We start from the raw sequence: 56,212 nt of genomic DNA on the forward strand, positions 1-56,212 counted from the left end.
GTCAGCTCGTAGATGTCCTCGATCCCGCGTGAGGCCTTGAACACCAAGGCCTCGAAGCCTGGCTCAATCGGGGTTCCGAGCTCGACGCTCAACGCCTTGGCGCGCGCGATCACTTCCTGCGGATCGGAAATGTCGGCCGGGGTGATCTTGTTCATCACGTCGGCGGCCGTGTAGCCCAGCATGCGTTCCGCGCCGACGTTGAAGATCTGGATGACGCCCTTGGCGTCAGTGGCGATACTCGAAAAGTTGGCGCTGTTGAAAATTGCGCTCTGCAGGGCGCCTGCTTTGAGCAGCGCCTCTTGACGGCGGAGCTCGGTGATGCCAACGAGAACGTCGGGAGTGAGTGAATCGAGTGGTTTTTCAGACATGGACTTACCTGCTTGCTGCAACATAATTATGTGATCGTCGAGCGCTGTCTTTTCTGTTCATTACCGCCCTTCATCACCCGGTCATTCTGGCCACGAGCTGGCCGTGGGTCGGCCCGACATGATTCCGGTATACGCAGATAAGGTCTCGCCAATGCTGATGCCTTTGTTTGTAATGTCAAACAACCGAATGTCCTTACTGTGCTCACTGCCACGGACTTTAACGACCGAGAAGATGCGTTTAAATTGGCCCGCGATTTCGACATAACGCAGCACGATAATCGCGTCAGCGAGAAAAGCACTCCCAAATGGACTAAAGCGCAAATCGGTGTAGCGGTCTTCCAGTTCCGAGGTCATTAATATGGTCACGCCTAAATCCGTCAGTTCGGCAATCATCCTGTACAGCGACCCACGAAAATCTTCACTGAACTCGGGTGCCAGTGCCAGTTCAAATCCAGACAAGGAGTCAATGACGACGCGCTTTGCCTGCATTCTAGTAATCATTTCTATCAAGTCATGCAAGGTTTCATCAATCGACAAATCCAGGGAGCGCGTGTTGATCACCCCGACTTGTCCAGCCGTGACCAGCGTAGACAGCTGATTGTTCATCATCTGGCTGGGGCTTTTCTCAAACGCCGCAATCACACCGGGTTCGCCCCTACGCACCCCTTCGGCGAGGAATTTCGTCGCCAATATGGTTTTTCCGGAACCGGATGGCCCGACCAGGAGTAGCGAATATCCAGCCGGCAAGCCGCCACCCAACATTTCATCCAGACCGGGTACTCCCATCGGCACACGTTGCTTCCCAGTGGATGCCTTGTTTGCTGACCCTACCGCTGCGCCCTGTTGGACAATCGCACGCGGGAAAACCTGGACTCCTTCGTCGCTGATACGGAACGTATGCAAACCGGGTACCTGGGCCTGACCACGCATTTTGACCACTTGTATCTTGCGCACCGTTGAATTGCGCTGCAAATTTTGCGAAAGCCACAGGATGCCATCCGCCACGGTAAAGACGGGGCTGGACTCTGTTTCTGGCGTCAAATATTCACCGATTAAAAATGTGGTTGCCTGCCAGCTCGTCATTTGCATGCCGAGTTGTTGAACGAAATGCTGCAACTCGGACGCCCCCTGCTTCATATGCTTCGCTGACTGCACGACTGATCGAAACGAATCAACAAATACAAGACTGGGAGCATAGTCTTTCACTTCTTCGGCTATGCGTGACAATACGCAGTCAAAATCACCCTCCATGAGGTCTTCAGACATGTTGACGTAGCGGATCGATTCATTGATCTTATTGATATCAAAAAACGGAAATTGCTGTTGATAACGGAGCATCTTCAAAGCGGGCTCTCCGAGCACCGTGAAGAACAGTGCCCGGTTATTCGGGTTGGCCTGCGAGAACATGATCTGGTGAGCGAGCGTTGTTTTGCCGCCTCCCGGTGTGCCCGCGATCAGGTTAAACGAAAACTCCGGAATGCCTCCGCCCAACAGGCTGTCCAGCCCCGGTACGCCAGTTGGCAAACGACGTATGTTTAACTTGTTACTCATTTTTGAACTCCTTGCAGGGCCTGTCCGAAGCGTCATAGCTCCAAGCCGAGCGTAAAATACTGGTTGTTAACTGCTCGCCAATCAACGAGGCCAGGATGTCGGTGAAAGTGATCAGTAGCAGACTATTTGCTTCACTGGCTTGCCCGGGCGTTTGTCCTTCAAAGCTCATTTTTAATCCCGCGAACCGGTGATCAGTCTGAGATGACAGTGAGCCGGCGGTGAGCCAAGGAAATGTTGACTGGGTAAGGAATACACTTCTCGCGTAAAGTGAATTAAAACCACCTTCACCGATGATCGAAACGATTTTGGTTGTCATCTGCTCCCATAAGTCAATGGCGGCATCCTCAACTTTTTCAGTGTGCTGTGCCATCAGATTTTTAATTATCTGGTGCCGCAGCAAGTCAATCGTTACCATAGAAAAACATCCATTAATAGGTCGATATAACGACGTTGGTAAAAATACAGCCGCTGCTTCAATTCGACATCAGTATAGGTTATTTACTTAAGGTAGATTAGATATTTCCATACCGCTTAGATTACTGCTTCACGCAGGGTAACAAATTCTTCGGCAGCAGTAGGATGTATGCCGATAGTTGAGTCAAATACCGCCTTGGTCGCACCGGCTCGAATAGCAACAGCCATGCCCTGCCCTGCCCTGCCCTGCCCTGGATAATTTCAGGGGCGTCAGGCCCTATTAAAAAACAACCGGTTCTGAGATCCATTTAAAATAATTAAACTCTTTTCCGCAGAGGTTCACAGTGCGCTAGCGTACCAGAGTGTGTCAAAACGCAAGTCATAGTCAAAATCGCAAATATAGAACCTAAGAATATGAAATATAAGGTAAATTAATGTGATAAATGGTAAAATAAAGCACTAATTAAACGTTAAGGACTTCAAATGAAGCGTTTTATACAAGGCGAGCATCGGACACAAAGCACCTTATTTCCAGAAACCTTGGATGACTACGTTACCGAATGCAATCCAGTCCGGTTAGTCGAGGGGCGGATTCAACTCCGAAGTGCAATCCTAGTATTCAGACGTTCTTCGTTACTAACCGCAGCAAGCAATACGACTCACCCAGTAATAACCCGTCTCAACAATTTGCGCAATTCCTCAACAACAAGTACCGAGGCGGCAATGCCAACCGCCATCAGCCAATCCAGTTTTGTTAACGCTGTGGTATGGAAGATTAACTGTGCAAACGGCCAATGTATCACCAGTATTTGCAGAAGCACCACCCCGAATATAGCCAGCCAGAGCCATCGGTTGGCGCAAAAATGCCGGTTGAAGGTCGTGCCTTTTTCCGCTCGGGCATTAAATACATTAAACACCTGGAACAACACAAAGGTGGTAAACGCCAGGGTCGTCGCATGAGCTGCGCCTGTTCCCGACAGGCTTTCGCCGGTTTGCAGGTCGTAATACAAAATGCCCAGAGTGCCGATAGCCATGATCAGCCCATAGCTGAAAAGGTTGCCGAAACGCCGCAATGACAGTATCCGCGATTCAGGGTTGCGTGGCGCTTCGCCCATGCTGCCGGTGCGAACCGGATCGACGCCCAGCGACATCGCCGGCGGACCGTCCATGATGATGTTGATCCACAGCAATTGCACGGCGGTAAACGGCAATGGCAACCCTAATAGCGGCGCTCCGGCTACGGTCAGGATGGCGCCGATATTGGTGGATAGCTGAAAGCGCACGAATTTGACCATGTTGTCGTATATGCCCCTGCCCTCTTTGACCGCCTTGACGATGGTGGCAAAATTGTCATCGGTCAATATCATCGATGCGGCTTCCCTGGCGACATCGGTACCGGTAATGCCCATGGCGATGCCAATATCGGCGCTCTTTAAGGCGGGCGCATCGTTGACGCCGTCGCCGGTCATCGCCACCACATGACCATCGATTTTCAAGGCTTTGACGATCCGCACTTTCTGTTCCGGTGCGATGCGGGCAAAGACGGTAATGGCGTTGATACGGGCGGCCAGAACTTTATCATCCAGTCCGGCCAATTCTTCGCCTTCGATCACTTCACCTGTCAAGCCCAGTTCCTGGGCAATCGCAAAGGCTGTTACTTTCTGGTCGCCGGTAATCATTTTCACGGCAATGCCGGCCTGCTGGCAAAGCTTGATGGCCTCGCGGGCTTCGGGTCTGGGCGGATCCATGAGACCGACCAGAGCGACAAAGTTAAGTTCCTTGATGTATTGGAACAAGTCGTTATCTACCCTGAAGTCGCCTGCGGGCAGGGTGCGCACCGCTACGCCCAACACTCGCAGACCAGTGCCAGCCATGGCTTGGTTTTTAGCCAGCAGTTGCTCCTGTTTAAGCGGCAACGAGTTGCCATTGTTATCAATGATCGACTGACTCAGCTTGAGCAAGACCTCCGGCGCGCCCTTGATAAACACCTTGATCTGGTCGCCCTGTTGATGAAAAGTCGCCATGAATTTATGTTCGGCATCGAAAGGGATTTCGGCGATGCGCGGCAGTTGCAGGATGGCCTGCTCCTGGTCGATACCGCCTTTGGCGGCAAGCACTAATAATGCGCCTTCCATAGGATCGCCGACCACCTGTTTGTCCTGAAAATGACTATTGTTGCACAGCGCTAAAGGCAGCAATAAATCCGCTAAATCATCCGCGGCAATACCTTCTTTTAATGGCAAAATATCGCCGGCAGTTGCATAACCTTCGCCATTGACCTTATAGCCTTGGCCTTTATAAAAAACCGACCGCGCAGTCATTTTATTAACGGTCAAGGTGCCGGTCTTGTCGGTGCAAATCACCGTGGTACAACCCAAGGTTTCCACGGCGGACAGACGTTTGACGATGGCGCGTTGGCGGGCCATGCGATGCATCCCCAAAGCCAGGGTTACGGTGACCACTGCCGGCAAACCCTCGGGGATGGCCGCCACCGCCAGGGCAATCGCGGTGAATGCGGTTTGAATCAACGGCTCGCCGCGCCACAAGGCGGACATAAACAATAGCCCGATGATTGCAACGGCTATCAAGGCCAGACGTTTGCCCAGGCTGTCGAGCTGTATTTGCAAGGGGGTATCGCCGTCTTTTTCCTCGGCCAACAGTCCCGCCAGTTTGCCGATCTCGGTGCTCATACCGGTAGCGGTCACCAGCATTTCGGCACGACCACGGGTAACGGCATTATTCATATACAGCATGTTGCTGCGCTCGACAATCGGTAGCGTTATCGGCCCGACTGCCTGTTGCTGCTTGCCAACGGGTACCGACTCGCCGGTCAACGCGGACTCATCGACTTCCAATGTCTGACAGGAAATAATGCGGCCATCGGCGGGAATCTTGTCGCCGGGTTCCAGAATGACTATATCGCCCGGCACCAGCTGATCGGCAGGCAGCTGGATATTGCCACCATCGCGGCGCACATCCGCCTGCAACGCGAGCATATTCTTAAGCGCCGCCAGCGATTTTTCAGCCTGGAATTCCTGGTAAAATCCCAGCAGCGCATTGATGGTCACAACGACTAAAATCACAACGCCGTCTATTATATTACCGATAGTGGCGGCCAAAATAGCCGCGACAATCAGCACCAGGATAAGAAAGCTTTTGAACTGCGATAACAACAGGTGCCAGGCGGGACGCGACGGTTTTTCGTCCAGCCGGTTAGGGCCGTAACGATTCAAGCGGTCTGCGGCGGCTGTCTGGCTCAAGCCGATGGCCGAATCAGACTGCTGGGCGGCAAGTGCCGCCCCGACCGGCAGGGTATGCCAGCCCGGCTGAACGTCCAAGTCTGGGGCCGATGCCGATCCTGAGGTATCTTGTTCATGCTGTTGCAGCTTCAACCAGGATTGCCAAACGGATAACAGAACAGCCAGAATCACCGGCCCTAAAAACAGACCGACCATGCCGAAAGTCGTGAGTCCGCCAAGAACGCCGAACAGCACCACCAGAAAAGGCACCCGGCTGGCGCCGCTGATAACCAGCGGCCGAATAACATTATCCACGGTACTCACAACCAGAAAGCCCCAGAGCAACAAGCCCACACCCTGCCAGGACTGTCCCGTCAATATCAGCATGACACCGATCGGCATCCACACCAGTGTGGCGCCCATCGGAACCAGCGCCAACAACGCAGTCACCGTGCCCAACAGGACAGGCGCCTGGACACCGGCAACAGCGTAACCCAATCCGGCCAGCATGCCCTGCCCCAATGCGGCAAGCACTAGGCCGTAAACGACGGCTCGGGTAGTTTGTCCTGCGGCTTGCAGATAAACATGCTGATATTTCCCCAGAAACCGTACCAGACCTTGATGCAACTGCCTAACGCCCTCGTCACCGTCACGGAAACAAAAGAACACTGTCACCAGGATAACGCCCAATCTGATAATGTAATGACCGATACCGCCAACAAACTTGGCAAATTCGCCCGACCGTTGCTGAGCCCAGTCGGCAAATTGCGCAACTACTCCAGCCCGGTCGTCAATCAACCGATCTAACCATTGTTGCGCGGTGTTACCCAACCACGGAATGCGCTTGATAAAATCGGGTAAACGGTAAGTGTCCTGGTTAAAACCGCTGAACAGGGTTTGATAGGCGGTTTTCAGCTCATCTTGCAACATCGCGGCCAGCCAGTAGACGATCAGGAAGATTACTGCCGCAATCATCGTGGTCATCAGCGCCGCACTGAGTGTGGTATTGCCGTTGAGCCGATGTCTTAAGCACCGGTAAGCCGGCCATGCCACGTAGGCGATAATCAACGCCCAGGTCAGGGTAAGCAAAAACTCATACATCACCATAAAACTCAGCAATAAAAGCCCGGCCAGTAAAATGCCGGGAATGAGCTGTCGTATCGGTGTATTTTTCATAAAATCATTCATAGCCGCAACTCGTCCAAGTAAAATAATAGGTCAACCCGATATTCAACCCACATTGTATGCTATAGCCGTTTAATTATCAGCAATGCGCGGAACAGGCTTTATCCTGAAAAAATGTCATTATTCAACGCTGTTATTATGAATGTCTGCTATATAATGAAAATCCAGTGCCGCATCGTTACCGACAGCGTCCACAGGGAATACGCAACACCGTGTAACAGCAGTTGTAAATCAGGAATAAAATGCACCCTCACTATAAAATTCTGCCCACTATCCGGTAGCGCAATGACTCTCGACATCCGCACGATGATGGTGATGGTATCCGCACTGAGCTTGCTGTTTTCCGGCCTACTTACACTGGCGGGATTACATGCCGGTAACACCCGAGGAGTTCAGCACTGGGCAGCTGGCAGTTTATGCATCGGACTAGGCCTAGGCTTTTCCTATACTCATCTGGGACTCGACAGCGCTTGGATTTTGTCATTTGGCGCTACCTTAATGGCAGCTGGGATAGGTCTGCAATTCAACGGAATTCAGGCATTCAAGACAGGACGCTGTACCCGATATATTCCATGGTTGCTGGCCGGAATGGCGTTTATTCAAAGCCTCTGGTTCGTGGTCCTCCATCCCGATATCCATGCCCGCGTTATCGCTAATTCGTTGGTGTTCTCCATCGGCAACGCAGCCTGCGCCCGTGCCTTGTTCATCCGTATAGCACAACCGTTACGTACTGCGTATTGGTTTACCGGTGCATCGTTCACTGTCGTTGCCACGATGTTTCTGGCCAGAGCGGTCATCGTTTTTCTCGCACCGCCCGATACCTATAGCCTTTATGCGCAAACGCCCATCAATCCGGCAACATTCTTTATTGGCAGCATGGCGCAAATGTGCCTGGCCTTCGGACTCGTACTGATGCTGAATTACCGCCTTGCCGCGGATCTGCAAAAACTGGCATCGACTGATATGTTGACCGGGGCGCTGAACCGTCGAAGTCTGGAACAGGAAGCCGTCCGTCTGTCAGCACGCTGCAGCCGTACCGGCGATACGCTGGCAGTCATGATGATCGATGTCGATCATTTCAAGTCCATCAACGACCGCTACGGTCACCCGGTGGGAGATAAGGTATTGCGGCGTCTGGCTGCGGTGGCGCAAAAAACCATTCGCAGCGACGACTATTTCGCCCGCTATGGCGGCGAGGAATTTTGTATTCTACTGCCGTCTACTCTCGAAAAGGATGCCTGGAAATTGGCGGATCGCCTGCGTCAAACCTATGCGGCAATGGTGATGGAATTCGGCGGCGAAGCTCTGAGCAGCACCATCAGCATCGGCGTATCCGATTCGATACATGCCGGCGTGGAATTCGCCTCACTGATAGCCGCCGCCGATCAGGCAATGTACCGCGCCAAGCAGGAAGGCCGCAATCGAGTTGTCATGCATTCGGCTCAAGTCGAATTATCCGTAGATGTCGAGGTCGAGTTAGCATAACGTAAGTCGATAAACTTAATGGGGAGTTGATTTATTTGTTTTCACCATGAAGAGCATGAAGAATTTACTGTATTAACTTCCTGCGTTTTCTATAGAGATGATTTTATAAAACAAAACTTTTTAGTCCTTGCTTTAATAGCTTTACAGTAAAGATAATTAGACATCCTTATTCGACAAATCACCCAATTCTCTTTCCTTCATTATCTTCATGTCCTTCATGGTCATAAAAATAAGTAATCAAAGGAATAAAGACATTGTTACGTATCAGCACCCCTTAATAGCTATTGTTCCGCCAGAAAATTCAACTAACGGCATGGGTATTCTTTAACAAAAGCGGATGCCAATGCTCAATCGCCCAGTTAAGCAACTCAGCAACCGAGACTCGTTGTAGCTCAATCGGCGGATTCTGCCTTAATAAGACCAGCAACTTAAAGATGACCCGATGCGGCGCTGTTAAATCAATGGCTGTCGCCTGCGTCTGTTTGCTGAGTTTACAGCCTTGTTCGTCAACAATAACCGGAACGTGCATATAGCCGGGCATAGCAAACCCCAGCAGCTGTTGCAGATAAATCTGTTTAGGCGTTGCATCCAGTAAATCAAAGCCGCGAACGATGTGGTTGACGTGTTGCAAGTTATCATCAATGACCACGGCAAATTGATAAGCAATAACCCGGTCTTTGCGTTGCACGATAAAATCGCCATCTTGCCCGGCGATATTATGGGAAATCAGGCCTTGCAGCTCATCCCGAAAGGCAATAACGCGGTTATCGGTTTTAATGCGCAATGCATAAGGGCAATCAGGCGGGGTTTGCCGGTTTCGGCAAATGCCGGGGTAAATATCGGGCAGCGCTTGTCCTCTAGCGTTGGCCGTCAGTTTTTTTCTGCTGCAGGTGCAAGGATAGATAAGCCGGTTTCTTTGTAAGTCGCTGATAATATCGTTATAAGCGTCGATATGTCGGCTTTGGTAATACACCCCACCGTCCCAATGCAGGCCAAAAATATCCAGCGTTTTTAAAATAGTATCGGCGGCGCCTTTTATGTTTCTGAGGGTGTCAAGGTCATCAATGCGCAGCAGCCACCGACCCTGTTGTGAGCGGGCCTGAAGAAAACCGGCCAGAGCCGTGTACAGGGAACCTAGATGTAAAGGGCCGGTGGGCGAGGGTGCAAACCGGCCGATGGTGGGGTGTTTGTCCAGGCTTAACCCATTTGTTTTTCACGAATTTCATCGAGTGTTTTGCAGTCGATGCACAGGCTGGCAGTGGGTCTGGCTTCCAAACGACGTACGCCAATTTCAATGCCGCAAGACTCACAAAAACCATAATCCCCTGATTCAATTTCTTTAAGGGATTCATCAATTTTCTTGATCAGTCGACGCTCACGATCACGGGTTCTTAATTCCAGACTGAACTCCGATTCCTGAGACGCTCGGTCATTAGGATCAGGAAAATTAGAGGCATCATCCTGCATATGGTGCACAGTGCGATCCACTTCGTGCATTAATTCGCCTTTCCAGTTTCTAAGAATAGTTTCAAAATGCTTCAGTTGAGCACTATTCATATACTCTTCGCCTTCTTTTGCTTGATAAGGCTTAAAACTGAAAGGTGAGTCGCCAGTTTTAGTACTATCGGTCATCCATTAACTCCTAAGACAAGATTAATTAAAACCGCGCATTTTTAGCAGAATAGCAACCGGATAGCAAGGTTTATTGGTATGATTCTATGCTTTTGTAATAAGCGACAACATTATGGACGTACGACTGGCAAAGCGAACCCAGGAAATTTCACCCTTTTATGTGATGGAGTTACTGCGACGCGCAAAACAGCTGGAAGCTCAGGGCAAAGACATCATTCATATGGAAATCGGTGAACCCGATTTTGCAACGCCTCCGGCCATTATGGAGGCCGGCATTCGACAGCTTAAAACCGGCGAAGTGAAATATACCCCGGCCGCCGGCTTGCCTGAGCTGCGTGAAAAAATAGCCGAGTTTTATCGGCAGCGTTATTCGGTGACTGTGGACAAGAAGCGTATTTTTGTCACACCAGGCGCTTCTGGGGCATTTTTATTAGCGCTGGGGGTTACGCTTAACCCATCGGAAGAACTGCTTATGGCTGATCCCTGTTATCCCTGTAACAGCAACTTTATCCGGCTGTTTGACGGCAAAGCCAGAACCGTTCCGGTCGATGCCACCAGCCGTTACCAACTGACAGCCGCGCAGATCAAACAGCATTGGACTAAAAACACCAAAGGCGTGTTGATTGCATCGCCGTCGAATCCTACCGGAACCCTCATCGCTGCGGACCAATTAAAACAAGCCGTTCACACCGTGAATGCATTGGACGGCTGCTTTTATTCCGACGAGATTTATCATGGCCTGGTTTATGGCGATAAGGCGACAACGGCGCTGGAGTTTAGTGACAATGTGTTTGTGATCAACAGTTTTTCCAAATATTTCGGCATGACCGGCTGGCGGATCGGCTGGTTGATCGTGCCGGAGGCGTTTACCGATGCCACCGAGAAGCTGGCGCAAAATATATTTATCGCTACCGCAACCCATTCGCAATATGCCGCATTAGCCGCATTTGACCCGCACACGCTGGCTGAGCTTGAGCACAGACGCGCCGAATTTGAACGGCGGCGTGATTTTCTTTTTGATGCCTTATTGAATCTGGGCTTTGAAATACCGATTAAACCGGACGGCGCGTTTTATATTTATGCCAACTGTTCAAAGTTTACCAACGACAGCTTTCAATTCGCGCTGGATTTACTGGAAGCTGAAGGGCTTGCAGTAACGCCGGGAAAGGATTTTGGAACAAATGAGGCCAATCACTACCTCCGCTTTGCTTATACGACGTCCATAGATAAAATGACTGTCGCCATGCAACGTTTAGATCGCTTTATTAACAAAGGATAACCATGACCGTCACACAACTATCAGCATCCGCATTAAAAACCAGAATTCAACATGAACCGCATTTATTTTTGCTGGATGTCAGGGAACCCCATGAGTTTGCATTCGCCAGCATAGAAAACAGCGTATTGATTCCGCTGAATCAAATCCCGCAAAGACTGGGTGAGCTGAATCCGCAACAGGAAATCGTAGTGATTTGCCATCATGGCGTGCGTAGTTTGCAAGCCTGCCTCTATCTTGATAATTCAGGATTTAAACAGCTTGTCAATTTAACCGGAGGCATTGATGCCTGGTCTTGTGACTGCGATAGCTCGGTGCCGCGATATTAAAAAACAGCGGCACATCAGGCGGCAAACCCGCCTGATGTGCTTAAAAGCTTATTTAAAACCGTCTTGCTTAAACTTCTCCAGCCGCCTCTTAAAACCTTTCCGGTCAAACAGGTAGTATAAAAACACCAGTAAAAACGGCCACAGCAAAAAAGCCAGCAGTTTAAATACAGTTCCAATTTCCATCGTTACCCCCTCATTTGGCAATTTATAAATCTGGATTGACCTACCGGTAAACATTAACAGAAAAGCTCACCCTGTTGCCTGGTTTTTTCGCCTCCACAATCCGGCTAAGTCGACAGCATCTCCAATGCCAGCAGCGCCATGTTTTTGGAACCGCCGCCCTGCCCCAACTGCTGCTTAACCTGACTCAGGTTTTGGCGCATGTGATCGGCGTAGGCCTGATCGGTCAAAATCCGGGTGATTTCGTCAGACAGGTTTTCGGCCGTCGCATCCTGCTGAATCAGTTCCTTGATGATACTTTTGCCCAGCACGATATTCGGCAAGCCGATGAACGGCGTATTGACCAGCCATTTTCCCAGCCAATAGGTTATCGATGACAGCTTGTAGGCAATGACCATCGGCACGGTCAACAAGGCGATTTCCAAGGTCGCGGTGCCTGACGTGGTCATCACCGCGTCGCAGCATTGAATCACGTCGTAAGGCTGGTTTTTGATGACGGTAACGCTTAACGGCGACTGACGCAGGTAGTCGTCAAGCAATGCGTCGCTGATCGAATCGGCTTGCGGCAAAACAAACTGACACTCGCTCAGATTGGCCTGCACTTTTTCTGCTGCGGCCAACATCACCGGCAACATGCGCTTGATTTCGTTAGCACGACTGCCGGGCAACAAGCCGACTATCGGCTTGCTTTTATCCAGCCCAAAACGGCTTAAATCCTCATCTTTGCTGTACCGGGCGTGGACCTTATCTACCGAAGGATGGCCTACATAGCGTACCGGCACTTTTTCGGCATCGTAATAAGCGCTCTCAAACGGGAAGATCACCGCCATCATATCGATGACTTTGCCGTAGGCTTTTACCCGACCCGGCCGCCATGCCCAGACTTGGGGACTGACATAAAACAATACTTTAATACCCTGCTGTTTGGCGTAACGCGCCAGCTTGAAATTGAATTCCTTGTAGTCTACGCAAACCAGCAAATCGGGGCGCTCGGTAGCTACCAGTTCCTGCATCAACGTTAACGCACGGCGGATTTCGGCATAATGCTTGATGACTTCAACCACGCCGATGACGCCGATATTCGCCGAATCATAACGGATATCGATACCCGCCTGAGCCATTTTTGCGCCGCCCATGCCGAGGCCTTTAATGTCCGGTTGCTGTTTTTGCAGCTCCAGAAACATATTGGCGGCGTGTTGATCGCCGGATGATTCTCCGGCGCTGAATAGGATTTTTAAAGGATTCAAGGCAAAAGACGAAAGGCGAAAGGCGAAGGGTCGTTAACGGCCACCTGCACCTTTAGTATTATGCAAATCATGCTGTCAAAACGTCCCGAATAACCGCCACTATCTCCCTGATTGAATCACCCTCAAGGAACGGACAAATCGGCAATGACAGGCAGTTGGCCGCAACAAATTCGGTTACCGGCAAGCTGACGGCTGCATATTCCTGTTTAAACACATTTTGCCGATGTAAAGGTACCGGATAATACACGGCGCAGGCGATTTGCTTGTCCTGCAAGGCTTTCAGCAGCTCATCGCGACGGTCACATAACACCGTGTACTGGTGATAAACGTGCTCGCCCAGGCCGTCTTCAAACGGCGTGGTCAGCGGCAAATCGATCAGCAATTCCGAATAATAATGTCCGACGCGACGACGATCTTTATTGTATTGGTCGATACGCTTCAACTTGGCCCGTAATACCACAGCCTGCATGTCATCAAGACGACTGTTATAGCCGATCACATCATGGTAATAACGGACATCCGAACCATGATTATGCAACATTTTAAGTTTTGCCGCCGTCTCGTCGGAATTGGTAACCACCAGACCGCCATCGCCGAACGCGCCCAGATTCTTGCTTGGAAAAAAACTATAGCCGGCGGAATCACCGATAGCACCGGTTTGTTTGCCGTTGATGCTCGCGCCAAACGACTGGCAGCAATCTTCAATGAGTTTTAGCTTATGCCGGTCGCATAATTGCTTAATAGTGGTCATGTCGGCCGGTTGACCGAATAAATGCACCGGCATGACGGCTTTGGTTTTTGGTGTGATCGCTTTGGCTATGGCTTCCGGCGAAATATTAAACGTCTTGGGATCTATATCGACGAAAACCGGAATCGCACCGACATATTTAATCGCTTCCGCCGTCGCGATAAAGGTGAACGCGGTGGTAATCACCTCATCGCCGGCACCGATGCCTTCGGCAATCAAGGCCAGATGCAGCGCATCAGTTCCCGAAGCCACCGCAATGGCGTGTTTAACGCCCAAATAATCGGCCGCTTCTTGTTCAAAAGCCTGCACATTGGGGCCTAATATAAACGAACAGTTTTCGATTGTTTCAGCCAGTCCACGCTCAATTTCATCTTTAATTTCAACGTATTGAGCCTTCAGGTTTACCATGGGTATCATGTTTTTACTGCCTATTGTTTAGTTGAATGACGTAGGTCGGGTTAGCGGCTTTATCGCGTAACCCGACAAACCAATGCCGCACCCGTTATTTATCGCCCAATAACCGGGTAATTTGTATCGCCGTTTCCAGTGCTCGCTTTCCCGCCACACCGGAAACCAGCGGATTGCTACCGGTACGAATGCAGTTGACGAAATGCTTGATTTCTTCCAGCAGCGCATCGCCGCTTTCAAAAACGGATTCTTCGGTTTCTATTTCCGGAATGCCGGGAAACATTTCCTTTTTTCCGGTGCGATGTTTGGTCAAGATCCGGTTCTGGAAATCCACAGAGACGTAGGAGCACGGCCTGAACATGCGCATTTTGCGCTCCATCTTCATGCTGATCCGGCTGGCCGTCACATTGGCCACACAACCGTTTTTAAATTTCAACCGGGCATTGGCAATATCGGTGCCTTGCGTTAACACTGCGGTACCGCTGGCATCGATACGTTCCACCTCGGAATCGACCAGGGCTAGAATAATATCGATGTCGTGGATCATTAAATCCAGGACGACGCTGACATCATTGGCGCGAGGATTAAACGGCGCCAACCGGTGCGATTCAATAAACAGCGGTTTTTCTTCTTGGTCCAGACCCAATATCGCCGGGTTAAAGCGTTCCAGATGCCCGACCTGCAAAATCAGCTTCTTTTCCCTGGCAATAGCGATCAACTCATCGGCCTCTGCAACCGTCACGGTAATCGGCTTTTCAACCAACACATGAGCACCGGCATTGAGAAAATCCATGGATACCTTATGATGCAAGGTCGTTGGCACCACAATACTCACTGCATCGACTTCGCCTAACAAGGATTGATAGTCTGTCAGCGCTATGGCGCCGTGTTTTTCAGCGACGTCTTTAGCCGCCGCCTCATTAATATCGACGACGGCAACCAGTTCGCAGTCAGGCAATGACGCATATTTTTCAGCGTGAAACTTGCCCAAATAACCGGTACCGATAACAGCGCATTTTAATTTTTTCATCTGATTGTTTTACATCCTGTTTACTTGCGCCCCAGCGGCAGGAGCGAACTGACTCGCCGCTATTGTAAACTATCACTATGTATTCAGAAAATTTTGTCCCCTGGCAACCGCGTCGACTGTTTTTTGATGTTATGATGAAAACGATACTTAAAGATATTGCCTAACAATTTTCCATAAAATTTACTCAATTTCGTTTATCGCATAAGAACGGAACTCTAGCCACTGGAGAAGATGTCATGACTGACAAAGACACGGATGATACCGAACTCATGAAAAAAGCCGCTAGCGCAATTCTGAAGGATAAAATAAAACACTTTCAGCTGATACCTTCCGTCGCCATCAAGTTATTAAATCTAACCAATGACGACAACGCCAGAATCGACCACCTATCCCGGATTATAGAAACAGAACCGGTGCTCGCCGCAAAAATCCTAAGACAGGTTAATTCTGCCGCATATGCCTTACCCAATAAAATAACCTCCACTAATCGCGCAGTGACTATGCTGGGATTTTCTATTGTGCGTCAACTTGCACTAAACCTGCTGTTTTATAACAAACTGAAACAACAAAACCCATCGCAACTATTCGACTTGTTATTTTTCTGGCAACATTGCCTGTATGTAGCCTCATTAAGCAAAAGAATAGCCATCGCACTTCACTATCCGGATCCTGATCTGGTTTATACCGGAGGACTTTTGCACGATATAGGCAAAGTCGTTCTGGAAACCCACGGACGCGTAACTTACAGTGATTTTATTGCTTCCATCGGCAATAACCAACAATCGACGTTAGAAGAAGAACGTAACTTTTTCGGCATAACCCATGCCGAGATGGGGCATATTTTTTGTCTGGAATGGCAATTACCGGCATCAATCACGGCAATCGTAGCTTTCCACCATAACCAGCCGGCCGAAGCATCGCCGCATGCACAATTTAACACCGCAATCGCCATCGTTTCCTTTGCAGACTACATAGCCTGGATACAAGGTATAGGTTCGTCTGCCCAACGTAACAGCCACCCAACCTTACAGCGCGCCGTGCTCGAAACGATTGACCTTGACCAACTGAATCTTGAAGCCCTGCTACAACAGGTTGATCAGGACATGCAAAGCACTCAAGAGTTCTACGACATCCATCTGCCCAGCTTAACTACATTGCGGGCCACGCTGGTCAAGGCAACCATTAACCTAAGCCAGATAAGCCCGGATAACGCTTTAGTCACAGCCCCTGAATTATCATCCTGTTTAACCGCGCCCCATCACAGCCTTAACCCTGATGACTTTATTCCCCGCACACTGGAGGCCATACAGGACGAATTTTCTTTTGACCGCAGCATCATGTTCACCATCGACCCCAAGCGCCGCTGCCTGATCGCGTCATACGGCTGGCCGGAATCGACATTACCGACCAAACAGCCGGCCTTTGAAATCAATATCAACAGCCTTTCCGGTTTGTTATTAACCTGTCTGCGCGAAAAAAAAGCCGTCATCATCAATACAAAAATAGAGCCGGACAACCCCATGATTCAACATCTAAAGACTACCGAGTTTATTGCCGTCCCCGTAGCACATCACAATAAGCTGCTCGGCGTACTTTATGCCGATAATTCGCTGTCAAAAAAACCGATGAGCGAACAATTACTGCCGGAAATCAAGCCCATTGCCTATGAACTAGGCATCGCCATCTTTAATGCCAAACAATACCATCTGGAGAAAAAAAACGCGCAGATCGATCATTTAACCCAGCTTTTTAATAAACGCATGGTCAACCAATTCCTGACTGCTGTTTTTCAAGAAGATGAGTCTACCCTGGCCAATCTCGCGATAGGCTTTATCGATATAGACAATTTCAAACTGTTTAATGACAGCTGCGGACATCAGGCCGGCGATGATGCCTTAAAAATTGTTGCCGATATTTTGCGTAGCTTAACCCGGCCCGGAGATTTCATCGGCCGCTATGGAGGAGAAGAATTTTTGTTTGTCCTTAAAAATACCGATGAAACCGGCGCTTACGGTTATGCCGAACGCATAAGATCGGCAATTGAGCGCCGCGGCAAGATTATGAGTCAACGATTTTATGGTCATAACCTGACGGTTAGCATCGGCGTATCCCTGTATAGCCGGAGTTATGCCGATTACACCGACATGATCGAAACCGCCGATCAAGCCATGTATCAGGCAAAAAACGCTGGCCGGAACAGAGTTGTCATGCTGCCGGGTGATGGCAAGTAATTTCAACCGTTAGAAAAATAGCACACAGATTGATGCGAATAGAGCGCATGCCGGACGGGTACAGTTGCACAGCCTGCATTTGATGTTTGGATGAAAGCGCAAAAAAAACACCTGATTAAGGGCGTTTTTTAAAATCACCGCTCCAGAGTGATAACGATTCCTGCACCATCCAGCGATTTTTGTTTATCCACTTCCGGCTCTTGCGACATCAACATCTGTCCTTCTAAATCTAAAGACCCTGGCTTTTTTTGCCTTCCAGTTGCAAACAAATTTGCCGATTCCCGTTGACTCATCTTGTTTTGTTCGTTCTTCAACCAAACATCCTCAGAAATTTTAAATGGGATGGTAAGATCCAGCATTTTTTGAAGCTCAGCATCATCGTTGGCACTCAGCACTGAAGGCTTGATGATAGCTTTTTTATGTTTTGACTTAACGGAACTCTGTTTGCCGTTGAGCTGAACTTTTTTTACGTTAACCGATGCAGCCGGTTTTTCTGTTAAAACCGCATTATTAACGCCCGGTTGTTGAAACCCGGTTAGCAAAACGAATGAGGCCGTCACAAAGCCCAATAAAAACAGGCGGTAATTTTTCATGTTCATTTTGTCTTCTCCTGCAATAAAACAACCAACGCTATGCTAATTATTCTAGTCCAACAAACAAATATTGGAATGTTTTGACAGGGTAATTATTACGACTTCCGGTTTAATCGCCGTTCAGTTTCCAATACCAGCTGGGTAGTCTGCAACACGGTATCGGGATTCAGGCTCATCGAGTCTATACCGATTTCCACCAGAAATTCCGCCATCTCGGGATAGTCGGACGGCGCCTGACCGCAAAGTCCGCAATGTTTGCCGTTACGCCGCGCACCGTCAACGGCGAGACGAATCATTTCCTTGACGCCGGGATCGCGTTCGTCGAAATCTTCGGCGATGATCGCAGCGTCCCTGTCTACACCCAAGGTAAGCTGGGTCAAGTCATTGGAGCCGATAGAAAAGCCATCAAAATATTGGGAGAAGGCGTCAATTTGAATAACGTTATTGGGAATCTCGCACATCACGTAAATTTCCAGTCCCTGCTCGCCGCGTTTCAAACCCAGCTGCGCCATGTAGTCGAGGACACGTTCGGCTTCCTGTACACGGCGGCAAAACGGTATCATCAAAATGACATTGGCTAAGCCCATCTCATCGCGCACCCGTTTCATCGCCTTGCATTCCAGCGCAAAACCTTCTGCATACGCGGGATGGATGTAACGCGACGCGCCGCGAAAACCGATCATCGGATTGGCTTCGTCAAACTCAAACCAGCTGCCGCCGAGCAAGGTGGCGTATTCATTGGTTTTAAAATCCGACATGCGCACGACGACGGGTTTCGGATAAAACGCGGCGGCAATGGTGCCCACGCCTTCCGACAGTTTCTGCACGAAGTAATCTTCAGCGCTAGCATAATTGCGTGTCAACTGGTCCAGCTGTCCCCGCTCAGCGGCATCCTGCACTTTCTCCGGGTGGATCAGCGCCATAGGATGCGCCTTGATGTATTCGGTGATGATAAATTCCATCCGCGCCAAACCCACGCCGTCATTGGGCAGGAAGCTGGCTTTAAAGGCCAGTTCGGGATTGCCGATATTGAGCATGATTTTGGTTTTCGGGTGTTGCAGATCCGACAAGTCGGTGGTTTTAATATCGAAATCGAGCATGCCGGAATAGACTTTGCCGACATCACCTTCGGCGCACGATACCGTGACCGGGCTATTGTTTTTAATCATCGTCGTGGCATTGTCGCAACCGACGACGGCCGGAACGCCCAGTTCACGCGAGATAATCGCCGCATGACAGGTGCGTCCGCCACGGTTAGTGACTATCGCCGAAGCCATTTTCATGACCGGCTCCCAATCCGGCGTCGTCATATCGGCAACCAGCACATCACCGGCGTTAAAAGTGTTTAACTGCTCGACTTTATCAATAATCCGCGCATTGCCATTGGCAATCTTGCTGCCCACCGCATGCCCGGTAACTATCGGTTCTGCTTTACTTTTAAGGCTGTATTGCTCCAAAACCATGCCGCGCAATTGGGAAACCACAGTTTCCGGGCGCGCCTGAACGATATAAAGCGTACCGTCAAGACCGTCTTTCGCCCATTCGATATCCATCGGTTTGGCCTGGCCCGCTTTGGCGCTGTAATGTTTCTCTATTTTAATGGCGTAGTCGGCTAGGGTTAAAATATCGGCATCGTTAATGCAAAAGCGGTTCCGTTCTTCTCCAGAGGTCACAATATTGCGGGTAGGTTCACGGGTGCGCCCATCGCTGTAAACCATTTTTATTTTCTTCGCGCCCAAAGTGCGTCTTAACACCGCCCGATGCCCCTGCTCAAAAGTGGGCTTGTGCACATAAAACTCGTCAGGGTCTACTGCGCCTTGCACGACATTTTCACCCAAGCCGTATGCGCCGGTAATAAACACCACATCGCTGAATCCCGACTCGGTATCCAGCGAAAACATCACGCCGCTGGCATCCAGGTCCGAGCGCACCATTTTCATAATGCCTATCGATAAAGCCAGCTTGAAATGATCAAAGCCTTGATCGATGCGGTAATGTATCGCGCGGTCGGTGAACAGACTGGCAAAACAGCGTTTGCAGGAGTCGAGCAAGGCTTGGTCGCCGCGTATATTCAGGTAAGTATCCTGTTGTCCGGCAAAACTGGCAGTCGGCAAGTCTTCGGCGGTGGCGGAACTGCGCACGGCAACGCTTAAATCATCGCCATACTGCTGTTTTAATTGTTTGAAAGCCTCGATAATTTGCTGCTCAAGGTCTTCAGGAAATCGCGCGGCGTAGACTATCTCCCTCGCTTTACGTGCACGTTTGGCAAGATCGGTGACATCGTCGGGATTCAAGTCATCCAATGCCTGGTGCAGCGCATCCCAGCTATGCGTGTGCTCCAGTATATAACGGTAAGCTTCAGCGGTTACGGCAAAACCGTTTGGAATCTGGATGCCTTGTGCCGTTAATTCCCTGTACATTTCACCTAACGAGGCATTCTTGCCGCCTACGAGAGGGACATCGTCAATCGTTAATTCACTAAACCAGCGGATATAGTTTGCTTGCTCTGACATCATAACTCCTTAATAGAATGCTTATTTATTGATGCATCTAGGTTATTAATCAGCTTTTATATATTCAATTCAACAGCCTAGAAAAATAACCCTACTACTCATCTGTGACAATATGTCACATTATCATTCTGCCCTTGCATTGATAGCATATCAATATGCGCTCTTACTTACCTTCTCTTGGTAAGGGGAGCCTAAATCTATTAGGCTCCCCCTTTTTTTAAATTTATTGTTGACTTCAACAGGTTGAAATTGATTAAACAGCAATACCTACCTGTAATGCATCAAACCAGTCTAAAAACCGTTTGACATCATCCCCTTTAAACATCCGTCCATGCTGTGGAGCCAAAATATCTATATCCAAATTTCTTACCCGTTCAATCCAGACTCTTTTTGCCTGGTTTGACGGCATCCATCGTTGATGCCAATAACGCATCTTTTCAACATGTGCAGCAAAATTATCAACAAACACAGGAGCATAGGGCGCTTCAAAAGCTGCTCCGACATCTCCTGTCATCAAAATTTTAGCCTGCGGGTCATAGACATGAAAATTGCCGGATGAGTGCAAATAATGAGCAGGAATAATCTGCAATTCCACAGAATCCAGCTTAATGGTTCCACCACTATCCGGAATAGGCACATATTCTATTGATTCACAGCTGTAATGCCGCAAAAATCCTTCCCAAATAGCCGGCGCATGGAGCTTGGCATTTGTTAAAGCTTGATCCCACAAACCCAGCGATGAAATCACGTCAGGATCCTGATGCGAAGCGAACAGATCCGTAATTTGATCCACAGGGGCATGATGCAATACCGCTGCCATCATCGGCGCAAACAGCTCCGCGCCTCCCGGATCTAAAAGCAGGCAGCGGTTAGCTGTGCGTACTGCATATTGGTTGGTATCAATTATATTTCCGGGTTTATTCTCATCCCTTCCGAACATAATCCATTGGTGCGATCCTTCATAAATCTTGGTCATTTTCATAGAAAAACAAGGCCCTCTGTTGGTTAGCCGCTATTTAGTTATTGCGATAAATGGATAATGCAATTCTGCAACGCTGCACATTATCGTGAATAGTATGTGCAGCTTTATCTACACTTTCGGCAACGGCTTGCAAACTCTGTAAATATTCACCCGCCTGTGATGCTTCAATTCTTGAGTTTGCGGCGATAACCCGCGCAGCACGGGCATGATGCATCACCGCTTCAAGTTGCCCTAACAGTTGCGAGACATCCCGTTTAAACTGTCTCTGGCAATCTTGCATCGAAAGCCTTGCATTATCCAATGGCTCCTGCATCGTATTAGCGTAAACAGCATCTCCAGCCATTTTTGCAGCCAACTCAAATTTATTATAAGCAGTCGTTTTTTGGAATTCATTGACAGTTAATCGATATAACACCAGTGCATGTATATTGATATCGGTAACCAATTCAATTGTTTCTTTAGCTAATTCATTAATAAAGTCGGTAATCGGCTGAAATCCTTTCGCCTTATCTCCCGCCCTAAATGCAATAGCCTTGGCATTGGCCGCTGCTAATGATATTTCCTTGGCCACCACCATGACTGCACTTAACTCCGAGGTAATGGAAGCTACCGCAACAAATTGTGATTTAGTCTGATTAGTCATATTTAATTACACAGCGTGAGAAATAATATTTTTTTAAATTCTGTACATGGCGAAATACATTCTTACCCTGTTAAGGTAATTTATGCTGAAATATACCTTTATAAGGAAACGTTGCCGGCTTCATCCGAAAAGAGCGAGTAAGATATTATCAAAGAGCCTTATCAGCGTATATTCTAGTTAACTTTGCTCACACTGCTAGGCTTAACTAAGCTTAAAACTTTACTCGAAACTTCTTCTAACGATACCACATAATCAGTGCAACCTAACTTAAATGCAGCACCCGGCATACCCCAAACCACACTGGTTTGTTCATCCTGAATAACTGTTTTGGCACCCGCATCATGCATTTCTTTCATACCCATGGCTCCGTCAGCGCCCATGCCTGTTAATAATACGGCTATGGCATTAGCCCCGGCACATTGAGCAGCTGAACGAAACAGCACATCAACGGAAGGTTTATGACGATTGACAGGCAATCCATCGCTCAACTGAATAATATATTTACCTCCGTCTCTAATCACCAGCATGTGCCTGTCTCCAGGTGAAAGATAAATATTACCCGGCTCAATCGTCTGACCATGCTTGGGAATACAAGCTGACATTTCCGTTGCAAGGTCAACATGACGGACAAATGATGCACTAAATGCAGCGGGTAAATGTTGGGTTATTAAAATAGGCGGGGTATCTGCCGGGAAGCCTTTAACAACCGCTTTAATGGCCTCTGTTCCTCCCGTTGAGGCGCCCAAGACAATTATCTTACTGGTGGAACTAACAGACGTTTTTATCGGCGCGGCTTTAAGAATCACATCAACTGAGTGTTTTTCTGAAACATCAGCAACGGTTGCGACAGGACTTTTAGGCTTGATTGCTCTATTGTAAATATTGCCGACTTTAGCCTGGGCAGCGCCGATAACTTTGGAAATAATCTCCTCGGCATACTCATTCAGCGTATTGACAACATCAACTCTGGGTTTGGCAATAAAATCGACCGCACCTAGCGCCAGAGCATTTAAAGTCGCTTCGGCACCATGTTCAGTCAGCGTAGAGATCATTACAACCGGTGTAGGCCTTAAGCGCATCAAGTTGCTCAAGAAGGTTATCCCGTCCATGTGCGGCATTTCAATATCCAGCGTCAATACGTCCGGATTTAATTGCTTAATCATCTCTCGGGCAATAAGAGGATCTGCTGCTGCACCGACAACTTCAATATCGGGTGACGAACTTAAAACTTCAGTCAGTATTTTCCTAATTAATGCTGAATCATCAATAACCAATACGCGTATCTTACCCATAAGTCCACTCTAAAAGAAGTCCACGATCACCGTCAATAGGTGCATGTTTAATGTCGATTGTTACCACTTTAATTTTAAGCGATTCCATCATTACTGGAGTTCGCGACATGCACAAGTCTTCCCCGTGCTACCGCTCCAGAATTTCTGATTGCAGACTTCATTATTCAAGTCTTCTAATATTAGCTTTTGACGCGACTATTACCTTGGTAATAATGTCATCGGCATAGTCATTTAATGCGTTTTCTACATCCATTGTTGGTTTAGCTATAAAGTCTACGGCGCCCAACTCCAGAGCAGTTAACGTAACTTCAGCATTACTTTCTGTGAGCGCTGAAATCATCACAACCGGCATAGGCCGGAGGCGCATCAAGTTACGTAAAAAGGTTATTCCGTCCATACGCGGCATTTCAATATCCAAGGTCAATACATCAGGATTTAATGCCTTAATCATCTCTCGGGCAATAAGAGGATCTTCGGCAGCGCCAACTACCTCAATATCCGGAGACAAATTTAAAATCTCAGTCAGTACCTTTCTGATTAACAATGAATCATCAATAATCAATACACGAATTTTACTCATTGCATACTCTTAAAAAAGCTCGACCTCACCTTCAACAGGTGCATTTTTAATATTGTTAAAGTACTGCTGCTCTCTTCTTATAATGGTCTCATTATGTAAATCTTTGATTTTTTTCATTCCGACCTTACCTGTTTTAGGAAAGTAAATTATTTTCCTGGGATAAATATCCCCCAAGTCCTGGGATAACAGAGCCAGGCCTTCTGTATCGATATACTCCAAGATAAAGTCAATATTTTTAAGACCTATATCAGTCAAGGTTGGAATGATTTTACCGCCGCCAAACACTTTAACTTCCAGGTTTTTTCTTTTACCTCCATTACTGAGAATAGTATTAATTAAATGTTCCATCGCAAAATTTCCATAGCGGGTTGCATTACCAACCACCGCCTCATTACCTTGTTTTAGTTTATCGGCTGTAGTTTCCGGCAACATAAAATGATTCATCCCGCCCAAACCAGACACCTTGTCCCGAACACAGGCCGATATACAAGATCCTAATACCGTTGCAATCAATTCATCTTCCTGAGTGACATAGTATTCACCGGGCAAGATCTTTGCGGCAATCATGCCACGCTCTTTATCTACATATCGGTTAATGTGTTCAAAACCGTCGATGGAAGGTAGGCCAATATCATTGCTAGCACTCATGAGTATTTAGGTTTTTTTCCGGTAACTGGTACATGCAACTAACTCAAACTCATTTGAAAGCTGATTTAATGATTCTGAATGTCCAATAAATAACCATGACCGACTAGACAACATTTGAGCATATCTTTTCGCGAGCAAGGTCTTGGTTTCACGATCAAAGTATATAAGAACATTACGACAAAAAATAAAATCAAAATGGCATTTCATCGGCCAATCCTGCATTAAATTCAATTGCTTAAACTGAATAATTTGTTGTAATTGAGACCTGACTCTTACTTGACCGGACTGTGCTGATTTACCTCGCATAAACCATCGTTTAAGCATGTCTTCTGACAGATCATTAACGCGATCTTCCGTGTAGATACCGTTCGATGCTGTTTGTAAAACATGAGTATCCAAATCAGTTGCTAAAATCTTAATATCCCAGTCAGCGGGTACATTTTCCAATAAGGTAATCGCTAAAGAGTAAGGCTCTTCACCCGTAGAACAACCGGCAGACCACACCCTGATTTGCCTGGAGGTTTTATTCCTGATCAAGACTTCCGGAATAACAACATCACGGACATAATCAAAATGATGTCTTTCCCGAAAAAAAGCGGTTAGATTGGTTGTTATGGCGTTGATAAACTCTGTAAACTCGTTATCCGGGTGGTCTTTAAGATACTGACAATATTCCCTAAAATTTGCCAACCCAAGTTTCCTTACCCGCTTGGAGAGCCTGGAATAGAACATATCAAATCTTTCATCAGGAACCTGAATACCTGAATGCTCATTGGACAATTTTCTTAAAAAATTAAAGTCATCTGCAGTGAATTTAAATTCGCGATCCTTCTCAACAATGGCCATCTTTAAACTATTTCCCGTCCGTCAAAAATCACGTGTCATGAACGTCGAGCACGTCCAGCAAACCCAGCAACTGGGCAGACTCAACAAATCGTGGGGATGGATAAATAATGGTTACTCTCTTTTGCAGCTTAACCGCATCTTTTTTCAATGAAACCAGTAGCTGCAAAGTGGCTGTATCTATTGATGATACGTCAGATGCATTTATTTCGATTTCATCATGCATGGCCAATAAATTTTTCAGCTTTTCGTGTAACTTGACGACATGCTGAATAGTCAGGGTAGCGTCTAAATCACATATGCCCTCATCCATTCCCGCTGATACAAACTCGTCGGCAACTGCTCCCTGCATCGCTACACTACTCGCATCCATGTAGTCGTCAGCCATTTCTTCTACCAAAACGCTATTATTTTCGCTCTCAATTTCATCTATAACTAATTCATCCTCTTGAGTGCCATTTGAAATTGCAATTTCTTCGGGGCTTACCGTCGAATTATCTGAATCATCAATTAATTGCTGTTCTTCCGATTGACTATTGCTGTCACAAAATTCGTTATTGCTTGTATCATCATTTTTATCGGCATTGCCTTCCATCCATGCTAAAGGATCGTACCCGATTAAATTGTTTTCTTCACTTATTGCCATACATCACCTTGTCTTCAAGAAAATCAAGAGCAAGGCTACGAAAATCCCTTGCCGAACGACTTTTCGGACTATACTCTAAAATGGTTTTGCCAAAGCTAGGGCATTCTGCAAGCAATGCCGTTTCTCTAATGACTGTTGCTAATATTTGCTCAGGAAAATGCGTAAGCAAAACATTTAGCACCTGACTCGATATTCGTCTGTCTGGCGAATAGCGCGACATCACCAATAATGTTTTATAATTTCTTTTTAAAGCTTTTTCAAATCTCTTAATCGTACTCATTAGATGAGATAACCCTTGCAACGCTAGAAAATCACTGGCCATAGGGATCAAAATTTCGTCAGCTGCAATTAATGCGTTCGCAACCAACAATCCTGAAGACGGTGGACAATCAATAAAAACAAAGTCCTGATCATTAAGACATCCATTCAAGGCATTTTTTAATAAAACACCGCGAGGCGAGTTATTGTCGGCTAATTGCTCAATGTCCTTAAGCCTTGATCCTGATGTAATTAATTGCAGATTATCCCTGACGGAAATAAGCTGCTGCCGAATCCCTTTCTGTTTAAGCATGACTTCATCAATGCCTCCATTATTCTGGCCTGTAACACCAAAAGAAACGGCTAAATGGCCTTGCGGATCAAGATCAATTGCGGTAACTTTTAACCCCGACTCTGCAATGGCATGACATAAATTTGCCGTAGTTGTCGTCTTGCCAACACCACCTTTCTGATTAATTATTGCAACAATTCTCACCTGTCATACCAAACTGTCAATATCCTCAACCTCATCGGGATTGAGCAATTTATCAACGTCCAAGAGCATAATCATCCTTTTCTTATACACATGCATACCTCGCATGTAGCGCGTATCAATTTTTGAACCGAAGTTTGGGGCTTTTTTGATGTCTGCCAAATTAATATCCAGTACATCAGAAACCGCATCAGCGACTATGCCCATGACAAACTGGTTTGGGCCGTGTTCAACACAAAGGACAATAACGACCGTTTTTGGAGAATATTCGCAATGCTCCAGCGAAAACCGTTCCCGTAAATCTATGATAGGCACCACGGAGCCGCGTAAATTCAATACGCCTTTAACAAAAGCCGGCGTATTCGGTATCACGCGAACAGCTTCCCAGCCCCGAATCTCTTGCACTTTTAAAATCTCAACGCCATACGCTTCGTCTGCAAGTTGAAAGGTGAGAAATTGCTCTACCCGACTATTATTTGACTGCACATCTGTTGTCATTGTTATAGTTTCCTGTCGGTTATAGGGTTAGATGAGGTCAAAGGCAAAAGGTTCAGGACTCGCAATTTAAAAACCCTGCCTTGCGCCTCGTACCCTGATTAAAACTCTTCCCATTCATCGCTGCTATCTATTTTTGGCTTACTCGCTGACAAAGCAGCAGGAGCCACCGCTTTTTTTGTCGGCGCCCTTACAGGTACTGCTGGCGCCCTACTACTGTGCGCAACCGGTCTAGCCGCCGCCGATCCGTTTTTTGAGTTAACCCTAAAGAAGCTAAGCAACTGAGTCATATGGGTAGATTGTTCGCTCATCGCAATACTCCCTGCTGCAGCCTGTTCCGCCAAAGCCGCATTTTGCTGAGTAATATCGTCCATTTGAGAAACCGCTTGATTGACTTGCTCGATACCCGCTGATTGTTCTGAACTGGCACTGGCAATGTGCGCAACAATATCGCCGACTTTGGCAACACTTTCGACAATTTCAGTTAGCGCTACGCCTGTTTCATTAACGAATGCCGTTCCGGCACGAACTTTCTGCACACTGTTCTGAATCAGTTCATTACTTTGCTGTGCGGCAGTTGCGCTTCGTTGAGCCAGGTTACGCACTTCGGTTGCAACAACCGAGAATCCACGCCCCTGCTCTCCGGCCCTGGCCGCTTCTACAGACGCGTTTAATGCCAACAGATTAGTTTGGAAGGCAATTTCATCAATTACGCCGATAATCTCGGCAATTTTATTACTGCTCTCATTAATTTCCTGCATTGCAAGAATGGCGGACTTAACTACGCCGCCGCCTTTTTGAGCTAATTGGCTTGCTGAATTAACAACTTCCGTTGCTTGAACCGTATTCTGCGCATTATTTTTTACGGTACTGGCTAGCTCTTCCATGCTGGCAGCCGTTTCTTCCAAGCTGGCCGCCTGCTGTTCAGCTCGATGTGACAGATTATTATTACCGCTGGCCATTTCCTGTGATGAACTATCTATAAAATCAGCGGCATCCCTGATTTGAATGATGAATTCGCTGAGTTTTGCCAAGGTACTATTAATATTATTCTTGCACTCCGCGTAAACGCCTTGGTATTCATTGGTGATGGCGGTGGTTAAATCGCCTTCAGCCATGTTTTCCATGACTCGGTTAACATCACCAAACACACTCTCAATGACATCCGTTAATTCATTGATGCCGACAGACAATGCTTTAGTAAATCCCTGTTTGTCAGTTAATTTTATACGCGCACTCAAGTCACCGGCTTTAACACCCTGCACTAGATGATCGATTTCTTGCTCAATTAAAACTTCGTGAGTTCTATCCTGCCATTCAGTCACATAACCTATACGCTCACCATCACTATTAACGGGACTAGCGATAATGCTCATATGCCGACCTCCAATAACCAGTTGCGATCTAAGTGGTTCTTGTGATTTTTCCAATATCCCACCTTTAACAGTAGCGTGGTATTGATCAACATTTGAACCCATCAATTTATCGACGGAGAAACCGGGCAATTGGTTGCGAATATCGCTTTCCGCCGTCTTGAACATCCTCTGAACGCTATCGTTCATATAAATAATCTCAAAATTCTTATTCGCTACCATGACAGGGGATTGAACATTGTCCAGAGCCTGAGTAATCCGTTTCGATTCTGCAAGACCTTGCTTGAAATTGGCCAAATCCACACCCAGTTTGACCTCCATACTATACAGACCACGCAAAAAATCGCCCAGCTGATCATTCCGCTTCAAGTCCACTTTATTTCCGAAAGCGCCACTGCTCAGCCGGTAACAAGTAGTGATTGCCGTTTCCAGCGTATCGATTATTACCTTGGTCATATTGATGCTGAGTGCCGATGCCATCATGGCTAACAAAGCAACACCGGTTAACAAGACGTATTCCTGTGTCAGGAACAATCGATACATCAGAAAAAATATAGGCGCTAAAAAAGCCGCTACTACAAAAGCATTTTTTTTCGCTATGGCAATTTCGCTAATTGATTTAGCCATCACCGCTAAACCACTCGGCCTTAATTTTGCTTCACCGGCGTTGATTTTTTTGTATAACTGCTCCGTAGCAGGAATCAGATCACGCTTTGGAGGATGCCTAACAGAAAGGTATTCATAGACTTGGCCATTTTTAAATAACGGCATGGCATTGGCCTCGACCCAATAATGGTCGCCGTTTTTACACCTGTTTTTGACCAACCCCTGCCAGGGTCTAAGCTGTTTTAAGGTTATCCATAAGTCTTCATAAGCCTCAGCGGGCATGTCTGGATGACGGACGATATTATGCTCCTGCCCCATCAACTCATCACGGGTAAATCCGCTCGTTTCAACAAATGCATCATTGACGTAGGTAATACGTCCCATCAAGTCGGTTCTTGAAACCAGGATTGCTCCTTTTTTCAGAAGGACTTCATTATTCGTTATCGGCATATTAATTTTCACGCTACGCTACCTCTTAAAATTTCACAAACCTTGCCAAATACATTAATATCGCTGCCTACAAGGATGTAGGAGGTAGAGCAACGCAGAAGCAGTTGCCGAAGAGCACAGGCTTTAACTTTCATCCTGATCCAATTCCTCTAGTTTCAGTAATTTGTCTACATCAAGCAGCATCACCATGCGTTCATTAACAGATACCAGTCCGTTAATGAATTCGTTACTGACTTTAGCCCCAAAGTCTGGAGCGCCTTGAATTTCAGTCTTATCCACACTAATGACATCAGAAACCGAGTCGACAACAACACCCATTATCCGTGTCTTGTTGTTATCGCCAGTTTGCAATACCACAACTACCGTCAACGGGGTATATTCGGCTTTACTTAAATTAAACCTTTCTCTCAAATCGAGAATCGGCACAATAGAACCGCGTAAATTAACCACACCTTTTTCATAGTAGGGAACATTAGGTATTCTGGAAACGGGTTCCCAACTTCGTATTTCCTGTACCCGAAGGATATCAACTCCATATTCTTCTTGGCCTAAGGCGAAACTCAGATATTGCACCGCATTATCCAGGTTTTTACTGTAGTGATATTGGTCAATATCTTTATTTTCAGCTTGTTGTGCCATGTCTGCTTTTATCTATGTATTAGCGAATTGAAAAACGGACCAAGCCTGGAACATCAAGAATCAGTGCAACGGAACCATCACCCAAAATAGTTGCACCTGAAACGCCTTCCACCCGCCGGTAATTTGCTTCCAATGATTTAATAACAACCTGTTGTTGCCCCAATAACTCATCTACCAGTAAACAACACAGTTCTCCTTGACCCTCTACGACAACAAGCACCCCCTCTTTCGACTTGGTCGAATCGCCTGAATGCACATTAAAAATTCCGCGCATTCTAATTACAGGTAAATATTCATTGCGCAAGCGAAAGGTTTCTCCTTTACCCGCAACTTTATTTAACATTTTTTCGGTAATATTAATTGATTCAATAATTGACACCAATGGCACAATGTAGGTCTCATCACCAACCGCAACAGACTGACCGTCAAGGATTGCCAACGTTAACGGCAAATGGATTGCTATGGTCGTTCCTTTACCCAGCTCTGAAATAATTTCTATGTTGCCGCCTAATGACTGGATATTCCTTCTCACAACATCCATGCCCACACCGCGACCGGAAATATCAGTGAGCTGTTCGGCTGTAGAAAACCCCGGCATAAAGATCAGTTCAAATATCTGCTTTTCGGTAAGGAGGTTACTTTCTTCAATCAAGCCTTTTTCTATAGCCTTTGCCAATAACTTATCTTTATCCAATCCGCGACCATCATCAATAATTTCTATGACAATATGACCGCCGCGATGATACGCCTTCAGTTCGATGGTTCCTGTTTCCTGCTTGCCTGCTGCGACCCGATCAGCAGGCATTTCTATACCGTGATCAAGGCTATTCCTAATCAAATGAACTAACGGATCATTAATTAGCTCAACGACAGCCTTATCAACCTCGGTATTTTCTCCGACCAGTTTCAGTACAATTTTTTTATCTAATTTGCTGCTAATATCATGTACTAGCCGTGGAAATCGGCTAAAAACAAAACTGATCGGTAGCATCCGAATATTCATGACGCTTTGTTGTAAATCCCGGGTATGCCGTTCTAACTGGGCAAGCCCTCTTTTAAGCTGACCCACCTTGTCCATGGTAAAGTTCTCGCCAACTAAACCCAGCATAGACTGGGTGATCACAACCTCGCCAACCATATTGATTAACGTATCGATTTTATCCGTATCGACCCGAATCGAACTGGCTTTTGCCGTGGTTTTTGCGACTTCATTGTCAGAATCTTGAGTATCCGCCTTTTTGGTTTCGGCAACCACCTTAGGTTTGGCCTCTACGGGGTTTGGGACTGGATCATTAGGTGCAATTACCGGGGCGGGTTCAGGATCGGCTTTTTTTATAGCGGGGGGTGGCTTTACGGCTTTGGCGAGCGGCTGAATTTCCATTTCACAATCGCCTTCAACCCAATTGAATATTTCCCTGATTTCATCTTCGGAAATATCCCCGGCAACTTTTAAATCCCAAGAAATATTACATTCCTCGGAATCTAATTCATAAAAACCGGGAACATCCTGAATATTAGCCATGGTTGTTAATTCACCTAGCTCATTCAATTCACGAAACAGCCTGACAGGATCATTACCAGTTTGAAGCAAATCCAAATAGGGGCAAAAAGCTATTTTCCAGCCCTGTTCTGCTAATTCAACGGATTTTTCTTCAATACTATCAGGGGCAATATTGACAACAGCTTCTTCACTTGGCCATTCCGGTTCAACTGGAGACACGGATTCTTTCTCCATCGAACCGCCATTAAGCACAATTTCCAAAGCCGTTTTGTGCTTTGTTACGCTGACATCATTAACAACCTGTTCATTTTGAATTGCCGTCAACATCTCTCTAAGGCAGTCAACAGATCCAAGCAAAACATCCACTGCAGGCTGGGTTACCTGCCTACGCCCATCCCGCATTTCATCGAGCAGGGTTTCCATGATATGGGTATAATCAGCAATGACAGTAAAACCAAAAGTTCCACTGCCGCCCTTTATCGAATGCGCTCCCCTGAAAATGGTATTGATTATTTCTGAATCAATAGCCCCCATATCGAGAGTTAACAATCCTGACTCCATTGCTTCAAGACCTTCGAAACATTCTTCAAAAAAGATCTGATGGAATTGTGACATATCAATAGACATAGACTTACCTGTATGCGCCTAAATTCATTTAAACAAGATTAAAAATCAACCCAAAAACTTTTTTATTGATACCTGCCTGGATAAATACTTAAACCCTTCATCTAAATATTCAGAATAAAGTCGCATGGGATTAGAACCTTTTAATAGGTATAGATTTTCCTGCATGCGCTTAACACACTTCGGCATGATAGTATTGATTAGCCCAAAACTTTTAGTAATGTTTTTAATAATTGATCAGGATTAAACGGCTTAACCATCCATCCCGTTGCGCCGGCAGCTTTACCTTCTTGTTTTTTTTCGATGCCTGACTCAGTTGTCAGCATCAGCATCGGAATAAATTTATAATCCGGGAGTGCTCTCAAGTCTCTAATTAAAGTGATTCCGTCTTTATTTGGCATATTGACATCGGTTACTACGCAATCAAATGTCCTAGCCTGTGCTTTTTCTAAAGCATCAACTCCATCCACCGCCTCTTCGACATCGTATCCAGCAGCTCTTAAAGTAAATGAAACCATTTTTCTCATTGAAGCTGAATCGTCAACTGCAAGAATACTTGCCATTGTTTTCTCCATTAATCTCTAATTTACCAAGCAAAACTCTGTGCGAATATTACAGCACTCTATGCATAACCTTTTTAGTATAGCTTAATTATTTTGCTGTATCGCACTTCTATTCTAGAAACTTAATTTATGTATTTTTCGTTGTAGCAAACAAAAAAACACCCCACTAGAGAAAACCTCTAGCAGGGTATATATTTGGTGCCGATGGCCGGATTTGAACCGGCACAACTTTCGTTACCACCCCCTCAAGATGGCGTGTCTACCAATTTCACCACATCGGCTAAAACTTGATCGTAAAAATACTATCTAACGCATATCATTTTGTTATTTTCACAGCGTCTTCACTTATATTTCAAATAGTATTTATTACTTTTTTCAATTGCTTACTCGGTTGCAGGAACTGCAGCAGGCACTTCTTCAGATTCGACGGCAGGCACTGGAGAGGTACCGACCACACCTTTTTCGCCACCCACATCAGGAATACCAAGCGTATCCTGCTCAACCTTGGGGGCGTTCATTAAGTCATAAGCAGCGCCCTGCTTACCATTCAAAACCGCAAGCCCCAAACTGGTCATAAAAAATAAAGTTGCTAGAATTGCTGTAGCTCGAGACAAGAACGATGCTGCCCCCTGAGCCCCAAAAACAGAACCTGAAGAGCCCGTGCCAAAAGCTGCGCCTGCATCAGCACCTTTTCCTTGTTGCATTAATACTAACCCAACAACCCCTAAACCCAACAGCACATGAATAACAATAATTACCTGATACATAATAAAGTTTAAATTACTCTAAATTGAATGATAAATCTTCAAAAAGGATTCCGCATCCAACGAAGCCCCACCAATTAAACCGCCGTCAATATCCGGCATCGCAAATAAGCCTTTTGCATTATCCGGTTTAGCACTACCGCCATATAAAATCTGTATTTTATCGGCAATGGCTTGATCTTTAGCAGCAATGTACTGCCTTATGTACCGATGAACTTCCTGAGCTTGATCATCAGTCGCCGTCTTTCCTGTTCCTATAGCCCATACAGGCTCATAAGCAATTACTGCCGCACTAAAAGCAGCAATACCCGCCAAATTAATCACAGCATCAAGCTGAGCATCAATCACCGCAAAAGTCTGGTTTTGTTCGCGTTGCTCCAACGTTTCACCAACGCAGAGAACGGGAATGATATTTTGCTCTTGTGCCTGACAAAATCGTGCAGCTACCGATTCGTCAGTATCGCCGTAATAACTGCGTCTTTCTGAATGCCCTACAAGAGCATACTTGCAATTGAATTCACTTAACATCGCTGCCGAAATTTCGCCGGTAAATGCGCCTGAAGGTTTATCTCCAACGCTTTGCGCACCCAATGCCAATGAAGTGCTTCTTACCAATTCACTGACTTTCGGTATATGCACATAAGGCACACATACTGCTATATCCGCGTTATTTTCTCCTAACCCGGCAATGATACCTTTCACAAGTAACTCAGCACTGGCAAGAGTTCCATTCATCTTCCAATTTCCTACAACTAGAGACCGACGCATCACTACTCCTCACATAGAATCAAATCGCCTATAATATATATTAATAGCGCCTAATTCAAGCCCCCATTGCTTTCTTAACCTCATCAGCTATTTGTTGCGCGTAATTTCTAACCAAATCTTCCTGTTGACCCTCGACCATTACACGAATTAACGGCTCTGTTCCCGAGACTCTAAGCAACACCCGCCCACTATCTCCGAGCTTTTTCTCAACCGCTTTCACTGCTTTTTGTATACCATCATCCTGCTCCGGATTTATTTTCTTGCTTGTTTTTACGTTCACCAAAACTTGCGGATATTTTTGCATACCGGATTTCAATTCATGTAAATTCTTACCTGTACATTGCATTTCAGCCATGATCTGCAAGGCAGCAATAATACCATCCCCCGTTGTTGTCTTATCCAGACAAATGATATGACCGGAATTTTCACCGCCTAAAATTCCTTTATGCTCAGCCAACATTTCCATGACATACCGATCACCGACATTTGCCCTAAGCAGATTGACTCCCAACTTTTTCAAGCCGTGCTCCATGCCCAGATTTGTCATTAACGTGCCTACGACAGGCCCGGACATCTGCCCTGCATCCAGTCTAGCTTTAGCAATAATATAAATAAGCTCGTCACCATCAACAATTTCACCCTTATGATCAACCATCACCAATCGATCACCATCACCATCCAGAGCAATGCCAAAATCTGCTCGGTAAGCTAAAACTGTTGCCGCCAGTCTTTCCGGCTTGGTTGCACCGCATTCGTCATTAATATTAAGACCATCCGGCTCTGCACCTATCGTAACAACTTCAGCACCCACCTCACTAAACACATGAGGAGCTATGTGATAAGTTGCTCCATGAGCACAATCCAGTATTATTCTCATACCGCTAAAATCAAGTCGCGTCGGCACACTAGCTTTACAAAATTCAATATATCGACCGGCAGCATCATCCAACCGTTTCGCCTTGCCCAATTTTGCCGACTCTACCGTAGTCATCGGCGAGTCAAGATGCCGTTCTATTTTTTGCTCTATCTCATCAGGTAGCTTCATTCCCTGCACCGAGAAAAACTTAACCCCATTATCATAATAAGGATTGTGAGAGGCGCTAATGACAATACCCGCTTGCGCTCTTAAAGTGCGGGTTAAGTAAGCTATACCCGGTGTTGGCATGGGGCCTAACAAACGAGTATCAACACCTGCCGCTGTTAACCCTGCCTCCAATGCCGACTCAAACATATAACCCGAAATACGCGTATCTTTACCAACCAGAACAAAACCATGCCCTTCGCTTGCAAATACCCGCCCAGCAGCCCAACCTAACTTCAGAAAGAAATCTGCTGTTATTGGATGTTCCCCCACCCTACCTCTGATACCATCTGTTCCAAAATATTTTTTTGTCATGATTCTAAAGCCTAAAAACAGGTAAAAAAACTAAAGACAAAAATCGACTATTTACGGATTTTGCCTTTTTAAAATTACATACAAAAAAAAGGAGAGGCATTACGCCTCTCCTTTCGTGTCAGCTAAGGATGCTATTAGCTTTGCTCGGCGGTGCCGCCAATTGATTTCTCATTTTTCACCCCCCCCTTACTCTTAACATCATCTGTTATTACTTCGCCATGAGAAGGCGGCTTATCATCCCATCCCTGAGGATCTCTGACCGACTTGCGAGCCATCAAATCCTCAATTTGAAATTTGTCGATCGTCTCATACTTCATCAACGCCTCCGCCATAGCATGGAGAATATCCATATTTTCTTTCAAGATTACTTCGGCACGTTCGTAATTCCGATCAATGAAAGAGCGAATTTCTTCATCAATGGTATGCGATGTCTCTTCGGCAACCGTTTTATGCTGCGTCACCGAACGCCCCAGAAAAACTTCGCCTTCTTCTTCACTATAGGACAATGGCCCTAGGCGCTGAGAAAAGCCCCATTTAGTCACCATATTTCTAGCCAACTCAGTGGCTCGCTCAATATCGTTGGATGCACCGGTACTGACTTGCTCACGGCCGAAAACCACTTCCTCGGCGATGCGGCCGCCGTACAAACTGGAAATCATACTGTCCAATTTTTGCTTGCTGGCGCTGTACTGATCTCGTTCCGGCAAAAACATGGTAACACCCAGCGCACGACCTCTAGGCATAATGCTAACCTTATAGACAGGATCATGCTCAGGAACCAGCTTGCCGACTATCGCATGCCCTGCTTCATGATAAGCGGTCATTTTCTTTTCTTTCTCGTTCATAACCATAGAGGTTCTTTCAACACCCATGATCAACTTATCCTTGGCTTTTTCCAAATCCGCCATACTGACCACACGCTTATTCATTCTGGCGGCGAATAAAGCGGCTTCATTGATCAAATTAGCCAAATCGGCTCCAGAAAATCCCGGAGTACCTTGTGCTATATATTTAACCTCAACATCATCAGCAGTCGGCACTTTTTTAACATGCACTGCGAGAATCTGCTCACGCCCCCTGACATCCGGCAGACCTACCGTTACCTGACGATCAAATCGGCCTGGACGCAATAAAGCCTTATCCAATATATCGGGGCGGTTTGTAGCGGCAATGACAATAATGCCTTCGTTACCCTCAAAGCCATCCATCTCAACCAGCAACTGGTTTAGAGTTTGCTCACGCTCGTCATTGCCACCGCCCAAACCGGCACCGCGCTGACGACCAACTGCATCTATTTCATCAATAAAAATAATACAGGGCGCATGTTTTTTAGCTTGTTCAAACATGTCACGCACACGGGATGCGCCCACACCGACAAACATTTCAACAAAATCCGAGCCTGAAATTGTGAAGAACGGCACTTTAGCCTCACCGGCAATTGCTCGGGCCAGCAAAGTTTTTCCCGTTCCCGGAGGGCCGATCATCAACGCCCCGCGAGGAATTTTTCCACCTAATTTCTGATATTTCGCCGGGTCTTTAAGAAAATCGACCATTTCAACGACTTCTTCTTTAGCCTCATCACAACCGGCTACATCGGCAAAAGTGACTTTAATCTGATCTTCTTCAAGCATACGGGCTTTGCTTTTACCAAAATTCATTGCCCCACGACCACCGCCTGCTCCCCCCTGCATTTGCCGCATGAAGAAAACCCATACTGCAATCAGCAGCAACATCGGCCCAAAAGAAACCAGCAACTGCATTAACATAGAAGGTTGCTCAGGCGGAACGGCTTTAATTTCAACACCGTTTTCCAGCAAATCATCAACTAAATGGGGATCGGAAGGTGCATAAGTTTTAAATATCTGGCCACCCTGCATCTTGCCTTTGATGATATTATCTTCAATCATCACCTGTTGAACCTGGCCTGCTTTTACGGACTCGATAAATTGCGAATAAGACATCGACGAATCAGCCCGGCTATTTTGCGGACCAAAATTATTAAAGACGGACATCAATACCACTGCAATGACGACCCATAGAATTATATTTTTCATCATATCGTTCAATTTACACACCCCGAGCCTGAACGGCTCTCGATTTAAAAACTGACTAATTATATCAGGAGTTAACTTTCCTGACTGTCGTTATTTATTTGGAACTCATCTACACATGTAAAATACGACCTCATCATACTTTACAAACCTGATTCTGTTATTAGGGCTACAAAAGCTTATTTAAAGCCTTTAGCTAAAATATAAACTTCATTGCTTCGTGGTCTTGATGCTTTTGGCTTTCTGATAACCACTTTTGCAAAGGACTGCTGAACCTCCTTATAAAACTCCTCAAAACCTGCACCATGAAATAATTTAACCAGAAAAAGCCCCTCTTTTGCCAACACAGCCTTGGCTGTTTCCAAGGCCAACTCTCCAAGATAAATAGAACGGGGCTGATCTACACCTTTATTGCCGCTCATATTCGGCGCCATATCCGACATCACCAGATTGATCGGCGCTCCGTCAAGCACAGCGAACAATTGGTCAAGAACGGCTTGCTCACGAAAATCACCCTGTATAAAATCAACACCCTCCAGTGGATCCATCGCCAAAATATCCAGCGATATAATCTTATCTTTTTTACCAATAATCTGTCGTGCATACTGCGACCATCCTCCTGGAGCAGCACCCAAATCGATAATATTCATCCCCGGCTTAATGAGCTGGTCCTTATCCTGAATTTCTTTCAATTTAAAAACCGCACGTGAACGATAACCCTGAGCTTGCGCCATTTTGACGTATTCATCATCAAAATGTTCTTGCATCCAACGACTACTGCTTTTACTTCGTCCCATAATTATATTTTAGTGTAAAATTTAGGCTTTTGATTTAGGAATTAAAGAGTGAACTCTGCAGACAAGAAAAAACTCCGGGCTCAAGCGCACAGCTTAAAGCCCGTCATTATGATAGGCCAATCAGGACTTACCGCAGCCGTGCTGGCAGAGATTGAATTGGCACTTAACAGCCACGAACTGATTAAAGTGCGGATACGCGCTGAACGGGAAGAACGCAAGCTAATCAGCGAGAAAATCTGCACGGCCACAGGAGCCGAGCTCATTCAGGGTATCGGACAAATTATCGTTATTTACCGCTTAAATCCAGACAAATAAAATAGGCACAAGGCGAAAGGCACAAGACACGTCTTCTTTGCCTTTACCCTTTAGCCTAAATATACTCAATCGAGATAATTTCATAGTCGACATTGCCGCCCGGCGCTTTAACCGTAACAACGTCTTCAACCTCTTTACCGATTAGGGCTCTGGCAATCGGCGAGCCGATTGAAATACGACCTTCCTTGATATTGGCCTCATCTTCACCAACAATCTGATAGGTCACCCTTCTCTCGGCTTCAATGTCTTCTATTTCCACTGTCGCGCCAAACACCACTTTGCCATTGGCATCCACCTTGGTAATGTCAATAATTTGCGCGTTAGAAAGTTTACCTTCAATTTCGGAAATACGCCCCTCGGCAAAGCTTTGCTGTTCTTTCGCCGCATGATATTCGGCGTTTTCTTTCAAATCACCGTGCGCTCTAGCCGTGGCAATCGACGCAATAATACGCGGACGCACAACCGACTTTAATTCTTCCAATTCAGCACGTAATTTTTCCGCACCTTTGACGGTGAGAGGTACTTTATTCATTTTTAAAACTCCAATAATTATTTTTTTAGGCGAAAGGCTAAGGGCAAATGACGAAAGTCGCCGCTCTCTTTAGCCTTTCGCCTTGTCTTTCGCCTTAAATAAGACTTTTATGCAGATCCTGCAAGCAATTCACATCGCCTGCGTCCAATTCACCCAGCGCGTAACAGGCCGCTCTTGCTCCGGCCATGGTCGTGTAATACGTTACACGGTGTTGCAAGGCTTCACGACGCATCGTAAATGAATCCGAAATGGCTTTTGTGCCTTCCGTCGTATTAATAATCAGTTGAATCTGATCGTTTTTGATCATATCAACCGTATTAGGCCGCCCTTCATTAACCTTATAAACCACTTCACAAGGAATGCCCGCGTCTTTAAGAAACTTTGCGGTACCTCCGGTGGCGACAATTTCATATTTTTTATCAACCAGCATTCTGGCAATATCAGGCAACTTAACTTTATCGGCATCGCGAATGCTGATAAGCACTTTACCGCTGTGATTCAAGTTGACACCGGCAGCTCGCTGGGATTTGGCAAAAGCCTCGCCAAAGGTTTTACCCACCCCCATCACTTCGCCGGTTGACTTCATTTCTGGGCCCAACAAGGGATCAACGCCTGGAAATTTAACAAAGGGGAATACTGCTTCCTTAACCGAATAGTAACCGGGAATACGTTCTTCGGTAATGCCTTGTTGCGCCAAGGTTTGCCCAACCATGCAGCGCGCCGCAATTTTGGCCAGCGCATAACCCGTAGCCTTGGATACAAAAGGCGCCGTACGCGAAGCTCTTGGATTGACTTCAAGCACATAAATATCCTCACCCTGAATAGCAAACTGGGTATTCATCAAACCAATCACGCCCAGAGCCTCCGCCATTTTGGTCACCTGTTCGCGCAATTTATCCTGGAGTTTTGGCGCTAATTCATAAGGAGGCAGCGAACACGCTGAATCGCCTGAATGCACGCCGGCCTGCTCGATGTGCTCCATCAAACCGCCGATCAATACCTGCTCCCCGTCATAAATGGCATCAACATCCATTTCAACCGCATCGTCAAGGAATCGATCCAGCAATACCGGCGAATCATTGGAAACACTGACTGCTTCTTTCATATAACGCTGCAAACCCTCTTCATTGAAGACGATTTCCATAGCCCGACCGCCCAATACATAGGAAGGCCGAACAACCAGAGGATAACCCAGTTTTGTTGCCGCATTAATCGCCTGCTCGACAGAACGGGCCGTGGCGTTGGGCGGCTGTTTCAAATCCAGCCTTTCCAGCAATTTTTGGAAACGCTCACGGTCTTCAGCCAAATCAATCGAATCCGGTGAGGTGCCGATAATGGGCACACCGGCCGCTTCCAAGGCACGCGCCAATTTCAACGGCGTTTGACCGCCGTACTGCACAATCACGCCTTTGGGCTGTTCAATATGCACGATTTCCAGCACATCTTCCAGCGTTAACGACTCGAAATACAAACGATCCGAAGTGTCAAAGTCGGTAGAAACCGTTTCAGGATTGCAATTGATCATGATGGTTTCATAGCCGTCTTCGCGCAATGCCAATGCCGCATGCACACAGCAGTAATCGAACTCGATACCTTGACCGATACGGTTAGGTCCGCCGCCGAGAATAATGATTTTTTCTCTATCGGAAACCCGCGCCTCGCACTCTTGTTCGTAAGTCGAATATAAATAAGCCGTGTCGGACGAAAACTCGGCCGCGCAGGAATCTATACGTTTATAAACCGGGCGAATATTCTGTTTATGCCGCACATTGCGCACTTCAGACTCGGAGGTATCCAGCAACTTAGCCAAGCGTATATCGGAAAAGCCCTTGCGTTTTAATTTATACAGCTCGCCTTCTTTCAAGGTCGATAAGGTTTTAGTCGATAATGATTTCTCAGTAATAACCAAATCTTCCACCTGCGCCAAAAACCAGGGATCGATTTTACTGGCTTCATGCACATCGTCCAACGTCATGCCGCTACGGAACGCATCGGCGACATAGAGCAAACGATCCGGCCCCGGATGGCGCATTTCACGCTGCATTTTTTCCTGAGCATCGTCCCTGTTCAAGTCGATAATTTCATCGAGACCGCTGATGCCGATTTCCAGGCCACGCAAGGCTTTTTGCAGCGACTCCTGAAAAGTGCGACCTATGGCCATGACTTCACCGACAGACTTCATCTGCGTGGTCAAACGGTCATCCGCTTGCGGGAATTTTTCAAAGGTAAAACGCGGAATCTTGGTGACCACATAATCAATGGTCGGCTCAAATGATGCCGGTGTTGCGCCACCGGTAATCTCGTTTTTCAATTCATCCAGTGTGTAACCTATCGCCAGTTTTGCCGCCACCTTGGCAATCGGAAAACCGGTTGCCTTGGATGCCAACGCAGACGAACGCGATACGCGCGGATTCATCTCGATAACGATCATCCGACCGTCTTTCGGGTTAATGGCGACCTGCACGTTGGAACCGCCGGTATCGACGCCAATCTCCCGCAATACCGCCAGAGAGACGTTACGCAGAATCTGATATTCCTTGTCGGTCAAGGTTTGCGCTGGCGCTACGGTGATCGAATCGCCGGTATGCACGCCCATCGGGTCGAAGTTTTCAATCGAACAGACAATAATGCAGTTGTCTTTGGAATCGCGTACCACTTCCATTTCGTATTCTTTCCAGCCCAGCACCGACTCTTCAATCAATAACTCGTTGGTTGGCGATAAATACAGGCCGCGCTCGCAGATTTCAACAAACTCTTCCTTGTTGTAAGCGATACCGCCACCGCTGCCGCCCATCGTAAACGAAGGACGAATAACGGTCGGATAACCTACTTCCTGCTGCGCCGCCAATGCTTCTTCCATCGTATGCGCGGTTTTTGACTTTGCCACTTCATAACCGATTTTCCGCATCGCCTGATTGAACAGCTCACGGTCTTCGGCTTTGTTAATCGCTTCTTTGCTAGCGCCGATCATTTCAACGCCATACTTTTCCAAAACGCCGTTGGCATCAAGATCCAGCGCGCAGTTCAACGCAGTCTGTCCGCCCATGGTCGGCAATATCGCATCGGGACGTTCTTTGGCGATAATTTTTTCTACGGTTTGCCAGTCGATAGGCTCGATATAGGTCGCATCGGCCATATCCGGGTCGGTCATAATCGTTGCCGGATTGGAATTGACCAGAATGACGCGATAACCTTCTTCCCGCAGCGCCTTACAGGCTTGCGTACCTGAATAATCAAACTCGCAGGCTTGACCAATAACGATAGGGCCTGCACCCAGTAATAAAATCGATTTTATGTCGGTTCTTTTTGGCATTTTGTATGCGTTACCATTTATGTTGCTGTTAGTTATGCAGACTGGGTGGCGTAACCTACGGTTGTCGGGTTACGCTACGCTGCTTCTGCATCCATGTAGGGGCGACTTTAGTCGCCCAAGGCGAATGAATTCGCCCCTACAATGCTTGTTCCATCATCTCGATGAAATCATCGAATAAAGCTTCTACATCATGAGGCCCCGGACTTGCTTCGGGGTGACCTTGAAAACTCATCGCAGGACAATCCGTTCGTTTGATACCCTGCAAGCTGCCGTCAAATAAGGAACGATAAGTCGCTATGACATTATCAGGAAGACTGTCTTCATTGGCCGCAAAGCCATGATTCTGGCTGCTGATCATGACCCGGCCCGTGGCTATTTCCTGAACCGGATGGTTGGCGCCATGATGGCCGAATTTCATTTTCTCGGTTTTTGCGCCGCTGGCCAAAGCCAATAACTGATGCCCCAGACAAATGCCGAATACCGGAATTTTCTTTTCCAGTATCGTTTTAATCGCCTCTATCGCATAAGTACACGGCTCCGGATCGCCAGGGCCATTAGACAGGAAAACGCCATCAGGATTCATCGCCAATACGGTCTCGGCGGGTGTTGTTGCAGGAACAACGGTGACGCGGCAACCACGATTGGACAGTAACCTGAGAATATTACGCTTAACACCAAAGTCATAAGCGACAACATGTTTGGTCAGATTTTCTGCCTGCGTATGTCCATTTTGCAAATGCCAGATATTTTCAGTCCATTCATAAGGCCGATCAACCGTGACTTCCTTAGCCAGATCCATGCCTTTCAACCCTGAAAAGCCTTCAATGGCTTTTTTTGCAACATCCAGATCAATCGACTCTCCCGCCATAATACAACCGCGTTGAGCACCTTTATCACGCAAAAGCCGGGTTAATTGACGGGTATCGATATCTGCAATGGCGACGACATCATTATCAATTAAATATTGCTGCAAGGATTTTTCGCTACGCCAGTTGCTGGCCAACAACGGCAGATCTCTAATCACCAAACCACTGGCAAAAACGCCGACAGACTCATCATCTTCGCCAGTTGTCCCGACATTACCAACATGAGGATAGGTTAATGTCACAATTTGCCGGGCATAAGACGGATCACTGAGAATTTCCTGATATCCGGTCATAGCCGTATTAAAAACGACCTCACCCACGGAACAGCCGTCTGCACCTATGGCAACACCGTTAAAAACCGTTCCATCTTCCAAAAGCAATAAAGCAGACCTAGTCAAACACGTCACCTCAAATGTGCAAAACGGGATGACCCCTTAAGGACTCATCCCGTTATAAAAAAACAAAACTGTGGGTAATTTTACGAGATTATGCGACGTGGGTCATTAACAATTTTTTAAACTCGAGACATCATGCCTATTATATAAAGTACGGCACATTGAGTTGATGCGACTCCAGCACCACTAAACGACAGAAGACAAAGAACAAATTTTCTGCTCCACACCGAGAATGGCACGGTTCAAAATACCCAGGTTTTTTTCTTCGATGATTTGCATGCCCATCACATAAAAAATAGGCATCCATAACGGATTAATCAACAGACCGCCCAGCGCACTTTTCCAGGTTCGTTTCAGGTTTTTTAACGGATTAAACGACTCCGCCAAAGAGTGCATGGGATATTCGGAAAAAACAGCGACAATCGGGAGCAGGATGGTTTTGTCATGGCCTTCCAGCTGTGCCATTGATTGCAGGAGTTTTCGCTCCATGTTGTGATAATTTTTCCTCGCAAAGCCCGCAGAAACAGCGAAAGTAAGCGCTACCAGAGGCAACAGAATACTCGGCGGCGCCACCGGTGCAAAAGTGGAAGACAGCATGACTATGCCAAGCCCCAACATCAGAACATCTTCACCCCGCTCCACGTCGCGATCGATGCCTTTGAGAATCGCAGAAACGGCATTGCCGAACGAATCTTTTAAATAATCTTTTTCTTGTGCCATGGTAATTCTCCTTATGGATAGTGCAAAAGCACGCCTTATGAAAAATGTCACCTACGCGAATCCAGCAATGACCGCGTATTCTTTGTACCGGGTTTATGCAGTTTACCGGCCCATACCAACTTGTCTAATTCTTATTCTCCAGGCAGGCTAGTTTAATTGAGCTTTTATTCAACAGCAAACACTAATATTTAGCGCCCATCTGTCCCGCTTGAGGGTGTGCAGAGTGAGGTACGCAATTTTTACCTTGAAGGACAATAAAAAAAGCCCCGGCTGTTTCAAAAACAACCGGGGCTTTCATTTCACTTAAAGCAACAGGGCTTTAAGACAACATGATTACATCATGCCGCCCATGCCACCCATACCGCCCATGCCGCCCATATCAGGCATGCCGTGACCGCCTTTATCATCGCTAGGCGCATCAGCAATCATCACTTCGGTAGTCAGCATCAAGCCGGCAACAGAAGCTGCGTTTTGCAACGCAGTACGGGTTACTTTCGCAGGATCTAAAATACCCATTTCGATCATATCGCCGTATTCGCCGGTTGCCGCATTGTAACCAAAATTACCTGTGCCTTTTTGCACTTCATTGAAAACTACTGAAGGTTCGTCGCCCGCATTAGCAACGATTTGACGCAGAGGTTCTTCCATCGCACGACGCAGAATGTTAATACCGACTGTTTGGTCGTGGTTAATGCCTTCGAGTTTATCAAGAGCAGAAATTGCGCGAACCAGAGCAGAACCGCCACCGGCAACAACGCCTTCTTCAACCGCTGCGCGTGTTGAATGCAATGCATCTTCTACGCGGGCTTTCTTTTCTTTCATTTCGATTTCGGTTGCAGCGCCCACTTTAATGACAGCAACACCGCCGGCTAATTTAGCCAGACGCTCTTGCAGTTTTTCTTTGTCATAGTCGGACGTTGCATCGTCTGCTTGTGCGCGAATTTGTGCAACACGGCTTTTGATTTGCTCTTCAGAACCTGCGCCATCAATGATGGTGGTGTTTTCTTTAGTGATTTGTACTTTTTTAGCGGTACCCAATTGCTCTAATTCAGCTTTTTCCAGGCTCAAACCGACTTCTTCAGAGATAACAGTACCGCCAGTCAATACAGCAATGTCTTCCAACATGGCTTTACGACGATCGCCGAAACCGGGGGCCTTAACGGCTGCAACTTTAACGATACCGCGAATAGTGTTAACAACCAAAGTTGCCAGGGCTTCGCCTTCAACATCTTCAGCAACGATCAATAAAGGACGCCCGGCTTTAGCAACGCCTTCCAGAATTGGAAGCATGTCACGAATATTGGAGATTTTTTTGTCGTAGATCAGAATCAATGGGTCCTCTAATTCGACGCTCATGTTTTCTTGTTTGTTGATGAAGTAAGGTGACAAGTAGCCACGGTCAAACTGCATACCTTCAACTACGTCCAATGAGTTGTCCAGGCCTGTGCCTTCTTCAACGGTAATAACGCCTTCTTTACCGACTTTTTCCATCGCTTCCGCAATGATTTGGCCGACTGATTCGTCAGAGTTGGCTGAGATAGTACCGACTTGGGCAATCGCTTTGTTATCGGTGCAAGGCGTAGCGGAAGCTACAATCGCTTCAACGGCTTTAATGACGGCTAAGTCAATACCGCGTTTTAAGTCCATTGGGTTCATGCCGGCGGCAACGGCTTTTAAACCTTCGTTGACGATAGATTGCGCCAATACGGTTGCAGTGGTTGTACCGTCACCGGCTACATCGGAAGTGTGCGAAGCCACTTCTTTAACCATTTGCGCGCCCATATTTTCGAATTTGTCTTTTAATTCGATTTCTTTAGCAACCGATACACCGTCTTTAGTGATGGTTGGAGCGCCGAAGCTTTTGTCCAGAATCGCATTACGGCCTTTAGGACCTAAAGTTACCTTGACTGCGTTTGCTAAAATATTTACGCCGCGCGCCATACGGACACGAGCGTCATCACCGAATAATACGTCTTTTGCTGCCATTTTTATTCCTTTCTATTTTGTATGTGAATGTGATTAACGTGCTCAGGCTTAACCTAAAACGCCCATGATGTCTTCTTCACGCATAACGATAAGATCGTCGCCGTCAACTTTAACTTCGTTGCCGGAATATTTGCCGAACAGCACTTTATCACCGACCTTGACTTCCAGAGCGCGCACTGTGCCATTGTCCAGTTGCTTGCCATTACCTACCGCCAAAATGACGCCTTGACTTGGTTTTTCGGCCGCAGAACCTGGCAGTAAAATACCGCCGGCAGTTGTCGTTTCTTCTTCAACACGTTTGACTATCACTCTGTCGTGTAACGGACGTATTTTCATCAATATCTCCTAACATTAAAATTAAAGGTTAAATTCGGATTTAGATTTTAGCACTCGCTAGCAACGAGTGCCAACAATAATCAGTTTTTGCAGTCTACCCCGTTCTTTGGCATCATCTCTGCTCACAATACAGCAACAACATGACTTATGAATGACAACCAACTACTGCGTTATAGCCGTCAAATCATGCTTCCTCAAATCGATATTGAGGGACAACAAAAACTTCTCGCTGCCAGCATACTGATTGTCGGTGCCGGAGGACTCGGTTCCCCTGCCGCTATTTATCTTGCTGCGGCAGGTATCGGCACACTCACTATTTATGATAATGACGTCGTAGACTTATCCAATTTGCAAAGGCAGATTGCTCATCACACGCCAGATATTGGGATTGATAAAGTAATTTCAACCCGCCAAACGCTTAATAAACTAAATCCCGATGTCAAGGTAAGAGCAATCAAACAAAGACTGAAAGGTGAACAGCTTGATTTCGAAGTGAGACAAGCGGACGTGGTTTTGGACTGTAGCGACAACTTCTCCACGCGCTTTGCGATCAATAGCGCCTGCGTCAAACAGCAAACGCCGCTGGTATCCGGTGCAGCGATTCGCTTTGAAGGTCAGGTGACTGTGTTTACGCCGGGTAAAAACGACAGCCCGTGCTACAACTGCCTGTACGACAATGACGGCGAAGAATTGCAAAACTGCGCCACCAACGGCGTTATAGCGCCGATCACCGGCATAGTCGGCAGCATCCAGGCACTGGAAGCAATGAAGCTGATCATGAATATCGGCGAAGCGTTAGCCGGACGGTTATTACTATTGGATGGATTAACGATGGAATGGAATACGATGAAACTGAGGAAAAACCCTAACTGCCCGACCTGCGGCGGCTTATAGATTTGCTGGCATGAGAAATTTCCAGGCGGATAACATCACCTGGAAAGCTCATCAAGAACATATTTTTACTTTTTGGCAAACAACCCCTGAACAAATTTAATTACTTTTTCTGCAAAATCGTTCACTACCGACGGACTATCGCCATGCGGCTCAATTTCACCGAACGGTTTGTCGCCTGCTTTCGTAAACCTGTAAATAAAATAACCCAGCGGCGCGAACGCCGCAGCAGCGATTACTAACATAATCAACCACAGCTCAGTAACTCCACCCATGACCCCTCCTCATATTTTTATATGTGTATTATTGTTTTTAAGGTGAAATAGAATAATACTCTCTTCCTACCCAAAAAAACATCTTTCCCAACCTAGCCAAATATCCTGTAATTTTAACCAGTTACCATTGGTTTATTACCCCTGCATTTACTGCCAAACAGCGCATGAACTGTTTAAAAGACAAGGTTTGTCAGCTTTCGGCGATGTCAAAAGTTGCGTAAAAAAATAGTTCATCGTATACTTCAATTCAGCTTACTTGATCAAGCTAGCATAATAATTTAAACACTTCTGGAGGTTCACGATGAAATGGGAAACACCAAGCTACACAGACCTGCGTTTCGGTTTTGAAGTAACAATGTACATCTACAATCGTTAATTCGATTGGGATCAAAAAAGGGGCTCTTGATGAGCCCCTTTTTTTTGCCTGACGCCTTTTATTACCGTATCATTTAGCCCTTATTCCCTCTAAGTTACTATTCATACTATGAAGATCAGAGTTCTCGGTTCAGGTGCAGGCGGCGGTTTTCCTCAATGGAACTGCAACTGCCATAATTGCCATCGCTTGCGGCACCAGGAAATGAACGGCAAAGCCCGTACCCAGTCATCCATTGCGGTAAGTACCGACAATAAAAACTGGCTGCTGTTTAATACCTCGCCGGACATTCGTGCGCAACTGGAAGCTTTCCCCGCTATCCAGCCTAAAGAAGGCGTTCGCGATACCGGCATTAAAGCGATCATGCTGATCGACAGCCAGATCGACCATACCACCGGCCTGCTGATGCTCAGGGAAGGCAAACCGCTGGATGTGTACTGCACCGAAATGGTCAAGCAAGACCTGACCACCGGCTTTCCCTTATTCAACATGCTGGAAGATTACTGCACCGTCAACCATCATCCGATTCCATACGACGGCAGCAGCTTTACCATTCCCGGCATCGATGATTTGCGTTTTTATACCCAAGCTTTAAAAAGCAAGGCGCCGCCTTATTCTCCGCACCGTAACGATCCGCATGACGGCGACAATATCGGCGTGATCATCGAACAAATCTCTACCGGCAAAAAGGTGTTTTATTCTCCCGGTCTGGGCGAAATAGAACCGCATGTGATGGCCGCCATGCAGGCCGTCGATTGTATACTGGTGGACGGCACCTTCTGGACCGATGACGAAATGTGCACGCAGAACATCAGCCACAAAAAAGCTCGTGAAATAGGCCACTTGCCTCAATCCGGTGCAGGCGGCATGATAGAAGTCCTGAACGGCGTTGCAAAAACTCGCAAGCTATTGATCCACATCAACAACACCAACCCTATCTTAGACGACGATTCCGAACAACGTAAAATACTCGATGCCGCCGGCATCGAAGTCTCCTACGACGGTTTGGAAATCGACTTATAAAGGATACACCATGAGCAGTGATAATAAAGCCTGGACCAAAGAACAATTTGAAGCCGAACTACGCGGCATGGAAAGCCATTACCACATTCATCATCCTTACCACACCCTGATGAACGAAGGTAAACTCACCAAAGCGCAATTGCAGGGCTGGGTCGCCAACCGTTTTTATTATCAGGTCTGCATTCCGATTAAAGACGCGAACATTCTGGCTAATTGTCCTGATCGCGAAACCCGCGCCAAATGGATACAACGGATTATGGACCATGATGGACACCCTGGCGATCCGGGCGGCATTGAGGCATGGATACAGCTGGGTATGGCCGTCGGCTTGACGCGCGAAGACATTACCTCATTGAAATATGTGTTACCGGGCGTACGTTTTGCCGTCGACGCCTATGTTAATTTTGCCCGCAGAGCGGAATGGCACGAAGCGGCAAGCTCCTCGTTAACCGAACTGTTTGCTCCTAAAATTCACCAGCAACGTCTGGATAATTGGCCGGAACATTACCCTTGGGTCGAACAGGAAGGTTATATCTATTTCCGCAAACGCCTGACCGAAGCGCGACGCGATGTCGAACACGGCCTGGCCATCACGCTGGATTGGTATAAAACCCGCGAACAACAAGAGCGCATGATTCAAATCCTGCAATTTAAGCTGGACGTATTGTGGACCATGGCGGATGCGATGTACCTGGCGTATATTCACGATATGCCGCCTTATTTTAATATTGAAAAATGAGCATTAATCCAGATCAAACCATTAAATTTTCCCCTATGCACCGTTTGCAATGGGAAGAAGCCCAGAAAAAAGATGTTATTCTCTATCCTGAAGGCATGGTGGAACTTAACCAAAGTTCCGCAGAAATCCTGAAATTATGCGATGGCGCCCGCAAGCTTGACCAAATCGTCAGCGATCTGGAACAGAAATTTGCAACGACAGGTCTCGCAAATGACATAACCGCTTTCCTGGAGGTCGCTTTAAAAAATGGCTGGATCCAACAAAACTAACATCACCCCGCCGCGCTGGCTGCTGGCGGAATTGACTTATGCCTGCCCGCTACAGTGCCCTTATTGCGCCAACCCGATTGATTATGCAAAACATCAATCCGAACTGGACACCGAGGACTGGAAGCGCGTACTCACGCAAGCCCGAAAAATGGGCGCAGTCCAGCTGGGTTTTTCCGGCGGCGAACCGTTAACCCGCAAAGATCTGCCTGAACTGGTTAAACACGCCAGAGATCTGGGTTATTATTCCAACCTGATTACCTCAGGCTATGGACTGACCGAAGAAAAAATCGTCGAACTCAAAGAAGCCGGGCTAGACCATATCCAGGTCAGCATCCAGGCCAGCAGCCAGGAACTGAACGATCATATTGCCGGCACCGAATCGTTCCAGCACAAAAAAGACGTCGCCCATCTGGTCAAAAAACACGGCTACCCGATGGTCTTGTGCGTGGTCATACACCGCGAAAACATCCACCAGATGCCGCAAATTCTGGAAATGGCCGAAGAACTGGGCGCAGATTATCTGGAGTTGGCGAACACCCAGTATTACGGTTGGGCACATGCCAACCGTGATTTATTGCTGCCCACCAAAGAACAGTTTGAACAGGCCGAACAAATCGCCCAGGCTTTTAAAGAAAAAGTCGAAGGCAAGATGAAAATCTATTATGTGGTGCCGGATTTTCATGAAGACCGGCCCAAAGCCTGTATGAACGGCTGGGGAACGACCTTCTTAACCATCGCACCGGACGGCGTAGCCCTGCCCTGTCATTCGGCCCGAGAACTACCAGGACTGGATTGTCCCAATGTGAAAGACTACAGCATTGATCAAATCTGGAATGAATCCAAAGCCTTCAATTTTTTCCGAGGCTATGAATGGATGAAAGAACCGTGTAGCAGCTGCGATGAAAAAGAAAAAGATTTCGGCGGCTGCCGTTGTCAGGCTTATCTGTTAACTGGTGATATGTACGCCGCCGACCCGGTGTGCAGCAAATCGCCTAATCACCCTGTGATTCAGGAAGCGATAGACTCAGCTAGAGCCAGTGCTTTATCTGACAATGAAAAGCCGTTAATATTTCGTAACAGCAAAAATTCACGGCTGCTGTCTTAAGAAACTTTCGAGGTGAGGGCTTAAAAGAGGTTTCTACAAGCCCTCCCAAGGTGTATACAAGCCGTCGACATTAACCCCGAATAGTTCCAAAACCCGGCCCACGGTTTCATCGACCATTGCCGCCAGCGAATCCGATTTGCTGTAAAAAGCAGGCATCGGCGGAAAGATGATACCGCCCATTTCGGTCACACTCGCCATGTTTCGAATATGCACCAGATGTAAGGGTGTTTCGCGAGGCATGACCACCAAGCGCCGCCGCTCTTTTAACACCACATCAGCCGAGCGTGAAATCAGGTTGTCGCCGAAACCGTGCGCAACCGCAGACAGGGTTTTCATCGAACACGGCGCGATAATCATCCCTTCGGTTTTAAAGCCGCCGCTGGAAATACTCGCGGCAATGTCATTGATACCATGAGTCACATCGGCCAACTCGACCAGCTCAGCTCGCTTCATGTCCATTTCATGGGTTAAATTCACCACACCGGCCGAAGAGATGACCAAATGCGTTTCCCATTGTTCCTGCGCCTGCAAAACTTGCAGCATTCTTACCCCATAAACCGCACCGGTTGCACCGGTCATGGCGATGATCAAGCGTTTTTTTCGATTCATTTTTATGTCCTCGTTCCCATGCTCCCGCGTGGGAATGCATATGGAAGCATGGCAACATACAAAGTCAGTATGGATTCCCACGCCGGAGCGTGGGAACCAGAAATGCCTTAAAACGGTTCGTGCCTACTCGCCCGCCCTGACATCAAATTCAATCTTCCAGCGACCCTGGTCTTTTTGCGAGACGGCTTGCAGTTCCAACGTGCCTACTTCGGTTACGGCTGCACACAGATGCACCGGCACCACTTCACCGGGTCTGCGACCCTCTTCCGGCAAGGTGATTTCTATCTCCTCCAGTTCGTCCAGTTCTTCGTCAGTCCAATAATCCAGGCGGGTACCCACCTTATCCTCGCGCCGGGTATTGGAGGCGAAAAAGCGAAACCGTACCGGTTCGCCAATCACCAAACCGAATTCATCATCCGGCAATTCCTGTTGCGTACCTTCTTCCATGCCGAACGGGGCAATGCACAAGGCCTGAATTTCCGGCGACATGCCGGGTACTGCGGGCATCGCGCTTTCTATGCCGACATAATAAGAGGCCGCCGTGCCGCCTTTAATACGCACACCCTTGCCTTTGCGAACGTAACCATAATAAGCAGCGCCTCGGGCGACGGCCAGATCAAGATCGGCACCTTCCAATAATCGGGCTTCGGGAGCCTGCTCCGCGCTCAACCATGAATTTAACACCTCCATTAAACGTTCAGCCAAGGCATCGGCTTTTAACACGCCGCCGTTAAACAACACCGCAGTAGGATGCAAAAAGCTCGCATGTTCCGGCAGATGAATATCGCTCAACTCGTCGGTAGCGCCTTGCTGCTTGGTCAAAAACGCCGCCAGATGACGGGTAATGCCCGCATCCTGGGCATAAGGGAGACCTGCGGTTCTTAAGCCGGTACGGGGACGACTGACCGGCCTGTCGCTGACTGCCACCTTAGGCAAAAATCCTTCAATCAACACACGATTAACTTCTTCACGGGTTAATTCGCTGCGTAGCGTGCCGCCAATCAGCGAAGAACCTCTGCTTGCCACCACCAGCGGGATATTATCCGCCTCGGAATGAGTGAATATTTTTTCCTTGGCCTCGCGGCAACTGTGGGTCAACGCCTGAATCTGCCAAGGCTCCAAGCGTTTGCCGTCTTTTTCCAGCTTGGCTTTAACGGTATAGGCCAAGGCCAAATCCATGTTGTCGCCGCCCAGCAAAATATGATCGCCAACAGCCACCCGGGTCAGTTCGAGATTGCCCTCTTGCTGGGTAACCGCTATCAATGATAAATCGGTGGTGCCGCCGCCGACATCGATGACCAGGATAATATCGCCCACCTCGGCATGGTTGCGCCAGTCGCCTTGGCTTTTCTCTATCCAGCTGTATAACGCTGCCTGCGGTTCTTCCAGAAGGATTGCCTGACCGAGACCCACGGCACGTGCCGCCTCAGCCGTCAGCTCCCGTGCCGCAGGATCGAATGAAGCCGGCACCGTAATAACGACATCCTGCTGATCCAACGGTGCATCGGGGAACTGACTTTGCCAGGCATCGCGCAAATGTTGCAAGTACGCAATCGTTGCCTGAAACGGCGAGACGCGGTCGACTTCGTCAGGGGCTTCAGCAGGTAAAATGGGCGCTTTGCAATCTACGCCGACATGACATAACCAGCTTTTAGCGCTAGCCACCAACCGTATCGGAGTTTTGCTGCCCAAATTGCGGGCAATTTCACCGACCAGATAGTCCGGTTTTGCGATCCAGGGTAACGCGGTAGAATCTTCTGCCAATTCGGCTGGATGAGCCTGATATAAGAACGACGGCAACTGTGGCTTGTCTTCAACCGAACCGGGAGAAGTCAGTTGCGGTATTGCCATGACTTGCGGCGAGAAACCTTCATCGTCGATATGTTCCAGATCGGCATAAGACAAGACGCAATGCGTGGTGCCCAAATCGATACCGACAGAAAATCGTGTTCCTGAGGAGACGTTTTGCGCTTGCTCAACGGCTAAATTTTCACTTGCCGTGTCTTCATTAGCCGTTTCCGGTTGCGAATGACCGGGCAAATCGCTCATAACTCCACCTCTGCCGGTGCAACAATAGCCGCATTATGCCCTGACGTCAGTTTGGGCAGTCTGATACCGGTTACTTGCCAGCCCTTATGCACCAGAGTGCCGGTAAAAGGCGCATGACCGACGATATTGCCGGTTAAGCGCACCGCAGCCGCATCAAAACCCTGCGGCAGAGTGATTTTACTGCCTTCCTGTTCGCTACGGACGGTAGCCAAGGTAAAATGTTCGTTAATCGCCTTATTACAGCCTTCATGCACGACACGGGCAGCAATACCGATATCCGCATCGCTGTAAGCGGCAATATCTTCTTTAATGAAATCGATAAAGCGCGCTTCTTTTTGCAACAAACCCAGCAATTGCAAAGCCGCATCAGGAGTTGCCTCTTTTAACACCACAGGTTCCGGTGCAGGCGCATGAACCAGCTTTTCAACTTCGACAATTTTCTCAACGATTTTTACCACCGGTTCAGGTGCCGGCGCAGCAGGCAAAACAGCCGGTTTTTTCTTGCCGCGAATCAGGCTGATCAGCATCGACAGCAATAAAACGATTAAAATCAGCGCCAACAGCGCAACAGTGCCCGCCAAACAAACATGCCAGAGATCGAAGGTGGTGGGTTTCAAGGATAAATCGATTACATAAGTATTCATTACACGAGACTCTTATAGTTATTGTTGACCGGATTTTCTGGCGGCTTCACCAAACATCATACCTTGCAGTACATTACGCGTAGTTTGCATGCGCATCTGTCTTAAGTGGCGGTCGGCAACGATGCCGGGCACTTTTTCAGCCAGATAAACTTCGCGCATCTGGGATAAGATCGATTCGCATTGTTTCATGATCTCTTCCGTCGCCCGGCGACTCTCCAGCTGTTGATAAGCAGGTTTTTGCATTTCACCTGAAACACACATTTTATATTGATACCCCGCATCCTGAATCTTCTTAATTGTGGCATCGGACAGCGTCGTGTTATGCCATTCATTTTTGGCATCATCAGCAAAAGCGGTTGCTGCCGACAATAAAACAGTTAAGAAAAGAATCTTTTTCATGGTATTTCCCGATATGGTTAAGCAAATTCTGAACGCTTGATTTTACGCGAACTGGTCAAAAATAAATAACATTTGTCAGCCGTCTAATAAAGTACGCAAGAGGCGGGCTCTATTTTTTATTAAACGCCGCCCTTATTGACAATGCGCCCGTTTTTTTGTCTTTCAAGGGTATGAATGCGTGTAGCCGTGTTTTTTTACAGGCTTTGCACCTAAGCAGATGAAAAATGTACGGGTGTCATAGTCAAGCAAACTACTGGAAAATGCAGCGTCAAATTCGGCTTCAATGCCTTGAATTCATACTAATAGGTAACGCCTCTTAAAAAGAGTTAGATGCTATACTTTACAAAATAATCTAATAACAGCCGAGTAAATGAAGTTGCATGGATAAAGACTCAATCGCCCAGAATACATTACGAGCAGCTGCTGAGGCGCGGCTCTGCCATGCACCTGTAACAACATTAGTGAATTGCACTGCCGAAAAATTACCGCATGAACTCCAAGTACTCCAGATCGAACTGGAAATGCAGAATGA

At 47.1% G+C, this 56,212-nt stretch carries 51 protein-coding genes, 1 tRNA gene and 2 pseudogenes; 11 read left to right on the forward strand and 43 right to left on the reverse strand.

Translation table 11 applies throughout. The features are described 5' to 3' along the window. The 5 genes and pseudogenes from RW114_RS02910 to RW114_RS02930 all read right to left on the reverse strand — a co-directional run. Positions 1 to 368 (reverse strand): PAS domain-containing protein (locus RW114_RS02910; protein WP_340121211.1); only part of this gene is annotated, 368 nt, incomplete at its 3' end. Between the two features lie 81 nt (positions 369 to 449). Further along, positions 450 to 1,919 (reverse strand): DUF7125 family protein, encoded by a 1,470-nt coding sequence (locus RW114_RS02915; protein ID WP_340121212.1) that lies wholly within the window; start codon positions 1,917 to 1,919, stop codon positions 450 to 452. Next, entirely contained in the window at positions 1,912 to 2,334 is a 423-nt protein-coding gene (locus tag RW114_RS02920; RefSeq protein WP_340121213.1) for a hypothetical protein, read from the reverse strand. The genes RW114_RS02915 and RW114_RS02920 overlap by 8 nt, the downstream gene beginning before the upstream one ends. A gap of 116 nt (positions 2,335 to 2,450) precedes the next feature. Continuing rightward, a pseudogene (locus RW114_RS02925) lies at positions 2,451 to 2,579 on the reverse strand (hypothetical protein); the annotation flags it as partial. Between the two features lie 413 nt (positions 2,580 to 2,992). After that, positions 2,993 to 6,760 carry an HAD-IC family P-type ATPase gene (locus tag RW114_RS02930; RefSeq protein WP_340121214.1) on the reverse strand — a complete coding sequence of 1,256 codons (3,768 nt, stop codon included), beginning with the start codon at positions 6,758 to 6,760 and terminating at the stop codon, positions 2,993 to 2,995. 282 nt (positions 6,761 to 7,042) lie between these two features. Between RW114_RS02930 and RW114_RS02935 the strand changes: the two genes are divergently transcribed. After that, positions 7,043 to 8,242 carry a GGDEF domain-containing protein gene (locus RW114_RS02935; protein ID WP_340121215.1) on the forward strand — a complete coding sequence of 400 codons (1,200 nt, stop codon included), beginning with the start codon at positions 7,043 to 7,045 and terminating at the stop codon, positions 8,240 to 8,242. A gap of 301 nt (positions 8,243 to 8,543) precedes the next feature. Here RW114_RS02935 and gluQRS read toward each other — a convergent pair whose 3' ends face one another. Both gluQRS and dksA read right to left on the reverse strand, forming a co-directional pair. Continuing rightward, entirely contained in the window at positions 8,544 to 9,437 is an 894-nt protein-coding gene (gluQRS, locus tag RW114_RS02940; RefSeq protein ID WP_340121261.1) for a tRNA glutamyl-Q(34) synthetase GluQRS, read from the reverse strand. A gap of 2 nt (positions 9,438 to 9,439) precedes the next feature. Beyond that, positions 9,440 to 9,874 (reverse strand): RNA polymerase-binding protein DksA, encoded by a 435-nt coding sequence (gene dksA / locus RW114_RS02945; RefSeq protein WP_340121216.1) that lies wholly within the window; start codon positions 9,872 to 9,874, stop codon positions 9,440 to 9,442. 112 nt (positions 9,875 to 9,986) lie between these two features. Between dksA and RW114_RS02950 the strand changes: the two genes are divergently transcribed. Then, complete coding sequence (locus tag RW114_RS02950; protein WP_340121217.1) at positions 9,987 to 11,153, forward strand: pyridoxal phosphate-dependent aminotransferase; 1,167 nt, start codon at positions 9,987 to 9,989, stop codon at positions 11,151 to 11,153. Between the two features lie 2 nt (positions 11,154 to 11,155). After that, entirely contained in the window at positions 11,156 to 11,479 is a 324-nt protein-coding gene (locus RW114_RS02955; RefSeq protein ID WP_340121218.1) for a rhodanese-like domain-containing protein, read from the forward strand. Positions 11,480 to 11,527: 48 nt separating this feature from the next. Here the strand turns inward: RW114_RS02955 and RW114_RS02960 are convergent, their stop codons facing one another. The 4 genes from RW114_RS02960 to RW114_RS02975 form a co-directional block, all read right to left on the reverse strand. Beyond that, on the reverse strand, positions 11,528 to 11,662 hold the full coding sequence (locus RW114_RS02960) for a hypothetical protein (RefSeq protein ID WP_340121219.1): 135 nt from the start codon (positions 11,660 to 11,662) through the stop codon (positions 11,528 to 11,530). A 104-nt stretch (positions 11,663 to 11,766) separates the two neighbouring features. Then, the gene (gene lpxB / locus RW114_RS02965; RefSeq protein WP_340121220.1) at positions 11,767 to 12,906 is read right to left on the reverse strand and encodes a lipid-A-disaccharide synthase; all 1,140 of its coding nucleotides are present in this window, start codon (positions 12,904 to 12,906) and stop codon (positions 11,767 to 11,769) included. A gap of 67 nt (positions 12,907 to 12,973) precedes the next feature. Then, complete coding sequence (locus RW114_RS02970; RefSeq protein ID WP_340121221.1) at positions 12,974 to 14,071, reverse strand: DegT/DnrJ/EryC1/StrS family aminotransferase; 1,098 nt, start codon at positions 14,069 to 14,071, stop codon at positions 12,974 to 12,976. 85 nt (positions 14,072 to 14,156) lie between these two features. Continuing rightward, entirely contained in the window at positions 14,157 to 15,092 is a 936-nt protein-coding gene (locus RW114_RS02975) for a Gfo/Idh/MocA family oxidoreductase (protein ID WP_340121222.1), read from the reverse strand. A gap of 236 nt (positions 15,093 to 15,328) precedes the next feature. Here RW114_RS02975 and RW114_RS02980 point away from each other — a divergent pair, with 236 nt between their 5' ends. Next, positions 15,329 to 17,323, forward strand: coding sequence for an HDOD domain-containing protein (locus RW114_RS02980; protein ID WP_340121223.1), 1,995 nt, complete (start codon positions 15,329 to 15,331; stop codon positions 17,321 to 17,323). A gap of 134 nt (positions 17,324 to 17,457) precedes the next feature. Here RW114_RS02980 and RW114_RS02985 read toward each other — a convergent pair whose 3' ends face one another. The 21 genes and pseudogenes from RW114_RS02985 to rlmE all read right to left on the reverse strand — a co-directional run bounded on the left by RW114_RS02985 (position 17,458) and on the right by rlmE (position 38,844). Next, positions 17,458 to 17,922 (reverse strand): hypothetical protein, encoded by a 465-nt coding sequence (locus RW114_RS02985; protein ID WP_340121224.1) that lies wholly within the window; start codon positions 17,920 to 17,922, stop codon positions 17,458 to 17,460. 89 nt (positions 17,923 to 18,011) lie between these two features. After that, positions 18,012 to 20,429 (reverse strand): phosphoenolpyruvate synthase, encoded by a 2,418-nt coding sequence (gene ppsA, locus RW114_RS02990; RefSeq protein ID WP_340121225.1) that lies wholly within the window; start codon positions 20,427 to 20,429, stop codon positions 18,012 to 18,014. Positions 20,430 to 20,682: 253 nt separating this feature from the next. After that, entirely contained in the window at positions 20,683 to 21,411 is a 729-nt protein-coding gene (locus tag RW114_RS02995; protein ID WP_340121226.1) for an oxygen-binding di-iron domain-containing protein, read from the reverse strand. Between the two features lie 34 nt (positions 21,412 to 21,445). Further along, positions 21,446 to 22,054 (reverse strand): chemotaxis protein, encoded by a 609-nt coding sequence (locus tag RW114_RS03000; protein ID WP_340121227.1) that lies wholly within the window; start codon positions 22,052 to 22,054, stop codon positions 21,446 to 21,448. A gap of 173 nt (positions 22,055 to 22,227) precedes the next feature. After that, a complete protein-coding gene (locus tag RW114_RS03005) occupies positions 22,228 to 23,346 on the reverse strand; it encodes a protein-glutamate methylesterase/protein-glutamine glutaminase (RefSeq protein WP_340121228.1) in 1,119 nt (372 codons plus the stop codon). Between the two features lie 163 nt (positions 23,347 to 23,509). Beyond that, positions 23,510 to 23,926, reverse strand: a pseudogene (locus RW114_RS03010) (response regulator); the annotation flags it as partial. A gap of 9 nt (positions 23,927 to 23,935) precedes the next feature. Further along, complete coding sequence (gene cheD / locus RW114_RS03015; RefSeq protein ID WP_340121230.1) at positions 23,936 to 24,574, reverse strand: chemoreceptor glutamine deamidase CheD; 639 nt, start codon at positions 24,572 to 24,574, stop codon at positions 23,936 to 23,938. 6 nt (positions 24,575 to 24,580) lie between these two features. Further along, entirely contained in the window at positions 24,581 to 25,420 is an 840-nt protein-coding gene (locus tag RW114_RS03020; protein WP_340121231.1) for a CheR family methyltransferase, read from the reverse strand. 28 nt (positions 25,421 to 25,448) lie between these two features. Then, positions 25,449 to 26,063, reverse strand: coding sequence for an STAS domain-containing protein (locus RW114_RS03025; RefSeq protein WP_340121232.1), 615 nt, complete (start codon positions 26,061 to 26,063; stop codon positions 25,449 to 25,451). After that, positions 26,050 to 26,817 carry a ParA family protein gene (locus RW114_RS03030; RefSeq protein ID WP_340121233.1) on the reverse strand — a complete coding sequence of 256 codons (768 nt, stop codon included), beginning with the start codon at positions 26,815 to 26,817 and terminating at the stop codon, positions 26,050 to 26,052. The genes RW114_RS03025 and RW114_RS03030 overlap by 14 nt, the downstream gene beginning before the upstream one ends. A 3-nt stretch (positions 26,818 to 26,820) precedes the next feature. After that, positions 26,821 to 27,312 carry a chemotaxis protein CheW gene (locus RW114_RS03035; RefSeq protein WP_340121234.1) on the reverse strand — a complete coding sequence of 164 codons (492 nt, stop codon included), beginning with the start codon at positions 27,310 to 27,312 and terminating at the stop codon, positions 26,821 to 26,823. 98 nt (positions 27,313 to 27,410) lie between these two features. Beyond that, positions 27,411 to 29,750 carry a methyl-accepting chemotaxis protein gene (locus tag RW114_RS03040; RefSeq protein WP_340121235.1) on the reverse strand — a complete coding sequence of 780 codons (2,340 nt, stop codon included), beginning with the start codon at positions 29,748 to 29,750 and terminating at the stop codon, positions 27,411 to 27,413. Positions 29,751 to 29,861: 111 nt separating this feature from the next. Beyond that, positions 29,862 to 30,377, reverse strand: a complete 516-nt coding sequence (locus tag RW114_RS03045) for a chemotaxis protein CheW (protein WP_340121236.1) — start codon at positions 30,375 to 30,377, stop codon at positions 29,862 to 29,864. A 19-nt stretch (positions 30,378 to 30,396) separates the two neighbouring features. Beyond that, complete coding sequence (locus RW114_RS03050; RefSeq protein ID WP_340121237.1) at positions 30,397 to 32,505, reverse strand: chemotaxis protein CheA; 2,109 nt, start codon at positions 32,503 to 32,505, stop codon at positions 30,397 to 30,399. A 197-nt stretch (positions 32,506 to 32,702) separates the two neighbouring features. Beyond that, the gene (locus RW114_RS03055) at positions 32,703 to 33,065 is read right to left on the reverse strand and encodes a response regulator (protein ID WP_340121238.1); all 363 of its coding nucleotides are present in this window, start codon (positions 33,063 to 33,065) and stop codon (positions 32,703 to 32,705) included. Positions 33,066 to 33,261: 196 nt separating this feature from the next. Next, positions 33,262 to 33,346 (reverse strand) — tRNA-Leu (locus RW114_RS03060). 102 nt (positions 33,347 to 33,448) lie between these two features. Then, positions 33,449 to 33,832, reverse strand: coding sequence for a preprotein translocase subunit SecG (gene secG / locus RW114_RS03065; protein WP_340121239.1), 384 nt, complete (start codon positions 33,830 to 33,832; stop codon positions 33,449 to 33,451). An 18-nt stretch (positions 33,833 to 33,850) separates the two neighbouring features. Continuing rightward, positions 33,851 to 34,597 carry a triose-phosphate isomerase gene (tpiA, locus tag RW114_RS03070; RefSeq protein WP_340121240.1) on the reverse strand — a complete coding sequence of 249 codons (747 nt, stop codon included), beginning with the start codon at positions 34,595 to 34,597 and terminating at the stop codon, positions 33,851 to 33,853. A gap of 55 nt (positions 34,598 to 34,652) precedes the next feature. After that, on the reverse strand, positions 34,653 to 35,993 hold the full coding sequence (glmM, locus tag RW114_RS03075) for a phosphoglucosamine mutase (protein WP_340121241.1): 1,341 nt from the start codon (positions 35,991 to 35,993) through the stop codon (positions 34,653 to 34,655). Positions 35,994 to 36,127: 134 nt separating this feature from the next. Continuing rightward, positions 36,128 to 38,050, reverse strand: a complete 1,923-nt coding sequence (gene ftsH / locus RW114_RS03080) for an ATP-dependent zinc metalloprotease FtsH (RefSeq protein WP_340121242.1) — start codon at positions 38,048 to 38,050, stop codon at positions 36,128 to 36,130. A 173-nt stretch (positions 38,051 to 38,223) separates the two neighbouring features. Beyond that, positions 38,224 to 38,844: a 23S rRNA (uridine(2552)-2'-O)-methyltransferase RlmE gene (gene rlmE, locus RW114_RS03085; protein WP_422614780.1), complete on the reverse strand. Its 621-nt coding sequence runs from the start codon at positions 38,842 to 38,844 to the stop codon at positions 38,224 to 38,226. Positions 38,845 to 38,889: 45 nt separating this feature from the next. Between rlmE and yhbY the strand changes: the two genes are divergently transcribed. Then, complete coding sequence (gene yhbY, locus RW114_RS03090) at positions 38,890 to 39,156, forward strand: ribosome assembly RNA-binding protein YhbY (RefSeq protein ID WP_340121244.1); 267 nt, start codon at positions 38,890 to 38,892, stop codon at positions 39,154 to 39,156. Between the two features lie 55 nt (positions 39,157 to 39,211). Here yhbY and greA read toward each other — a convergent pair whose 3' ends face one another. The 6 genes from greA to RW114_RS03120 form a co-directional block, all read right to left on the reverse strand. Then, positions 39,212 to 39,688, reverse strand: a complete 477-nt coding sequence (gene greA, locus RW114_RS03095) for a transcription elongation factor GreA (protein ID WP_340121245.1) — start codon at positions 39,686 to 39,688, stop codon at positions 39,212 to 39,214. A 94-nt stretch (positions 39,689 to 39,782) separates the two neighbouring features. Continuing rightward, positions 39,783 to 43,001, reverse strand: coding sequence for a carbamoyl-phosphate synthase large subunit (gene carB, locus RW114_RS03100; protein WP_340121246.1), 3,219 nt, complete (start codon positions 42,999 to 43,001; stop codon positions 39,783 to 39,785). A 136-nt stretch (positions 43,002 to 43,137) separates the two neighbouring features. Continuing rightward, positions 43,138 to 44,265 (reverse strand): glutamine-hydrolyzing carbamoyl-phosphate synthase small subunit, encoded by a 1,128-nt coding sequence (carA, locus tag RW114_RS03105; protein WP_340121247.1) that lies wholly within the window; start codon positions 44,263 to 44,265, stop codon positions 43,138 to 43,140. A gap of 183 nt (positions 44,266 to 44,448) precedes the next feature. Beyond that, positions 44,449 to 44,982, reverse strand: coding sequence for a hypothetical protein (locus RW114_RS03110; protein ID WP_340121248.1), 534 nt, complete (start codon positions 44,980 to 44,982; stop codon positions 44,449 to 44,451). 333 nt (positions 44,983 to 45,315) lie between these two features. After that, positions 45,316 to 46,968, reverse strand: a complete 1,653-nt coding sequence (gene groL / locus RW114_RS03115; protein ID WP_340121249.1) for a chaperonin GroEL — start codon at positions 46,966 to 46,968, stop codon at positions 45,316 to 45,318. Between the two features lie 48 nt (positions 46,969 to 47,016). Continuing rightward, positions 47,017 to 47,304 carry a co-chaperone GroES gene (locus RW114_RS03120; RefSeq protein WP_027150914.1) on the reverse strand — a complete coding sequence of 96 codons (288 nt, stop codon included), beginning with the start codon at positions 47,302 to 47,304 and terminating at the stop codon, positions 47,017 to 47,019. 147 nt (positions 47,305 to 47,451) lie between these two features. On the opposite strand from RW114_RS03120, the gene RW114_RS03125 reads away from it, so the two are divergent. Then, positions 47,452 to 48,198 carry a HesA/MoeB/ThiF family protein gene (locus RW114_RS03125; RefSeq protein ID WP_340121250.1) on the forward strand — a complete coding sequence of 249 codons (747 nt, stop codon included), beginning with the start codon at positions 47,452 to 47,454 and terminating at the stop codon, positions 48,196 to 48,198. Positions 48,199 to 48,263: 65 nt separating this feature from the next. Here the strand turns inward: RW114_RS03125 and RW114_RS03130 are convergent, their stop codons facing one another. Next, positions 48,264 to 48,470, reverse strand: a complete 207-nt coding sequence (locus tag RW114_RS03130) for a hypothetical protein (protein WP_340121251.1) — start codon at positions 48,468 to 48,470, stop codon at positions 48,264 to 48,266. Between the two features lie 301 nt (positions 48,471 to 48,771). On the opposite strand from RW114_RS03130, the gene pqqA reads away from it, so the two are divergent. The 5 genes from pqqA to pqqE all read left to right on the forward strand — a co-directional run bounded on the left by pqqA (position 48,772) and on the right by pqqE (position 51,979). Further along, positions 48,772 to 48,846, forward strand: a complete 75-nt coding sequence (gene pqqA, locus RW114_RS03135) for a pyrroloquinoline quinone precursor peptide PqqA (RefSeq protein WP_006892363.1) — start codon at positions 48,772 to 48,774, stop codon at positions 48,844 to 48,846. 108 nt (positions 48,847 to 48,954) lie between these two features. Then, entirely contained in the window at positions 48,955 to 49,866 is a 912-nt protein-coding gene (gene pqqB / locus RW114_RS03140) for a pyrroloquinoline quinone biosynthesis protein PqqB (RefSeq protein ID WP_340121252.1), read from the forward strand. Positions 49,867 to 49,876: 10 nt separating this feature from the next. Further along, on the forward strand, positions 49,877 to 50,605 hold the full coding sequence (pqqC, locus tag RW114_RS03145; RefSeq protein WP_340121253.1) for a pyrroloquinoline-quinone synthase PqqC: 729 nt from the start codon (positions 49,877 to 49,879) through the stop codon (positions 50,603 to 50,605). Further along, positions 50,602 to 50,874 carry a pyrroloquinoline quinone biosynthesis peptide chaperone PqqD gene (gene pqqD / locus RW114_RS03150; RefSeq protein WP_340121254.1) on the forward strand — a complete coding sequence of 91 codons (273 nt, stop codon included), beginning with the start codon at positions 50,602 to 50,604 and terminating at the stop codon, positions 50,872 to 50,874. The genes pqqC and pqqD overlap by 4 nt, the downstream gene beginning before the upstream one ends. Then, positions 50,852 to 51,979 carry a pyrroloquinoline quinone biosynthesis protein PqqE gene (pqqE, locus tag RW114_RS03155; RefSeq protein WP_340121255.1) on the forward strand — a complete coding sequence of 376 codons (1,128 nt, stop codon included), beginning with the start codon at positions 50,852 to 50,854 and terminating at the stop codon, positions 51,977 to 51,979. The genes pqqD and pqqE overlap by 23 nt, the downstream gene beginning before the upstream one ends. A 33-nt stretch (positions 51,980 to 52,012) precedes the next feature. On the opposite strand, the gene RW114_RS03160 is transcribed toward pqqE, so the two are convergent. From RW114_RS03160 to RW114_RS03175, 4 genes are all read right to left on the reverse strand, one after another. Next, on the reverse strand, positions 52,013 to 52,588 hold the full coding sequence (locus RW114_RS03160) for a UbiX family flavin prenyltransferase (protein ID WP_340121256.1): 576 nt from the start codon (positions 52,586 to 52,588) through the stop codon (positions 52,013 to 52,015). A 123-nt stretch (positions 52,589 to 52,711) separates the two neighbouring features. Continuing rightward, on the reverse strand, positions 52,712 to 54,637 hold the full coding sequence (locus RW114_RS03165; protein ID WP_340121257.1) for an Hsp70 family protein: 1,926 nt from the start codon (positions 54,635 to 54,637) through the stop codon (positions 52,712 to 52,714). Next, entirely contained in the window at positions 54,634 to 55,281 is a 648-nt protein-coding gene (locus tag RW114_RS03170; protein WP_340121258.1) for a DUF2760 domain-containing protein, read from the reverse strand. The genes RW114_RS03165 and RW114_RS03170 overlap by 4 nt, the downstream gene beginning before the upstream one ends. 18 nt (positions 55,282 to 55,299) lie before the next feature. After that, on the reverse strand, positions 55,300 to 55,680 hold the full coding sequence (locus tag RW114_RS03175; RefSeq protein WP_340121259.1) for a hypothetical protein: 381 nt from the start codon (positions 55,678 to 55,680) through the stop codon (positions 55,300 to 55,302). Between the last annotated feature and the right edge of the window lie 532 nt (positions 55,681 to 56,212).

The organism is Methylobacter svalbardensis (genome assembly GCF_037671525.1).
Taxonomy (GTDB): Bacteria; Pseudomonadota; Gammaproteobacteria; order Methylococcales; family Methylomonadaceae; genus Methylobacter_A; species Methylobacter_A svalbardensis.

Excerpts from the sequence above, each read along its gene's own strand:
- glmM (WP_340121241.1), bottom strand. The coding sequence starts at position 35,993 with ATGACAAAAAAATATTTTGGAACAGATGGTATCAGAGGTAGGGTGGGG.
- RW114_RS03120 (WP_027150914.1), bottom strand. The coding sequence starts at position 47,304 with ATGAAAATACGTCCGTTACACGACAGAGTGATAGTCAAACGTGTTGAA.
- RW114_RS02935 (WP_340121215.1), top strand. The coding sequence starts at position 7,043 with ATGACTCTCGACATCCGCACGATGATGGTGATGGTATCCGCACTGAGC.
- RW114_RS03005 (WP_340121228.1), bottom strand. The coding sequence starts at position 23,346 with ATGGGTAAGATACGCGTATTGGTTATTGATGATTCAGCATTAATTAGG.
- RW114_RS03130 (WP_340121251.1), bottom strand. The coding sequence starts at position 48,470 with ATGGGTGGAGTTACTGAGCTGTGGTTGATTATGTTAGTAATCGCTGCT.
- RW114_RS02995 (WP_340121226.1), bottom strand. The coding sequence starts at position 21,411 with ATGAAAATGACCAAGATTTATGAAGGATCGCACCAATGGATTATGTTC.
- greA (WP_340121245.1), bottom strand. The coding sequence starts at position 39,688 with ATGAATAAAGTACCTCTCACCGTCAAAGGTGCGGAAAAATTACGTGCT.
- RW114_RS03170 (WP_340121258.1), bottom strand. The coding sequence starts at position 55,281 with ATGAATACTTATGTAATCGATTTATCCTTGAAACCCACCACCTTCGAT.
- RW114_RS03125 (WP_340121250.1), top strand. The coding sequence starts at position 47,452 with ATGAATGACAACCAACTACTGCGTTATAGCCGTCAAATCATGCTTCCT.
- RW114_RS02960 (WP_340121219.1), bottom strand. The coding sequence starts at position 11,662 with ATGGAAATTGGAACTGTATTTAAACTGCTGGCTTTTTTGCTGTGGCCG.
- RW114_RS02970 (WP_340121221.1), bottom strand. The coding sequence starts at position 14,071 with ATGATACCCATGGTAAACCTGAAGGCTCAATACGTTGAAATTAAAGAT.
- RW114_RS03025 (WP_340121232.1), bottom strand. The coding sequence starts at position 26,063 with ATGGCAATAAGTGAAGAAAACAATTTAATCGGGTACGATCCTTTAGCA.
- RW114_RS02985 (WP_340121224.1), bottom strand. The coding sequence starts at position 17,922 with ATGAACATGAAAAATTACCGCCTGTTTTTATTGGGCTTTGTGACGGCC.
- RW114_RS02980 (WP_340121223.1), top strand. The coding sequence starts at position 15,329 with ATGACTGACAAAGACACGGATGATACCGAACTCATGAAAAAAGCCGCT.
- RW114_RS03035 (WP_340121234.1), bottom strand. The coding sequence starts at position 27,312 with ATGACAACAGATGTGCAGTCAAATAATAGTCGGGTAGAGCAATTTCTC.
- RW114_RS02950 (WP_340121217.1), top strand. The coding sequence starts at position 9,987 with ATGGACGTACGACTGGCAAAGCGAACCCAGGAAATTTCACCCTTTTAT.
- RW114_RS03055 (WP_340121238.1), bottom strand. The coding sequence starts at position 33,065 with ATGGCAAGTATTCTTGCAGTTGACGATTCAGCTTCAATGAGAAAAATG.
- RW114_RS02955 (WP_340121218.1), top strand. The coding sequence starts at position 11,156 with ATGACCGTCACACAACTATCAGCATCCGCATTAAAAACCAGAATTCAA.
- RW114_RS02975 (WP_340121222.1), bottom strand. The coding sequence starts at position 15,092 with ATGAAAAAATTAAAATGCGCTGTTATCGGTACCGGTTATTTGGGCAAG.
- RW114_RS03110 (WP_340121248.1), bottom strand. The coding sequence starts at position 44,982 with ATGGCACAAGAAAAAGATTATTTAAAAGATTCGTTCGGCAATGCCGTT.
- carB (WP_340121246.1), bottom strand. The coding sequence starts at position 43,001 with ATGCCAAAAAGAACCGACATAAAATCGATTTTATTACTGGGTGCAGGC.
- RW114_RS03160 (WP_340121256.1), bottom strand. The coding sequence starts at position 52,588 with ATGAATCGAAAAAAACGCTTGATCATCGCCATGACCGGTGCAACCGGT.
- RW114_RS03045 (WP_340121236.1), bottom strand. The coding sequence starts at position 30,377 with ATGGCACAACAAGCTGAAAATAAAGATATTGACCAATATCACTACAGT.
- pqqB (WP_340121252.1), top strand. The coding sequence starts at position 48,955 with ATGAAGATCAGAGTTCTCGGTTCAGGTGCAGGCGGCGGTTTTCCTCAA.
- tpiA (WP_340121240.1), bottom strand. The coding sequence starts at position 34,597 with ATGCGTCGGTCTCTAGTTGTAGGAAATTGGAAGATGAATGGAACTCTT.
- RW114_RS03175 (WP_340121259.1), bottom strand. The coding sequence starts at position 55,680 with ATGAAAAAGATTCTTTTCTTAACTGTTTTATTGTCGGCAGCAACCGCT.
- ppsA (WP_340121225.1), bottom strand. The coding sequence starts at position 20,429 with ATGTCAGAGCAAGCAAACTATATCCGCTGGTTTAGTGAATTAACGATT.
- secG (WP_340121239.1), bottom strand. The coding sequence starts at position 33,832 with ATGTATCAGGTAATTATTGTTATTCATGTGCTGTTGGGTTTAGGGGTT.
- pqqC (WP_340121253.1), top strand. The coding sequence starts at position 49,877 with ATGAGCAGTGATAATAAAGCCTGGACCAAAGAACAATTTGAAGCCGAA.
- cheD (WP_340121230.1), bottom strand. The coding sequence starts at position 24,574 with ATGAGTGCTAGCAATGATATTGGCCTACCTTCCATCGACGGTTTTGAA.
- RW114_RS03020 (WP_340121231.1), bottom strand. The coding sequence starts at position 25,420 with ATGGCCATTGTTGAGAAGGATCGCGAATTTAAATTCACTGCAGATGAC.
- RW114_RS02930 (WP_340121214.1), bottom strand. The coding sequence starts at position 6,760 with ATGAATGATTTTATGAAAAATACACCGATACGACAGCTCATTCCCGGC.
- ftsH (WP_340121242.1), bottom strand. The coding sequence starts at position 38,050 with ATGATGAAAAATATAATTCTATGGGTCGTCATTGCAGTGGTATTGATG.
- RW114_RS03050 (WP_340121237.1), bottom strand. The coding sequence starts at position 32,505 with ATGTCTATTGATATGTCACAATTCCATCAGATCTTTTTTGAAGAATGT.
- pqqD (WP_340121254.1), top strand. The coding sequence starts at position 50,602 with ATGAGCATTAATCCAGATCAAACCATTAAATTTTCCCCTATGCACCGT.
- RW114_RS03000 (WP_340121227.1), bottom strand. The coding sequence starts at position 22,054 with ATGACTAATCAGACTAAATCACAATTTGTTGCGGTAGCTTCCATTACC.
- dksA (WP_340121216.1), bottom strand. The coding sequence starts at position 9,874 with ATGACCGATAGTACTAAAACTGGCGACTCACCTTTCAGTTTTAAGCCT.
- RW114_RS02920 (WP_340121213.1), bottom strand. The coding sequence starts at position 2,334 with ATGGTAACGATTGACTTGCTGCGGCACCAGATAATTAAAAATCTGATG.
- pqqE (WP_340121255.1), top strand. The coding sequence starts at position 50,852 with ATGGCTGGATCCAACAAAACTAACATCACCCCGCCGCGCTGGCTGCTG.
- RW114_RS02915 (WP_340121212.1), bottom strand. The coding sequence starts at position 1,919 with ATGAGTAACAAGTTAAACATACGTCGTTTGCCAACTGGCGTACCGGGG.
- groL (WP_340121249.1), bottom strand. The coding sequence starts at position 46,968 with ATGGCAGCAAAAGACGTATTATTCGGTGATGACGCTCGTGTCCGTATG.
- RW114_RS03165 (WP_340121257.1), bottom strand. The coding sequence starts at position 54,637 with ATGAGCGATTTGCCCGGTCATTCGCAACCGGAAACGGCTAATGAAGAC.